The 57,671-nt window shown below is 42.6% G+C and carries 43 protein-coding genes (1 of these 43 running past the window's edge); 20 read left to right on the top strand and 23 right to left on the bottom strand.

Going from position 1 to position 57,671, the window contains the following annotated elements; genetic code table 11:
* The 6 genes from IM450_RS01815 to IM450_RS01790 all read right to left on the bottom strand — a co-directional run.
* Positions 1 to 1,308 carry the 5' portion of a flavin-containing monooxygenase gene (locus tag IM450_RS01815; RefSeq protein WP_194013292.1) on the bottom strand. The gene continues 12 nt to the left of window position 1, outside the view, so the window shows 1,308 of its 1,320 coding nt (coding positions 1-1,308); the start codon lies at positions 1,306 to 1,308; its stop codon lies beyond the left edge, outside the window.
* Between the two features lie 28 nt (positions 1,309 to 1,336).
* Positions 1,337 to 5,269, bottom strand: a complete 3,933-nt coding sequence (locus tag IM450_RS01810) for a beta-ketoacyl synthase N-terminal-like domain-containing protein (protein WP_287664946.1) — start codon at positions 5,267 to 5,269, stop codon at positions 1,337 to 1,339.
* Between the two features lie 70 nt (positions 5,270 to 5,339).
* The gene (locus IM450_RS01805; RefSeq protein ID WP_287664944.1) at positions 5,340 to 10,784 is read right to left on the bottom strand and encodes a type I polyketide synthase; all 5,445 of its coding nucleotides are present in this window, start codon (positions 10,782 to 10,784) and stop codon (positions 5,340 to 5,342) included.
* A 195-nt stretch (positions 10,785 to 10,979) separates the two neighbouring features.
* Positions 10,980 to 14,774: an AMP-binding protein gene (locus IM450_RS01800; protein ID WP_287664941.1), complete on the bottom strand. Its 3,795-nt coding sequence runs from the start codon at positions 14,772 to 14,774 to the stop codon at positions 10,980 to 10,982.
* 93 nt (positions 14,775 to 14,867) lie between these two features.
* A complete protein-coding gene (locus IM450_RS01795; protein ID WP_002741314.1) occupies positions 14,868 to 15,527 on the bottom strand; it encodes a nitroreductase family protein in 660 nt (219 codons plus the stop codon).
* Between the two features lie 34 nt (positions 15,528 to 15,561).
* Positions 15,562 to 16,491: a VOC family protein gene (locus IM450_RS01790; RefSeq protein ID WP_149107576.1), complete on the bottom strand. Its 930-nt coding sequence runs from the start codon at positions 16,489 to 16,491 to the stop codon at positions 15,562 to 15,564.
* Between the two features lie 728 nt (positions 16,492 to 17,219).
* Between IM450_RS01790 and IM450_RS01785 the strand changes: the two genes are divergently transcribed.
* On the top strand, positions 17,220 to 18,662 hold the full coding sequence (locus tag IM450_RS01785; RefSeq protein ID WP_287664937.1) for an AAA-like domain-containing protein: 1,443 nt from the start codon (positions 17,220 to 17,222) through the stop codon (positions 18,660 to 18,662).
* Here the strand turns inward: IM450_RS01785 and IM450_RS01780 are convergent.
* Both IM450_RS01780 and IM450_RS01775 read right to left on the bottom strand, forming a co-directional pair.
* On the bottom strand, positions 18,659 to 21,376 hold the full coding sequence (locus IM450_RS01780; protein ID WP_287664935.1) for an AAA-like domain-containing protein: 2,718 nt from the start codon (positions 21,374 to 21,376) through the stop codon (positions 18,659 to 18,661). The two genes, IM450_RS01785 and IM450_RS01780, sit on opposite strands and share 4 nt — an antisense overlap.
* A gap of 256 nt (positions 21,377 to 21,632) precedes the next feature.
* On the bottom strand, positions 21,633 to 22,526 hold the full coding sequence (locus tag IM450_RS01775; RefSeq protein WP_287664932.1) for a helix-turn-helix domain-containing protein: 894 nt from the start codon (positions 22,524 to 22,526) through the stop codon (positions 21,633 to 21,635).
* A 197-nt stretch (positions 22,527 to 22,723) separates the two neighbouring features.
* Between IM450_RS01775 and carA the strand changes: the two genes are divergently transcribed.
* The 5 genes from carA to IM450_RS01750 all read left to right on the top strand — a co-directional run bounded on the left by carA (position 22,724) and on the right by IM450_RS01750 (position 26,036).
* The gene (gene carA, locus IM450_RS01770; protein WP_287664929.1) at positions 22,724 to 23,872 is read left to right on the top strand and encodes a glutamine-hydrolyzing carbamoyl-phosphate synthase small subunit; all 1,149 of its coding nucleotides are present in this window, start codon (positions 22,724 to 22,726) and stop codon (positions 23,870 to 23,872) included.
* A gap of 74 nt (positions 23,873 to 23,946) precedes the next feature.
* The gene (locus tag IM450_RS01765) at positions 23,947 to 24,297 is read left to right on the top strand and encodes an STAS domain-containing protein (protein ID WP_045360375.1); all 351 of its coding nucleotides are present in this window, start codon (positions 23,947 to 23,949) and stop codon (positions 24,295 to 24,297) included.
* Positions 24,298 to 24,300: 3 nt separating this feature from the next.
* On the top strand, positions 24,301 to 24,717 hold the full coding sequence (locus IM450_RS01760; RefSeq protein ID WP_004268539.1) for a Mini-ribonuclease 3: 417 nt from the start codon (positions 24,301 to 24,303) through the stop codon (positions 24,715 to 24,717).
* 43 nt (positions 24,718 to 24,760) lie between these two features.
* A complete protein-coding gene (gene rlmB / locus IM450_RS01755) occupies positions 24,761 to 25,627 on the top strand; it encodes a 23S rRNA (guanosine(2251)-2'-O)-methyltransferase RlmB (protein WP_287664928.1) in 867 nt (288 codons plus the stop codon).
* A gap of 112 nt (positions 25,628 to 25,739) precedes the next feature.
* Positions 25,740 to 26,036 carry a DUF1816 domain-containing protein gene (locus IM450_RS01750; RefSeq protein ID WP_002768846.1) on the top strand — a complete coding sequence of 99 codons (297 nt, stop codon included), beginning with the start codon at positions 25,740 to 25,742 and terminating at the stop codon, positions 26,034 to 26,036.
* A gap of 77 nt (positions 26,037 to 26,113) precedes the next feature.
* On the opposite strand, the gene IM450_RS22375 is transcribed toward IM450_RS01750, so the two are convergent.
* The 3 genes from IM450_RS22375 to IM450_RS01740 are packed head-to-tail and all read right to left on the bottom strand — an operon-like array spanning position 26,114 to position 28,787.
* Entirely contained in the window at positions 26,114 to 26,296 is a 183-nt protein-coding gene (locus tag IM450_RS22375; RefSeq protein WP_170915505.1) for a hypothetical protein, read from the bottom strand.
* Between the two features lie 40 nt (positions 26,297 to 26,336).
* Entirely contained in the window at positions 26,337 to 27,770 is a 1,434-nt protein-coding gene (locus IM450_RS01745; RefSeq protein ID WP_004268535.1) for a bifunctional orotidine-5'-phosphate decarboxylase/orotate phosphoribosyltransferase, read from the bottom strand.
* Between the two features lie 12 nt (positions 27,771 to 27,782).
* A complete protein-coding gene (locus IM450_RS01740; RefSeq protein ID WP_287664926.1) occupies positions 27,783 to 28,787 on the bottom strand; it encodes a CHAD domain-containing protein in 1,005 nt (334 codons plus the stop codon).
* A gap of 118 nt (positions 28,788 to 28,905) precedes the next feature.
* Here IM450_RS01740 and IM450_RS01735 point away from each other — a divergent pair, with 118 nt between their 5' ends.
* On the top strand, positions 28,906 to 30,435 hold the full coding sequence (locus tag IM450_RS01735; protein ID WP_287664925.1) for a glycine betaine ABC transporter substrate-binding protein: 1,530 nt from the start codon (positions 28,906 to 28,908) through the stop codon (positions 30,433 to 30,435).
* On the opposite strand, the gene cysS is transcribed toward IM450_RS01735, so the two are convergent.
* Positions 30,418 to 31,860, bottom strand: coding sequence for a cysteine--tRNA ligase (gene cysS / locus IM450_RS01730; protein ID WP_287664924.1), 1,443 nt, complete (start codon positions 31,858 to 31,860; stop codon positions 30,418 to 30,420). The genes IM450_RS01735 and cysS overlap by 18 nt on opposite strands.
* A gap of 316 nt (positions 31,861 to 32,176) precedes the next feature.
* Here cysS and IM450_RS01725 point away from each other — a divergent pair, with 316 nt between their 5' ends.
* Positions 32,177 to 32,452, top strand: a complete 276-nt coding sequence (locus IM450_RS01725; RefSeq protein ID WP_002768833.1) for a hypothetical protein — start codon at positions 32,177 to 32,179, stop codon at positions 32,450 to 32,452.
* 2 nt (positions 32,453 to 32,454) lie between these two features.
* Here IM450_RS01725 and IM450_RS01720 read toward each other — a convergent pair whose 3' ends face one another.
* Positions 32,455 to 33,648 (bottom strand): NAD(P)/FAD-dependent oxidoreductase, encoded by a 1,194-nt coding sequence (locus IM450_RS01720; RefSeq protein ID WP_287664923.1) that lies wholly within the window; start codon positions 33,646 to 33,648, stop codon positions 32,455 to 32,457.
* 121 nt (positions 33,649 to 33,769) lie between these two features.
* On the opposite strand from IM450_RS01720, the gene IM450_RS01715 reads away from it, so the two are divergent.
* Positions 33,770 to 34,411, top strand: a complete 642-nt coding sequence (locus IM450_RS01715) for a Uma2 family endonuclease (RefSeq protein ID WP_287664922.1) — start codon at positions 33,770 to 33,772, stop codon at positions 34,409 to 34,411.
* Positions 34,412 to 34,435: 24 nt separating this feature from the next.
* Positions 34,436 to 35,077, top strand: a complete 642-nt coding sequence (locus IM450_RS01710) for a Uma2 family endonuclease (protein ID WP_004268525.1) — start codon at positions 34,436 to 34,438, stop codon at positions 35,075 to 35,077.
* Between the two features lie 3 nt (positions 35,078 to 35,080).
* On the opposite strand, the gene recN is transcribed toward IM450_RS01710, so the two are convergent.
* From recN to IM450_RS01695, 3 genes are all read right to left on the bottom strand, one after another.
* Positions 35,081 to 36,808: a DNA repair protein RecN gene (gene recN, locus IM450_RS01705; protein WP_287664921.1), complete on the bottom strand. Its 1,728-nt coding sequence runs from the start codon at positions 36,806 to 36,808 to the stop codon at positions 35,081 to 35,083.
* 274 nt (positions 36,809 to 37,082) lie between these two features.
* Positions 37,083 to 37,763, bottom strand: coding sequence for a two-component system response regulator RppA (gene rppA, locus IM450_RS01700; protein ID WP_043997953.1), 681 nt, complete (start codon positions 37,761 to 37,763; stop codon positions 37,083 to 37,085).
* Positions 37,764 to 37,859: 96 nt separating this feature from the next.
* Positions 37,860 to 38,918: a DUF2157 domain-containing protein gene (locus IM450_RS01695; RefSeq protein ID WP_287664920.1), complete on the bottom strand. Its 1,059-nt coding sequence runs from the start codon at positions 38,916 to 38,918 to the stop codon at positions 37,860 to 37,862.
* Positions 38,919 to 39,096: 178 nt separating this feature from the next.
* Between IM450_RS01695 and IM450_RS01690 the strand changes: the two genes are divergently transcribed.
* The gene (locus IM450_RS01690) at positions 39,097 to 39,567 is read left to right on the top strand and encodes a DUF29 domain-containing protein (protein ID WP_004268519.1); all 471 of its coding nucleotides are present in this window, start codon (positions 39,097 to 39,099) and stop codon (positions 39,565 to 39,567) included.
* A gap of 616 nt (positions 39,568 to 40,183) precedes the next feature.
* Here the strand turns inward: IM450_RS01690 and IM450_RS01685 are convergent.
* Positions 40,184 to 40,762 (bottom strand): PEP-CTERM sorting domain-containing protein, encoded by a 579-nt coding sequence (locus IM450_RS01685; protein ID WP_287664918.1) that lies wholly within the window; start codon positions 40,760 to 40,762, stop codon positions 40,184 to 40,186.
* Positions 40,763 to 41,362: 600 nt separating this feature from the next.
* On the opposite strand from IM450_RS01685, the gene IM450_RS01680 reads away from it, so the two are divergent.
* Positions 41,363 to 41,803, top strand: a complete 441-nt coding sequence (locus IM450_RS01680) for a Fur family transcriptional regulator (RefSeq protein WP_061432819.1) — start codon at positions 41,363 to 41,365, stop codon at positions 41,801 to 41,803.
* A 58-nt stretch (positions 41,804 to 41,861) separates the two neighbouring features.
* A complete protein-coding gene (locus IM450_RS01675) occupies positions 41,862 to 43,508 on the top strand; it encodes a DUF3685 domain-containing protein (RefSeq protein WP_287664916.1) in 1,647 nt (548 codons plus the stop codon).
* Positions 43,509 to 43,568: 60 nt separating this feature from the next.
* On the opposite strand, the gene lysS is transcribed toward IM450_RS01675, so the two are convergent.
* A complete protein-coding gene (gene lysS / locus IM450_RS01670) occupies positions 43,569 to 45,290 on the bottom strand; it encodes a lysine--tRNA ligase (protein WP_287664914.1) in 1,722 nt (573 codons plus the stop codon).
* A 113-nt stretch (positions 45,291 to 45,403) separates the two neighbouring features.
* Positions 45,404 to 45,973, bottom strand: a complete 570-nt coding sequence (locus IM450_RS01665; protein ID WP_287664912.1) for a TIGR04376 family protein — start codon at positions 45,971 to 45,973, stop codon at positions 45,404 to 45,406.
* A gap of 344 nt (positions 45,974 to 46,317) precedes the next feature.
* Here IM450_RS01665 and IM450_RS01660 point away from each other — a divergent pair, with 344 nt between their 5' ends.
* The 4 genes from IM450_RS01660 (at position 46,318) to IM450_RS01645 (ending at position 50,221) form a co-directional block, all read left to right on the top strand.
* Complete coding sequence (locus tag IM450_RS01660; protein WP_004268502.1) at positions 46,318 to 47,232, top strand: alpha/beta fold hydrolase; 915 nt, start codon at positions 46,318 to 46,320, stop codon at positions 47,230 to 47,232.
* 34 nt (positions 47,233 to 47,266) lie between these two features.
* Positions 47,267 to 48,487: a (E)-4-hydroxy-3-methylbut-2-enyl-diphosphate synthase gene (gene ispG / locus IM450_RS01655; protein WP_159251393.1), complete on the top strand. Its 1,221-nt coding sequence runs from the start codon at positions 47,267 to 47,269 to the stop codon at positions 48,485 to 48,487.
* A gap of 313 nt (positions 48,488 to 48,800) precedes the next feature.
* On the top strand, positions 48,801 to 49,847 hold the full coding sequence (gene hisC, locus IM450_RS01650) for a histidinol-phosphate transaminase (protein ID WP_287664910.1): 1,047 nt from the start codon (positions 48,801 to 48,803) through the stop codon (positions 49,845 to 49,847).
* A gap of 101 nt (positions 49,848 to 49,948) precedes the next feature.
* Positions 49,949 to 50,221: a winged helix-turn-helix domain-containing protein gene (locus tag IM450_RS01645; RefSeq protein ID WP_287664909.1), complete on the top strand. Its 273-nt coding sequence runs from the start codon at positions 49,949 to 49,951 to the stop codon at positions 50,219 to 50,221.
* A 216-nt stretch (positions 50,222 to 50,437) separates the two neighbouring features.
* On the opposite strand, the gene truB is transcribed toward IM450_RS01645, so the two are convergent.
* The 3 genes from truB to IM450_RS01630 form a co-directional block, all read right to left on the bottom strand.
* Positions 50,438 to 51,319, bottom strand: coding sequence for a tRNA pseudouridine(55) synthase TruB (gene truB / locus IM450_RS01640; RefSeq protein ID WP_287664906.1), 882 nt, complete (start codon positions 51,317 to 51,319; stop codon positions 50,438 to 50,440).
* A 280-nt stretch (positions 51,320 to 51,599) separates the two neighbouring features.
* On the bottom strand, positions 51,600 to 52,634 hold the full coding sequence (tsaD, locus tag IM450_RS01635; protein ID WP_004268497.1) for a tRNA (adenosine(37)-N6)-threonylcarbamoyltransferase complex transferase subunit TsaD: 1,035 nt from the start codon (positions 52,632 to 52,634) through the stop codon (positions 51,600 to 51,602).
* A 121-nt stretch (positions 52,635 to 52,755) separates the two neighbouring features.
* Positions 52,756 to 54,327 (bottom strand): hydantoinase B/oxoprolinase family protein, encoded by a 1,572-nt coding sequence (locus IM450_RS01630; protein ID WP_287664901.1) that lies wholly within the window; start codon positions 54,325 to 54,327, stop codon positions 52,756 to 52,758.
* Between the two features lie 488 nt (positions 54,328 to 54,815).
* Here IM450_RS01630 and IM450_RS01625 point away from each other — a divergent pair, with 488 nt between their 5' ends.
* On the top strand, positions 54,816 to 54,998 hold the full coding sequence (locus tag IM450_RS01625) for a hypothetical protein (RefSeq protein WP_002734024.1): 183 nt from the start codon (positions 54,816 to 54,818) through the stop codon (positions 54,996 to 54,998).
* Here IM450_RS01625 and IM450_RS01620 read toward each other — a convergent pair whose 3' ends face one another.
* On the bottom strand, positions 54,999 to 55,454 hold the full coding sequence (locus IM450_RS01620; protein ID WP_287664898.1) for a response regulator: 456 nt from the start codon (positions 55,452 to 55,454) through the stop codon (positions 54,999 to 55,001).
* Between the two features lie 802 nt (positions 55,455 to 56,256).
* Here IM450_RS01620 and IM450_RS01615 point away from each other — a divergent pair.
* Both IM450_RS01615 and IM450_RS01610 read left to right on the top strand, forming a co-directional pair.
* Complete coding sequence (locus tag IM450_RS01615) at positions 56,257 to 56,838, top strand: DUF1997 domain-containing protein (protein WP_004268487.1); 582 nt, start codon at positions 56,257 to 56,259, stop codon at positions 56,836 to 56,838.
* Between the two features lie 8 nt (positions 56,839 to 56,846).
* Complete coding sequence (locus tag IM450_RS01610; protein WP_287664895.1) at positions 56,847 to 57,197, top strand: Rieske (2Fe-2S) protein; 351 nt, start codon at positions 56,847 to 56,849, stop codon at positions 57,195 to 57,197.
* The last annotated feature ends 474 nt before the right edge of the window (positions 57,198 to 57,671 follow it).

Below are 57,671 nucleotides of genomic sequence, written 5' to 3'. Positions count from 1 at the left end.
TCGGCGAGCTAATCCTTGGGCTTGGCGTATATAACCCAATTTGTCAATCACTAAGGAGTGAGTACCGCTATGGTGTTTATTGTCGGCGCTTAAATTGGAGCTAATTTGACGTTTTAGCTTTTCAAATTTATAGACAAACCGGGATTTTTTATCCTGAGCTTGTAGATAAGCGGCCACTAAATTACTTTGTTCTTCAAATACTCGCCAGTGGGTGCCAGTGGGATGAACCATTCCGATGACAAACAGGTTATTTTCCTCTGGGTGAAAAACATTCATATAGAGGTTAGGCTGGGTGGTTCCTTCTTGCCAATTTAAATCTGATTTGTCAATAAAAGAAAATTCAATTTTGTAACCAGTGGCGTAGATAATCAGATCAATTTCTTCTGTACTGCCATCGGCAAAAATAACATTCTTTCCATCTAATTCTTGGATATTAGGCTTATGGGTGACATCTCCATGCACATAATAACGATAGATTTGTTGGTCACTGTTGGGAATAATTAGACCGTTACTTTTACAGTCTGTAGGAATATTGAGTTTTTTGAGATTAACTCCTTGTAAGAATAGAGCTATTGGTGATAATAAAGCCATCATTTTCATGTGTTCTTGGGCTGGAATTAGATTCATGATTGGCGTGTTAATCATCACCCATTCTGGGGGCAAACCGAACAAAAATTTCGGCATACAGAGAAAGCCACGACGGGTACTATGGAAAGTTTTACTGCCATTGATAGCCGCTTCGACGACTAAATCCATGGCTGATTGTCCCGCTCCAACTACTAGGACTTTTTTAGCATTTAGTTGAGCGGGATTATCATAATCTTTTGAATGGATAATTTCCCCGTCAAAATGCCCAGAAAATTGAGGAATATTCGGTTTACTATGATAACCACTAGCGATTAAAACCCCTCGGTATCGTCTGGTTTCTTGGTTGCTAAGGGTGACATCCCAAAAGTTACCCACCTTTTTTACTTTCTCCACGCTGAGATTAAATTCCATGAAATCATAGAGATTGAAATGAGCGGCATAATTGCGAAGATATTCATAGACTAACCGATGATTGGGATAATCTGGGTAATCTTTTGGCATGGGAAAATCGGAAAAAGGTTGTGTGGTTTTATGACCAATCAGATGTGTATTTTTATACATTGGACTATCGGGACGATCATAAATCCAAATACCCCCAACATCCTGAGCAGATTCGATAACATTAAAGGGAATTTTGGCTTTGCTTAAGGCTCTAGCTGCCGCTAATCCTGCGGCACCAGCCCCAATAATACAGTATTGCTCTTTGTAATCTAAAGTCATGATTTTTCTCCCTTGAATAATTGGTTGATTAGGCAGTCATTTGTTCAGGAAACTCTCGTAAACTTTGGCCAATTATTTTCATAATTTTCTCCGTATGTTGATTGATAAAGAAATGTCCTCCCGGTAAGGTATGCAGGACAAAATCTTGATTGGTTTGCAGTTGCCATTGTTGTAATTGATCGGCAGAAACCTTTGCATCGTTGTGGCCTCCAAAAACGGTAATAGGACAATTTAAGGGTTGACCTTGTTGATAAGAATAAGTCTCTAGGAGTTTGAAATCTGCTCGTAAAATTGGCAAAAAAGCCGCCATTAAATCGGGATTTTTGAGGAGAGTTTCTGGGGTTCCTTGAAAATGACCTAAAGCTGTTAAAAATTGCTCATCTCCCAGACGATGAATGGGTAAATCAGGATTGACAATTTGAGGCGCTCGAAATCCAGACATAAATAAATGTTGGGGTAGATTTTGCCGAGTTTTAGCTAATTCTCTGGTTAATTCAAAGCTGATTAAAGAACCCATGCTATGACCAAAAAAAGCATAAGGTTGGTCTAAATAGGGAGTCAGAATCGGAATGAGACGATTAATCAGGGATTTTAGCGATGTAATCGCAGTTTCCTGAAGACGCGTTTCGCGTCCGGGTAGTTGAATCGCCCACAATTCCACTTGCTTGGGGCAGTAATTCAGCCAATTTTGGAATACGGAGGCACCCCCACCAGCGTAGGGAAAACAAAATAGACGAATGCGGGCGTTAGGATTAGCTTGTTTGCGAATTAGCCAAAGTTTCGGATCATTAGAGATATTTTCGGCTTTAGTCGTCTTGATTGGTTTTTTCTGTTTTGAGGGGAGAGGAGTTTTATTGCTAGTTGCAGGTTGGGAATTTTGGGTGATTAAGTTGAATATTTGCGGTAAAAACTGCTCAATACTCAATCCCGCTAGGTATTCCACGGGAACAATAATTTTTAAATCCTCCTCTAGTTGACGTCGTAATTGACTGGACATGAGAGAATCTAAGCCTAAACTAGAGAGCGGTTGCTTGGTATGTAGCTTGACCACGGATAAACCAGTAATCTGTTCTAAAACACCGATAATGTAGGTTTCTAGTTGTTTAAGCTGTTTCTCTGCGGGTGTGGCCAACAAAGAGTCAAGGGTAATTAGATGACCAGAAGATGATGCAGTGGTGGTTTTGACAACTTCCGGCGGTTGCGGCGGTGTTTCTAGGAGATATTTCGACAATTCAGGCAATAATTGCGCTTCTTCTGGGGTCAAGTCGCCTGTTTTTAGCCAATAACTACTTCTTTCAAAGGTGTAGGTCGGTAAGATACAGGGTTTACTGTCTTGATTGGCCGTTATCTCTTGCCAATTCAGGGCGAATCCCCGCAGATAAAGCTGACTGACACTCTCGAGGATCTGTTGTCGGTCAGAGGTTTGACGACGCAAACTGGGCAACCAAAGACAAGAATAATTTTTATCCAGTAGGCTGCCCATGCCCGATAAAACGGGATGGGAGCCGCATTCGACAAATAGCTCATAACCGTTGTCCAGTAAGGTTTTTATCCCATCGGCAAAGCGAACAGAACACCGGAGATGACGACACCAATAATCGGGAGTAGTGACCTCAAAATTGACTAAGTTGCCATTAAGGTTAGAAATTAAGGCTCGTTGGGGGGGATGATAGGTGATAGTTTCAGCAATTTGTCGGAACTCGTCTAAAATCTCCTCCATCAGAGGGGAATGAAAGGCTTGAGAGACATTTAACCGGGTAATTTTCAGATTTTTGACCTGAAGCTGTTTTACCAGGGTTTCTATGGTCTCTGCAGCACCGGACAGGACAATATTATCCTGACCATTAATAGCGGCAATAGCGACCTGAGATTGATAGGGGGCAATTAAGGGACTAATTTCAGCTTCACTAGCCGAGATAACGACCATTGAACCACTTTTTCCCACAGAATCCATCAATTTAGCCCGATAGAAGACTAATTTTAAGGCATCTTCTAAACTAAAGACTCCAGCAACACAGGCGGCCACATATTCCCCTAAACTATGACCCATAACCCCATGGGGGCTAATTCCCCAGGATTCCCAGAGTTTAAAAAGGGCGTATTCGAGAGCAAATAGGGCAGGTTGGCTGTAAAAAGTTTGATTGAGATGATTTTCTTGGTCAATAATCTCCTTTAGGCAATAGTCCCCATATTGACGGAGAATCTCAGCACAGCGATCGAGTGTTTGACGAAATAGAGGATAACATTGGTATAGTTCCCTTCCCATACCGGGGTATTGAGAACCCTGTCCCGGAAAGAGAAAGGCAATTTTTGCCCGATTTTTGCCATTAAATTCACTTTTTTGGCGAAAAGAACTGGGTTCACCTTGAACGAAAGCGGCTAATTTTTCTTGAAGTTGGCAGTGACTAGAGACAATACAGGTGAAACGATGGGGTAATTGGGAGCGACTGCGATTGCTAGTAGCACAAATGGAGCTTAAAGCAATATTTTTTGCATTTTCTAGGTAATTTGCGTATTTTTGGGCTAGTTTGATTAAAGCCGATTCAGTCTTGGCTGAGAGGGTGAACAGATAGGGCGATGAATCAGGTGCCGCAGTCGTTTGAGGTTCGTAAGGGTATTCTTCGAGAATAATATGGGCATTAGTGCCATTTAAGCCAAAAGAACTAACTCCAGCTAAACGAGAAGAATTTTCACTAACCCATTCACGGTTTTTAGTCGGAACTTTCAGCGGTTGATTTTCCCAGTCTAGATGGGGTGTCGGTTGCTGGAAGTGGAGATGGGGGGCAATTTGTCGATGTTGCAAGCATAAAATCACTTTCATCAGTCCGGCAATACCAGCGGCCGCTTCTAGATGGCCGATATTGGTTTTGACGGAACCAACCCAAACCGGTTGGGGATTTTTAGCAAAAACTGTCGATAATGCACCTAATTCAATGGGATCGCCTAAAGAAGTGCCAGTTCCATGGGCTTCAATATAGCTAATGTCCTCTGGCTTTACCTGAGCATTTTTTAAAGCTTGACGAATCAATTGTTCTTGACTAAGTTGATTGGGAACTGTTAAACCGCTACTCGTACCACCATGGTTAACGGCCGAACCTTTAATTAGTCCTAAAATCAAGTTATTATCCCGAATAGCCGCAGATAAAGACTTTAAAACTATAATACCGCCGCCTTCTCCCCGCACATAGCCATTCGCTGTTCTATCAAAGGTTTTACAACGACCGTCAGGAGACAACATCTGGGCGCGGGATTCCATGATAGTAACGAAGGGGGTTAACATTAGGTTGACCCCCCCAGCTAGGGCAACTTCACACTCGTTATTGCGTAAACTTTGGCAAGCTAAATGAACAGCGACTAAAGAGGAGGCACAAGCAGTATCAACCGTTAAAGTTGGGCCATGAAATCCAAAAAGATAGGATAAACGTCCCGAAGCTACACTTTTAGCATTTCCCGTTCCCGTATAGGCATCAATCAGATCGGGATGATGGCTAAAATGGGAGTAATCTTGAGTCATCATGCCTATAAATACCCCCGTTTGACTTCCTCGCCGATTTAAGGGTGATATTCCCGCATTTTCCAGAGCTTCCCAGGCTAGTTCCAGCAGTAATCGCTGTTGCGGATCCATTTGTGCTACCTCCCGGGGAGAAAGACCAAAAAAATCAGCGTCAAATTGATCTATCGGTTGATTTAAGAAGCCACCGTGACGGGTATAGACTTTTCCCCTTGCATCGGGCTTAGGATCGTAATAATTGTCAATATTCCAGCGTTGCGGCGGAATTTCGCTGATGGCATCGGTTCCTGATTGCAATAATTCCCAAAAAGTTTCCGGTGAATTAGCTCCCTGGGGAAAGCGACAGGACATACCAATAATTGCAATTGGTTCATTCTTAGCTTTTTCTAGGATATGTAGCTTAGTTTTTAAGACCTTAATTTGATTTAAGGCATCTTTTATTAAGCTCATTTGATCAGTTTTGGCAGGTGTTTGTGTCATGGTAAACAGGTTATTTAGATAGGGTTTGAGGTCTACTTTTCTAACTTAAGGAATTTAATTCCTGTAGCAGTAAATCGGACAATTCTTCTAGGGATAAATCTTCTTCGTTGAGGGGATCAAGATTGCTATCTTGATTTGCTCCTATTGCTAAGGGTTTTAAACTAAAGTCAAGGTCAATAACTTCAGCTACTAGATAATCGACCAAACTGGTCACTGTTGGATATTTAAAAGTGATAGTTGCCGCCAGAGATTTACCTAAATCCTTGGCTAAACGATTTCGTAATTCCACCGTCATTAAAGAATCCATTCCCAACTCAAAAAAACCTTGGTCAACTTGGGTAAATTCTCTAGCCGGAATAGCGAGAATTTCCGCTACAATCCCTTGAACATGAGCAGTCAAAGCCGCAAAACGCTCCTCAATTGGTATTGTCCTTAAGACATCAATAAAATTATTGTCTGGGGTTAATTTTGGGGCTGAAAAACTTTGGAAATCTCGTAATAAAGGCGGAATTTTTTGATTCTCGAAACTGTTAAAAAAGCTATTCCAATTGAGAGAAGCGACAGTTACCTGTATCCGAGAAGTCGTCAGCAATGTTTCGAGGAGATGTAAACATTTTTGGGGATCAAGAGGGGTAAAACCCTGTTTAATTAGCCTTTTTTTCGCTTTTTCGCCTAAATTTTCGGCCATACCACCCTCTGCCCAGGGACCCCAATTAATAGTCAGGGCCGGTAGTCCTTGCGCTTGACGATAATGGGCTAGACTATCTAAAAAGGCATTAGCACTAGCATAATTACTCTGTCCAGAAGACCCTAACACCGAGGCCATCGAGGAAAAATTAATAAACCAGTCTAAATCCACTTCTTGACTGAGGAGATGCAAATTCCAAGCGCCGAGTATTTTGGGGGAAAAGACGCGCTCAAATTTCTCCCAAGTCTGTTTGGATAAGCTGGCATCCTCTAACACCCCGGCGGTGTGAATAATGCCTTTTAAGGGGGGTAACTGCTGCTCGATTATCTCAAAAGCCCGACGCATTTGGCCAAAGTCGCTAACGTCGGCGGCAAAAACTTCTACATTGGTTCCCTCTTGTCGCCATTGGTCTATAATTGGTTGGGTTTCTGGAGTTATTCCCCGGCGACTCAGTAAGACGAGGGATTTTGCTCCTTTTTTCCTTAACCAATTAGCCACTTGCTGCCCTAAGGCCCCTAGACCACCAGTAATAAGATAGGTGGCATTTTCGGCAATTTCTCGGTTTTTTAGCGACGATTTCGGGATAAATCGCCCTAAACGAGCCACATAGCTCTGGCCTTGCCGCCAAACGATTTGATTTTCCTCCTCCGAACTTTGTAAAGATTGGAACACCTCTAGGGCTAAGGTGTGGCTATCCTGAAATTTATCTCCATCCAGACACAGACAGCGCAATTCTGGGTGTTCTAGGGCAATAGTCCGTCCTAATCCCCAGAGGGAACTTTGGGCAAGGGCAATCACTGTGGGTTGAGAAGGAATGTATTGAGCCGATTGGGTGACAATATAGAGGCGAGGAGAGTAATTAACCTCTATTTTGCCTAGTTCTTGCACTATTTCCAGCAAAGTTCCACAAATTCGCTCCTGAGTGACGGCTAGGTTTTGATTATTTTCTAAAGCTTGGTCGTCATCGATTCCCCAGAGATAAATTAGACCTTGATAGGGTTTTTTGAGGAGATATTGCCAAGTCTGGCGATTCTTTTCGGTGATAAGTTGGCATCTATGCCCTTGTTGCAGCAATTTTTCGGCTAATTGTTGCCCTACTCCCTTTTTGTCGGCAAAAATTAACCAATCTCCTGTTTCTGTCCAATCCATTCCCGTCAAGTCCGTGGCTTGCCAAGTAATTTCGTATAAACTATCCTTGAGGTCGTTGGTCTGGGAAAAGAGGGTTTCTGGCCGGGCCTGTTGAAAGGTTAATCCGTCAATTTGGCTAATTAATTGACCCGATTCGCTGAAAATAGTCAAATCAGCGATTAAGATGCCGTTTTGCAAATTGCTATGGCTGAAGCGACCATGACAGTATATAGAGGTGTCCTTAACTCCCGAAAAGGTCAATCGGTCAATATTAGTGGGAAGATAGGTGCTATTCCCTGCGGGAAATAGTGCCGACATAGCGTGAAAGCAACCATCAAGTAAGACAGGATGTAGCTGGTAATCCACCGCTTGCGAGAGTAGATGGGAAGAAAGTTGAATTTTTGCGACAATTTCGGACTGATTGCGGTAAAGTTCCTGGATAACTCGAAAACTTTCCCCGTAGTTCACTCCTTTACTTAAACAGTCCTGATAATGCTGTGCAATTTCGATTTTTTGGTGACAACGGTTCCGGATATCTGTCCAATTGCAGCTGGGTAAGTCCTGGTTTTCATTGGTTAAATTACCGGATAGATGCAGTAGGGAAACTTCCCCTTCCCCAAGACTGAGAATCTGAAATTGTCCCCCCGCTAGTAAGCTTAACTGTACCTTTTTACTCTGGTTGTCTGAGAAAATTAAGGGTCGATTCAGACTCAATTGACCAATAGTAAACTGCTGATTGGGATATTGTTGACCAGCTGCCACTATAATCATCTCTAGATAGGCCGCGGCTGGGAAAACTACCTGGCCAAAAACTTGATGTTCTTGCAGATAGCTCGGAGAGCAGGGAGAAAGAGAGGATTGATAGTGGACATCTTTTGACCCCAATAGATGCAGCGGTTGCTGTAGGAGAGGGTGGAAAGCTGCCGCTACTGTCGGGGTTTTTAGCTGAGAATCAATGTAATCTAACCAATAGCGTTTTCTTTGGAAGGGATAGGTCGGTAAGGGGATTTTTTCGCGTAAATAATCCAGGTCGAATCCATTCCAGTCAATTTTGACCCCTTTTACATAAAGGGTCGCTAAACTTTGGAGCAGGGTTTCCCAATTCGACTGTTTTGGGGACAAACTAGCTAACCAGAGACCTTGGTCGGGGAGATTTTGCTGACCTAGGTTAATTAAGGTGGTTTTGGCACCAATTTCTAGGAATATTTCCGTATTTAACTCTCCTAATCTTTCTATACCCCGGGCAAACTCTACGGGAGACAGTAGATGATTAACCCAATATTGGGAAGTTGCTATCTCTGCATCGATAACATCCCCAGTCAGGTTAGAGATAAGGGGGAGACGCGGGGAATTATAGGTGATAGTTTCGGCAATCTTGGCAAATTCCCCCACCATACCCGTCATTAAGGGAGAATGGAAAGCATGGGAAACCGCTAAAGTCTGACTTTCAATGCCTCTCTGATTGAAGTTAGCGATTAAATGGTTAATAGCCTCAGTTTCGCCAGAAATGACCGTATTTTCTCGACTATTGACCGCAGCAATGGTACAGATGCCCCTAATCTTCCTGAGATGATTGGTCACGGTGTCGGAATCGGTAAAAATTGCCGCCATTATGCCGTTTTTCGGTAATGTCTGCATTAAGCGTCCCCGATGGGCAATTAACTTCAAACCGTCTTCTAAGCTAAAGACTCCCGCTAAACAAGCGGCCACATATTCCCCTAAACTATGACCGATGAGAGCATCGGGTTTCACTCCCCAAGATAACCAGAGTTGAGCGAGGGCATATTCCAGAGAAAATAGGGTAATTTGACTGTAAAAAGTCTGATTAATCAACTGACTGGTTTTTTCGTCCCCATATAACACTTGCAGTAAGGATTTCACCCCATAGCTCCGTAAAATTTCGTCACATTTCTCTAAAGTTTGGCGAAAAGTCGGTTGCGTTTCGTAGAGTTCCCTAGCCATTCCGGGATATTGTGAACCCTGTCCTGTACACATAAAAGCCAGTTTAGGGGCTTTTTTCGAGGTTAAAATACTTTTTTGACCTGAAAAGCGATTTTCATCCCTAATAAAGTCTTTTAAAGCTTGCTCAAGCTGTTTTTGAGCCAGAAAGGGAATAGCTAAACGATGCTCAAAATGCGATCGCCCAGTATTAGCGGTATAGGCCAGATTTGCCATGACCGTCTGGGAATTTTGACCTAAAAAATCGTAGTAGCGTTGAGCTAATTCGCGTAAGGCTGGCTCACTTTTCGCAGAAAGGGTAATTAAATGACAAGGACGCTCTAAATGAGGTTTTTCGTCACCAAGCCGCTCAAAATTGCTTTCCTCAACGATTAAATGGACGTTAGTGCCACTCATCCCAAAAGCGCTCACTCCAGCCCGTCGGACTCCTTCTCTGACCAACCAAGGGGTAAGAGTGGTGGGGATTTTGACCGGCAGTTTTTCCCAGGGAATATAGGGATTAGGGTTCTTAAAATGAAGATTAGGGGCGATTTGCTGATTTTGTAGCTGTAAAACTGTCTTAATTAACGCCGCAATTCCCGCAGCTCCTTCCAGATGCCCCATATTAGTTTTCACGGTTCCCAAAATCAGGGGATTATCTTGGCTATGACCCTGGCCATAAATTTTCCCTAAGGATAAAACCTCGATGGGATCTCCTAAAGATGTACCTGTACCGTGAACTTCGACGTATTGCAGATCTTTAGGTTGAATTTTCGCTCTTTCGAGGGCTTGTCTGAGTAAAGCTTCCTGTGCCTGACCATTGGGGGCGGTTAAGCCATTACTTTTTCCATCGTGATTGACAGCCGAACCGCGAATTTGGGCGAAAATAAGATTGCCATCTCGGAGAGCATCACTGAGACGTTTTAAGACCACGACACCGCAACCTTCGCCCCGACCATAACCATCGGCCGAAGCATCAAAGGTTTTACTGCGACCCTGGGGAGAAACGGCTTTTAATTTACAATTACTAATCGCAGTGGCCGGGGTTAACATCAGATTCACCCCCCCCGCTAAAGCGAGATTGCATTCTTGGCTGCGCAGACTTTGACAGGCCAAATGTACTGCCAAGAGGGAGGAGGAACAGGCCGTATCAATTTGCAGAGTCGGACCGTGAAACCCAAATAGATAAGAGATTCTGCCGACGGCAATAGCGCGACTGGTTCCTAAACTGTTGTAAGCATCAATGTGATTGACTACGCCTTGATGAAAACATAATTGGGCATAATCATCGCGAAAAATGCCCATAAATACGCCAGTTTGACTATTAATCAAACTTTCGGGCGCAATAGCCGCATTTTCTAGGGATTCCCAACAGACTTCTAAAAGTAACCGTTGTTGCGGATCCATGGCGGCGGCTTCCCGAGGTGAGATGCCGAAGAAAGCCGGGTCAAATTCGTCAACTTTGTCTAAAAATGCCCCTTCCCGACTATACATTTTTCCCGGAACATCGGCATCTTGGTGATAATAGTCGGCAATATTCCAACGTTCTAGGGGAATTTCTGTTACTGCATCGATGCCATTAACCAATAACTGCCAATAACTTGCGGAATCATTGACTCCTGCGGGAAAACGACAGCCCATCCCCACAATAGCGATGGGTTCGGTTTGCGCTTTGACCATTGCATCGAGGTGTTTGTATTGTTCTAAAAAAGCTTGTTTTTGTTGATTCATCTTCCTAACAACTCTTGTCTTGTTATGTCACGTCACTTTCATCTCAGGTTATGCTTGGGAAAAAGTCACGGATAAGCGGGAAAAACCTTGATACTGTCGGGATGGGAAAATTTAGTTGCATAGTCACAATTGTCCTCGTGACTCCGAGGTGGGGGATAGGACAAGGGAAATTAGCTATCCTATCCCCACCAGCGATTAACTAAAGAAAGCAGAGATTTCTTCTTCGGATATTTGGGGTAAAACTGCTAAAATTTCGCTTTTTTCTCGAGTATTTGCCGATTCAGCCCCAGTATTGCTTTGATTAATCTGGTTAGCTAAATATTCTGCCAAACTATCAATAGTGGGATAATTCCAAACAATGGTGGCTTCGACGGGGATTCCCGACCAATCGGCAAGATCTTGGGCTAATTCCACGGCAAAAATTGAATCTAAGCCAAAATCAGCAAAAGACTGGCTGGTTTGGATAGTGGCTGGATTGACCTTTAATTTCTGGTGTAACCAATTACCTAACCACATTTCCACCTTTTCGGGAGTTTGTTGGCTAAGAAGGGACTTTTTCGGACTAGAGGGTATATTTACTCGGTTCTGCGTCGGTTGACTAGCAATTTCGACCAGAGAAGTTTCAGCTTGAGGATGAGTCTGTTTAGCTTCTGGTTCCAACGTCAATAACTCGTCGAGTTGATAATCGGAACCGTCTAGACGTTGTTCAATATCATCAATAGATTGAGTATAATCGAGGATACGATCGCGGATAGTCGCCACCGAAGAAGCAAAGTTTTCTTCGGGTGTTCCCCGGAGAGCTTTCTGCACACATAAATCAAACTGCAATTGACTCCAAGCTAGGGCATGACTGTACTTTTCCCCGGGGTGAATTTGGGCCATTTTCGCCGTTGTTGCTACTAAAGCGGCGTAACAACCCAATTCTCCGATTAAAGAATAGGCCCAAGCTAAGGCGGCAGAACGATCACCCCAGAGATTAGACTGGAGACAACGCTGATTAATAGATTGGGCGGTGCTGTGGAGTTGCAGGGCAATCTCGGGCGCTTCCAGAACTTTTGTCAGAAATTCGCCTAATTTGTCCGTATGGGTGATACTTTTGCCCAAAAAGATTTTCAAACTTTCGTTAGGACCTTCGCCAATTCGTAAAACTCTGGCATCCCGGAGAATTTGCGGGGCAAGATTAGTTTCCATGTAACCTCTACCCCCCAGCATCTGAACGAGACTATCGGCCGCTTCCCAGAGGTAATCAGCCCCCGTAATCTTGGCAATAACGGCCATTTCCCTGGGAACGGCCACTTTTTGGTCTAAGGCGGTGGTGATACACTTTAAGAGACTGGACAAGGCCACCGTAGCCCCAGTTAAATGATCAAAACGGGCTAAAGTAATCGGACTTTCTAGCAATTTACCGGTAGCGATCGAACGACGGCTGGCATAACGTAACATTAATTGTAAACAGCGTTTCATGCCGCCAACTCCCATCATGCCAATACCTAAACGGGCATAAAGTAAAGCATCGTCGGCGGGTTCAGTGCCATTGCCCAATTCTCCCAGCAATTGCTCTTTAGTGACTAAAACATCCTCAAAATAGATGGCATTTTGCATAATTCCCCGTAATCCCATAGTTAGGGATTCAGGTCCCAAACGCAGACCGGGGGTACCTTGACGGACAAGAAAACCTGTCAAACCGTTATTCCCCGGTTCTTCCGAATCAAGCAAACGGACAAAAACATTAATCATTCCGGCCCAAGCAGAACCATTCCAACGCTTAAGGCCGCGAATTCGCCATTTATCTCGGCCATCCGGCACTGCAACGGTACTAATTGCCCCGATATTCGCTCCTGCTTCCGGTTCCGTCATGCCAAAGGAGGATAATTGTCTTCCTGTCGCTAAAAGAGGTAATAACTCTTGCTTGAGGGAAATAGTCCCGTAGTTGAGCAGCGGACGGATACCTAAGCTGTTATTGAGACTCACCATCGTCGCCAGGGTTAAATCAATGGCGGCTAATTGTTCCATCACCTGCAAAAAATTGCGATTATTAAGGGCTATTCCCCCGTATTCTTCAGGAATCTGCATTCCCATCAGTCCTTGATTGCCAAAATCCATGACAATATAGGGCGGCACACAACGACGGTCATCAATCAGATGGGAATTAATGCGAGTTTTGGCGTAATCTCGCAACCAAGTCAAGATTTGCTCGGTTTTTTCTTGACTAGCGGTTGTGGGGGCAGCTTGGTGACTGCTGAGGGGGGGGGTTAGCGTCGGCATAGGGGATGAAATTAGTGGAAGTTGCTGGTTTAAATACTGTTGACGGCAAGCGTGGCGTTGAATTTTGCCGCTAGAAGTTTTGGACAGAGATGCGGGTTTGATAAAAGCGATATCATAAACTTGCAATTCGTGTTCTTGAAAAACCGCTCGACGAACTGCTTCTAGGGCTTTTTGCTGGTTAAAACGGCGAATTGCCGTTCTTTCTACCTCTTGAACCAGGACTAACTTTTCTTCTGCCTCGATTTCTACGGTAAAGGCGGCAGTTCCACTGGGGCAAAAGTCGGGATAGCATTGTTCTACGGTCTGTTCGATATCCTGGGGATAGTAGTTACCGCCGCGAATAATCATCAGGTCTTTCAAGCGTCCGGTGATGTATAGTTGACCCTGATGAATAAAACCTAAATCCCCTGTACGCAAATAAAAACCCTGTCCGGTATCGGCGATAACTGCTTGAAAAGTTTTTTCTGTAGCTTCGGGATGTTGCCAATAGCCCTGGGCAACGGTTTTGCCTTTCACCCAAATTTCTCCCACCTGCTGGGAGGGACAGCGTTGACGGGTTTCAGGATTAACAATGGCAATTTCTGTGTCGATTTCTGTTTGTCCACAACTGACTAAGGATTGAGAATTTGGGCTTTTTTCCGTAAAAACGATTTGATGACGGTTTAAAGCGGCTTTTTCAACCCAGCAGATTTGAGGAACTTGATTTTTCCTGACAGCAGCAACTTTTAAGGTGGCCTCGGCTAAACCATAACCCGGACAAAAGGCGGCAAACTCAAAACCACAGGGGGCAAATTTACGAGCAAATTCGCTTAAAATTTCCATTCTGACCGTTTCTGCCCCATTTAAAGCCACTTTCCAGCTGCTTAAGTCTAAATCCGTCAGCTGCTCCTCTTTAATCTTGTCAAGACAACGTTTATAGGCAAAATTAGGGGCGGCAGTGTGGGTGGCCCTGTATTTGCTGATGGCATTTAACCAACCGAAAGGACGTTGTAAAAAGGAAACCGGGGACATGAGATAACAGGGAAATCCTCGATAAAAAGGCAGTAAAATGCCATAAATCAGCCCCATATCATGAAAAGTTGGCAACCATGTCACCATAACGCTCTTTTCATCGTGTTCCCAACCTAAATCTAAATCTCGGAGGTTGGTCAAAAGATTCTCGTGATTGACCATCACTCCTTTGGGAGTCCCCGTGGAACCAGAGGTGTATTGTAAAAAGGCTAAGGTCTCTGCTTTTATCTGAGTGGGGTGGTCTTCGGCTAAACTTTTGCCGATTAAGCTATCCGTAGCTAGAAAGGGAATATCTCTGTCTAGTTGCCTTTTTAATTGGTCTAATTCCGATTGTGTGCTTAAAAGTAAGCTTGCTTGCGAATTATTAATAATAGAAGTTAAGCGAGCCATCTTTTGGTTTTTCTTGGGCAAATTGACTGGAATTGCCACTACTCCTGCTAATAAACAGCCGAAAAACCCAGTAATAAACTCTAATCCCGAAGGGTATGCTAATAAAACTCGTTCCCCCGGTAATAGGATGGATTGGAGACTATTGGCAATCGCTTGCGCTTCCAGAAATAATTCCCCGTAGGTAAGGCGTTTTTCTTCGGTTTCGCCATCGACTAAAAAGGTATAAGCCGTTTTTTGGGGTTGGTATTGGGCGCGATAACGAATAATATCGACTAAACTGCTTATTTCTGACAAATTAAGCTTATTATCTAAACAAAGAGTCATTTTTTTACTCCCCATTATTCAATGGAATCGAAAACAAAGATTTAATCCTCTCGCACCGGGAAAAGTTTCTGGTGACGGGGGGCGACTAGAATTCTAGGGGTGATTTGGGCTTAAATTAAAGGTTTCTCCGTAAATTTCGCCATAGCAGAGCTTCTGAGTCCCAAAACGTCCCCCATACTCGCTCAAGGGTTCATCAGCGTATCCCAAGGCTAAGAGACAACAGACATCGACCGTATCGGGAATTTGGAAATACTCGCGCAAGGGTTTAGCCACAAATCCTTCTAGGGGACAACTATCCACCCCCAAGCTTTGCGCCGCTATCATGAGATAAGTAACCGCAATCATAACTTGTCGGTTGCTCCAAGCTTCTGGAGACTGATAACAGGGTTTAAATTGGAAAAAAGGCGGAATGGCCATGTGCATGAACTTGGCCCGTTTTTCGGAAATCGTCCCCTCTTGCTTTCCTAACTCAATCACTTGATTAATGTAACCACGATGGTTAACTTGGCGATCGCCACAACAGATTAAAACCACGGGTGCATCGACCAATTTATCTTGTTCAAAGCCGAATTCTCGCAATTTTGCCTTATTTTCTGGTTCTCTAACCACTATAAATCGCCATGGTTGCAAATTATAACTAGAGGGAGCTTGGAATCCTAAACGAAAAATTTCGGCTAAAATTTCTTCGGGAATGGCATCGGTGCGAAATTTACGAGTAGAGCGTCTTTTTTGAAATATTTCAGCAATATTCATCATCTAAACCCTTTTATGAGACGTTTTCAACGGTTTAACCTAAAAAACTTTCGGGAATCGCCGGTCCCCATTGATAGAGAATATCTAACCCACCCGCGTGAAGTTCTGGCTCGGTGGTTTGCTCGAAAAGGTCCCCATCGGTAAAATGTTCAATGAGGCTACCGAAAGGATCTTGCCAATAGTCAAACACTTGACTTCCCAACAAATGGCGACCAATACCCCACACAGGAGTCCATCCTTTTTCTCGTAACCAATCGTGGCCGATTTTAATAGAGTCAAAATCTTGTACCTCGAAGGCAGTATGATGGACTTTGGGGTGAGAACCTTGCAACATGGCGATGGTGTGATGATCAACCCATTCCTCTCCCCGTTGACAACGAAGAAAACCCCCGACTCGTAAACTGGGATGGCCGTAATAAATTAAATCTGTTGCTTTTAAGCCAAAAGTCTGCTGATACCAGTGATAACTTTCCTCAAAGTCTTTGACATCAATAGCTAGATGACCTAAACGTAAAATAGGTGCGGGTTCTTTTTTCGGCCTTTGGGTGCGACCTAAACGGGTTTTCCGACTAGCGTGATTCCATTGCAAGGGTTCAGGAATCGGCAAAGGTTCCACTTCCTCGATACCATAGACCAATTCTAGGTTAAAACCGTTGGGGTCAATAATTTTGATGCGCTGACCACCGCCGGGGGTGAACAGGGTTTCCACGGTCGAAGCGGAGGCTAAAGTGGCTAGTTCATGTAAGACGGATTCTGATGTCGCTTCTAGGGCAAAACTGACAAATTTAGCTTTTTTTCCCCATTCTACGACATAGACAAACTGTTTTTTGCCTCTAGCTCGCATATACAAGGCTGTATCGGTTTTAACTGCGGTAATCAGTCCAAAATCCCTCAAAAAACGTTCGCACAGGTCTAAATCCGGATGTTGATAGGTAACGTAGGCAATATCAGCAATTTTAGTCATAGTCGGTCATCCAGTGGAGTTGTCTAATTCGGCACAAAATAGCCAGACAGATATCGGTCAAAGTGCTGCCATAGCAAGGGGAAAAAGACTATTAAGAAAATCTGAACTTTGTTGTGGTTGATTATTGCACTGTGAGTACACCCACAGTCAAAGGCTAATTTTTCTTGCCCTCAATTGCTATCCCAGACTGGAGTTTGAGTAACTTGGGGGTGGAGAAAAACCTTGGGGAACTTCGGGGTTTTGCGGAAAATTTTTTTGAGAGATGTGGTCAAGGTTGTCTAGAGTACCTCGATAAATTGGACTTATTGAGAAAATATTCACACTAATTGAGAATCAACAAAGGTTTCATCAGGGTTTCAGGCGGTGCAATGCTGAAGTAAATCTATTTTTTGAGGTACCCTCTAGAAAAATCCGCTATCGTTCGAGTAAGCAAGTCAGAGAATATTGGGATCAGTAGCAGCGGCAAGGATTATTTCTGTTTCCACTGCCCAAATACCCCTCTGAAATCAATCTTGTTGCACCTGAATGGCATCAATTGAAAACTCGCGAACTGACAGGTCAAATTTTTCTCGAACGGTTGGATTTAGCGCACGTCCTTAAACAGGGGAGCGAAGCTTGCACTCAAAAAGGAGGATAGGAAACTCACTGTTTTAAGTTTAATCCGTAACCAAATTATTACTTAAATTTCTCAATTATCAGCAAAGTCCTTAATTACTAAACTTGAGATAATGTCTAGAAAAGTTACCTATGGGGATATTCCCAGACAAAGAACCAAATATCTGCTTAATGCTCTGTTAAAGTTTGCTAACTACGAGGTAGATAATTGTGAAAATCTGGCTATTAAATTTAGCTGGATTAATGAGAAAAAATTGAAAATTCAAGCCGAACTTAATGCTTTAGAAATGCTGACTGAAAAATGTGGTCAAAAGCTGGAGTCATGGCAAATTCGTGATGCTTTGACGGAATATCTTAACGAAAAGTTTTTAGGTATTTTGGAAGATCATCGTCTCAATAATCAAGGAAAAATTCGTACTTTTCAAATTACTTTTTGGCAACGGGGTCATGATATTTTAACCAACCTAAGGAGCTTTGATCAAGAGTGGGCAAACAAAAGTAAACATCAATCTCCCGCAATTGCTGCTATTTTCTCCTCTTTAGATGAGGAAAAACAACAGGATTATCAGACCTATATTAAGGATTATGTAAAACGTCCACCTCTGGAGGAAAATTGTCTCAAAGTTCTTCAGCAAGAACAATCGTTGCTAAGAATTCGCGCACCTCATAATAGTGGCAAAACCCGTTTAGTTAATTGGTTAGTCCATCATCTCAAACAAGATAATTATCAACCAGTTATCATTGATTGTGAGGAGGAAAAAGCCACTATTGCCCTTAGTTGTGAAGACTTGCTGCTGTCGATTTGTCGTACCATTACCCAAGAATTAAAGATTAACGAATCTCTTCTCGATAAATTTTGGTCTCGTCCCGGAACTCCTGCCCACAAAACTCGACGATATTTAGAGGAATATGTTCTCCAACCCAGCGCTAATCCTCTGGTTTTTGTCTTTGAAAAATTTGATACAATTTTGGAAACTGAAACAATCGGTAATGAAATTTGTGGTATTCTCAGAAGTTGGCATGAAAGACGTTCCCAACCTTGGCGGAAACTACGCTTAATTATTATTCATTCAACGGAATTTTATAGCAACTACGATTTTTATGCCTCTCCCTTAATTGGTGTAGGTTATGTGGCTAGTTTATCGGATTTTAATGCGGAACAAGTTCTCACTTTCGCTCAAGTTAATGGCATTAATTGGACGTTATCAGATGTTCATAAGGTCATGAACTTAGTGGGAGGTAATCCTTATTTAATTAAGTTAATCTTGGTAAAATTGCAAGAAGGAAATTCTCTAGAAAAGGTTCTAGATGATGCCTTGCAGGGACGAGAGCCATTTCAAAGTCATTTTTTCCTACTGATGAGATATCTGAAAAGTAATGCTAACCTCCAGAATATTTTTAGGCAAATTCTTCAGAAAAAAGCTCTGACTCCGGCTCAAATGAAAGGAGAATCTGTCCAATTTTTGGAACGATTGGGACTGATCCACAAAAGTTATGATAACCTAGAGGTTCGTTGCAATTTGTATCAAGTATATTTTGACGACTTGCTTGATTAGTCTCGTTGAGATTCCAATTGAAACTGAATTGAGTTTTCAAGTTTTGCTTCTAACTTACTCTTAACCCTGACAGTAATTGGTTCTCGATTAGATTCGGATTCATTATCTACAAACCTGAGAGAATTGCCTGAGGTCAAACTGGCCGAAAGATTGAGGTTTTCCAAATGTTCTTGTATCAACTCTAAAGAAATTTTATTCTGGGATTGCAAGGCTCTAATAGCAGCTATAAATGATTGGGCTGCATCATAACTGGTAGCGGTTCGCCAACTAATATCTTCTTTCCATAAAGCTTGAGCATCTCTGACAAAATTTTGGGACTTAATTAGATGGGAAAACCAAGGCACAGCCAAAACTAAATTATCAATAAATTTACCGCTATCAACCAACATTTCATGTTCATACATGGAATGACTCCCTAAAAGAACTAGCTTATTTTTCAGTTCTAGAGTGGTACTGGTATTCAACTGTTCAAGAGTATGGGATAATTCCACTACCACAGAAGCTGATTCCAAACTGGGAAATAAGACAATTCCTCTAACTTGATCTTGGGAAAATGCTTTTAAAACTTCTGCGTCAATATCTAGGGAAGATGATAAATCAATTACTTTAGTGATTTTACCGCCTTTTTTTTGGAAAGCTTGATGAAACTCTTGAGTAAGTTCTTGGCTATCAATCTGGTTAGAATTATTAAAAATAATTACTTTATCTAGATCATGTTTGCTGGCATAATTAGCTAAAGTCTCACCAATTTTTTCATTGGTGATAACGGTTCTAAAAAAGTATTCACTCTCAATTACATCCGAGGAACTTGTCGAAGAAATTAAAGTAATTTTGGCTCTTTCATAGATAGGTAAAGCTGCTAAGGTGGCTTCACTAGAATAATGTCCAATTACTCCAATAACTTTGGGGTCTTTAACGATTTCCTTGGCGACTATCTTAGCAACTTTTTCATCATTATTATCATTGGCAATAACGATATTTAAAAATAAATTATTCGCACTTGTCGGTAATTGGCTATTAAATAAATATTGTGCTTGAGCAATCCCTTTAAGGATTTCTTGGGAAATTTCATTTTTTTTGCCACTGGGAATAACCACCGCCAAAGTCACATAATTATTACTTAAATAAGCGATAACATTATTATAATAAATCAAGTTTTCTGCATCTTCAGGATGAGCGAGATAGGCTTTTTTGAATAACTGTTTAGCTTCCAAATAATTAGCATTTTTAAAAGCCAAAATACCCCGATCTTTATAAAAATTTTCCTGTTTAATAAGTAGCTTTTTTTCGCCTTGGCTAAATAGTTCAGGCTCCTTAGTATAGGGAATTTTATAAAAGTAAGGTAACAGCCATGACTGGTAGAATCCCAACCCAAGTAAACCTGTAACAATGCTAGTAAATATTCCCGCTGCCAACATAAATAAACGAGATTGTTTTTGACGAGTAATGCTCTCAGATGCGGCTAAAAAACGATAATCGATACTATCTAATTCTTTATCTTCTTGCCATTTTTTAGATTCCTCTAACTTTTTACCTGTCAGTAAACAATTTGTATCGGTAAAATTTGAGTCTTCCCACTTAGCAATTTCCAATTGATAAGGACGACTAGCTGCTAATACATTATATAACCATTTTTGATTAAAAATTGCCTGATAAATAGCATTAGCCACTCTAAGATAGCCCTGATTATCGACGATAACTAATCCAGATAGTAATAATTCATCATGTTCTGGTGTGTTACTAGCTTTTACCAATTTACCTTTTAAAAGGTTGGCATAAACCCTTAGTAAATATCCTTGATCAGGATGATAAATCAGTCGCTCTCTTATACTTGATAAAAAAGCAGGTTCATCTTTTTTTTCCCAGTTATCAATAATGTGTTTATAAACAAAATCTCGCATCCAGGCTGATAAGAGAGACCGAGGTATTGTAACTTTAAACTTGGCAATTAAATAACACAATTTTTGAGTTAGAAAAGGTTGACCATTAGTCCAGCTAAAAATTTCTTGTAGAATTTCTTGAGGGGAAACACCCAACCCTTCTAGTCCCTGCATCAAGGGTTGACAGTTATCTTCTAACGACAGTCCATTTAATTCAATTGCTTTACCAATATTGAAAGGAGTTCTTTGACTATCTTGAATTAATTGATTGGGGGTAGCCGTGCCAATTAAAACAAATGAAATACGATTAAAATCTGCATTAATAACTCGCTTTTCATGACAAGACCTAAGGTAAGCAAAAAAGTCATCAGTAGCAAAAGGTAGTTTTCTAACCACATCAATTTCATCAATAAAGATAACAATACTGGTTGAAATTTTTCTTAATAAAATTTCTTTAATAAATTGTCTAAGTAACCCAACATTAGAAACAGATTGACTGGCAATCCAAGATTCTAAATCCGTCATGTTTAGTTTTAATTGTTCGGCAATTTCAATAATTAAGGAATGATACCAGCTAGATTGATCTACTGATGTCCCCAATTCATTTAAGTCTATACGGGAACAGGCTACTCCTTGTACTTCAATTTGAGTTTGGATGCGTACTGTCAAACTCGACTTGCCCATTTTGCGAGAATTGAAAATATAACAATACTGACTGTTCATCAGAGCTTGGTACAGTTCCAGATCAGCCCTTCTATCCACATAGCTTGGATCGGAAGGAGATAAGGTACTAGAAAACTTATAAACATTCTCGGCGGTTGCGTTTTCTTGCATATTTCGGTATTTTATTGACCAGATAACCAAAACTTGGGTAAGTAATACCAGTTTGAACTACACTAACCCCGGTGATAAATCCAGAAAAAACCGCGCTCACTCATAGCCGATTATTGGTAAGCTAGTTCTGCTCTGAATGAAATTGACATATTTTCTTCGGGTAAACTCATCTAAGCTGAATTCTCTCAACTGCGCGAGTCCCCACCCTCAGCAACGGGTTCGGAAGAGACTGAAAAGTCTCCTATCCCCTAATTCCCTACTCTAAAGCGTAGATACGACCATCCATGAGCAGACGGGTGATCCCTTTCGCTTCCAGTTGAGCGTGAGCTTTTTCGATCAGGCGACCGTCGGGAACTTTAATCACTTTTTCCTTGCGCTTGGAGAAACGACGAGCGATGCGATGACTTTCAAAGATGGGGAGAGTGCGCTGCTGGATTTCCTGAGGGGGAACCTTACCCAATTCGGCAAAATCCTTGAGGGGACGGGTGATTAATTCGGCAGCGCGATCGATCACCAAGTAACAGGTTTTGGGAAAAGCCGCCGCCGATAGGGGTAAGATCTGTAATTGGGCTGTTTTAACGATAGTGGGGCCTAAATAGCTCCCCGCTAGTTCCTCTTCCTCCTCATCTTCATCTTCATCCTCCTCATCTTCATCCTCCTCTTCATCCCAATCCTCGTCAAGCTCATCTTCCTCCTCTTCCTCGATAGCTTCGACGAAAAACTCGGTTAAATTAGCGTTTTCTAGGGGTTTATCGCCATTAATTTCTGTCTCTTCCGAATTATCTGCTTCTGGCGGGTAAGAGGTATCCATTAACAGGGTTAATTGTTCCACAGCGGCGATCGGTTGCTGAAAAGCCTGCTCATCCTTAGCTGCGATGTGGGCTGCCGAAAAACCAATCACCTCGATCGCTTCTTCCGATAAATCCGCTGCTGCTCCCTCCTCCTCGAGGCCGCGAGGATTGCGGGCCAAGCGTTTTTTCTGGATTAACTGCTCGTATTCCTCGCTAGAAAAAGAATTTTTGAGAAAACGACTGACCGTAGAGCTACTCACGCCATAACGCTCGGCTAAGGTGGAAGTGGTGGCCTCCGTTTCCCGATAAAGCTTAAGAATTTCTTTTTTCGTGGCATCAGTCAGTTTTCTTGGACTCATATTACTTATATAGTTATTTTTTAAGCGATAGGATCTTGCCGATGGCTAGTCAGGGGAAGCTGTTGTCCTTGAGCGGATGTACTCTTAATCATAAAACGCTCTAGCCAATTAAAACTAAGCAATTCGTTTTCTAGTCCCTGTTCTAGTCTATCCTTGACTTTTGTTTCTCACCACTACTCAAGATTAAAAAATTGACGATGATATCAAGTGCTGCTAGTCAAAAAGCCTTATTAGTTCTGGCTGATGGTACAGTTTACGAGGGTTATTCCTTCGGCTCCAAGGGAACCACCGTCGGCGAAGTTGTCTTTAACACGGGGATGACCGGTTATCAGGAAGTCCTCACCGATCCCAGTTATGCCGGTCAAATCGTCACTTTTACCTATCCGGAATTGGGAAATACGGGGGTTAACCCCGAGGATGAGGAGTCAATTCGTCCCCAGGTGAAAGGTGCGATCGCCAAAAATATCTGCCACCGGCCCAGTAATTGGCGTTCTAGCCAATCCCTACCGGATTATCTGGCCGCTCATCATGTTATTGGCATCTATGGCATCGATACCCGGTCTCTGACCCGCAAAATTCGCTCGGTTGGGGCGATGAATGGGGCAATTTCTACGGAAATACTCGATTATCACGATTTACTGCGGCTGGTGCAGGCGGCCCCCAGTATGGCGGGATTAAATCTAGTTAAGGAAGTAACCACCAAGGAAGTGTACGAATGGACGACTCCCACCCCGTCCGCCTGGGAATTTGCGCCAATTGATAGCGATCAAGAACCGTTAACGGTGGTGGCGATCGATTTTGGCATCAAACGCAATATTCTCCGGCGTTTAGCCAGCTACGGTTGTCGGGTGATCGTGGTTCCCGCTGACACTCCCCCAGAAAAAATCGCCGCCTATAATCCCGATGGTATTTTCTTTTCTAACGGACCGGGAGATCCGGCGGCTGTCACCGAAGGGATTGCCCTAGCCAAGCAACTTTTACAAGGAGAAAAACCCACTTTTGGCATCTGTATGGGTCATCAAATTTTAGGCCTATCCCTGGGAGCAGAAACCTTTAAACTGAAATTTGGCCATCGCGGGTTAAATCAACCCTGTGGACTGCAGCAACAGGTGGAAATTACCAGTCAGAATCACGGTTTTGCCGTGCAGGAGGCCTCTTTAAATCCGCAAGTGGAGATTACCCATCTCAACCTCAACGATCGCACCGTAGCGGGGTTAAAACACAAGTCTCTGCCCTTTTTCTCGGTACAATACCACCCCGAGGCCAGTCCTGGCCCCCACGATGCCGATTATCTGTTTGGCCAATTTGTTGATTTAATGCGGCAAGCAAAAAAGGATCGGTCGTAAATTTTTAGGATATACTAGGGTTTTGATTTTTACGGCTCTCGAGCTAGGAGGGGATTATTCCAGAAGCAATTAACTTGACCGTCAGCTTGCGAGGCACGCGTGAGGTCAGAGATAAGTACCAAATTTTCCGTTTGACGGGTCTTTTAGATGCCTTTTCCGAACCGACTTTTTGTAAGGTGATCGAAGGCTATGTGGAGGAAGGTCCCAAGGATGTGATTATTAGCCTCGCTCAGATTGATTTTATCGATAGCTCCGGTTTAGGAGCTTTGGTAAAATTGGTGAAAAAGGCCAAAACCGAAGGGGGCAGTTTACAAATTGTTACCAATCCCCGAGTAACTCAAACCGTAAAACTGGTGCGATTGGAGAAGTTTTTTTCCCTGCAACCCACCCTAGAAGCGGCGATCGAATATCTAGAAAAAGCGTAAATCGTGGAATCTCCTCTCGAAAAAATTCGCTTACAGGTCAGTGGCCAGGGTTCACCAATCCTAGAGGGTCTTGACCGATTATCGCCCGCTTCTCTGGCCTATCTGGGGGATGCTGTTTATGAATTATATATCCGCAGCTATTATTTACTGCCGCCCCAGCGTCTGGGAGACTATCACGCTCAGGTGGTGGGCAAAGTCAGGGCCGAACAACAGGCTTTAGATTTAGCACAACTGCAGCCCTATCTGACGGACCAAGAAAAAGAAATTCTGCGCCGGGGACGCAATGCGGTCACGGGAAAACGCCGTCGTCTGACAGCCCAAGTCTATCAGCAGGCCAGCAGTTTAGAAACCCTGTTCGGCTATCTTTATCTACAAGACCCCTCAAGATTACATCAACTATTAGAAAAACTAGAATTATAGCCCTCAGGGACGATTCCCGACTTTACTCTTAATCCATGCAACCATGAGCGATCGACCATTTCGTGACAAGTCCGATAATCGTAATTCTCGCCGGCCCTCGCGGCCAAAAACCGGGCCAATTCTGGCTAAATCCCCAGCAGTAACTCCAGAAAACCAAGAAGCTGATGATCTGCTCTACGGTCGCCGGGTGGTTTTAACAGCCATGGAAGAGGAGCGCCAACTGAATCGGATTTGGGTGGTCAATCGACTTCGTTACGATCCCCGTTATCATACCCTTTTGGAAAAGGCCAAAGCCAACGGCACGGTAATTGATGAGGTGGACGATCTGCGTCTCGATCAGATTACCAGTAAGGCCAATCATCAGGGGATCGCCGCCCAGATGTCTCCCTATGATTATATCGAATTAGCCGATCTGATCGAGAAAGCTAAGGGCAAAAGTCGCCACCCCGTCATCGTCATCGCTGAAGGTATTACGGATCCCCATAACCTTGGGGCAATTATTCGCACCGCCGAAGCCATGGGTTGTCAGGGGGTAGTTATTCCCCAACGTCGCGCCGCTGGGGTGACATCGACGGTGATGAAAGTGGCGGCGGGGGCCTTGGAATATTTACCTGTGGCCAGGGTGGTCAATCTCAATCGTGCTTTAGAAGAATTAAAAGCGGCGGGTTTTTGGCTCTACGGCACGGCGGCAAAAACCAGTAAATCCTTACACACAATCAATTTAACGGGCGCGATAGGATTGGTGCTAGGTTCGGAGGGAGAGGGTTTGAGTCTGTTGACCCAAAAGTCCTGCGATGAGTTGGTATCTATCCCCTTGGCAGGCAAAACCCCCAGTCTCAATGCTTCGGTGGCGGCGGCTATGGCTCTTTACGAGGTTTACCGGCAACGCTGGCAAAATTCCCCCGACTGAAAATCTGTATTTTTCGACACTGCCAATAGCCAAAAGGAGAAAGTATAAATAAAATAGGAAGGAAGTTTGCGAAATGTAAACAAACGTAACAAAACCACCAGAGTAGATTTAGATGGGGAACGAAATGAAAGAATTTTTGATTAGCTTACTCGAAAGGTTCGGATTAGCCTACTGGGTCGAGATTAAAACCGACTATCCCAGATGTACTTATTATTTCGGTCCTTTTCTCGCTAAAGACGAGGCTGAGGTCGCTCAAGCCGGTTACGAAGAAGATTTGAAAACGGAAGGAGCGCAGGGGATTAAATTGCATATAAAACGTTGTAAACCGAAAGATTTAACTATTTTTGAGGAAAAAGAAGAAAGCAAGCTCCTGAATACCCTAAAGGTCTTACGCAGTCAAGTTTCTTAACAATTTTCAGGGATCAGTAATCAGTAATCAGTAATCAGTAATCAGTAAACAGTGAAAAGACAGCATAAGGCTGCTACTTAGGGTCTGCTGAATAAATCTAAAAACCTTGTTGGATAAGACTTTTGGACTTTTTTCCCCTCAAAAAGTGCCAGCCATTGCGGGGATCGGGGGGAAAATTCAGGTACTTTTTCCCTGAAAATTAGGTAGTTGACCAGCTGAAAATCGATAAAACCCCACACCCCACACCCCACACCCCACACCCTGCCCCCAAGAAAAACTTTTTGCCGCAAACCCTAAATATCAATGGGAGCGATTTAAAAAACAGCTATATTCTGCTTCTGTCAGTCTTCCCGCTTCGTAGAGAGTATCGGTAATTTCTGCTAGGGTTAAAACCGAATAAGGTTGATAACCATGGCTACGAAGTTTATCTTTAACGGGGCCACCATGGTCGATAAAAACCACGATATCATTAACTAATAATCCCGCCGATTTAATTTTTTCTGCCCCTTCGATCGCACTTTTGCCAGAAATTAAAATATCGTCCACCACTACCACAGTTTCCCCCACTTGAAAATTACCTTCAATTACTCTTCTTGTGCCGTGAGCTTTTACTTCTTTGCGGGGGAAAATCATCGGATGATTTAATAATAAAGATAAACCCGTAGCTGTAGGTAAAGAGCCGTAGGGAATACCAGCAATGCGGTCAAATGTCAAGGTTTTTAATATTTCTCCATAGGCTTCAATTACCTGCTGAAAAATATTAGGATTAGAGATAATTTTTCTGAGATCAATATAATAGGAAAAAGTTTCTCCCGATGCTTGTACATAATCGCCAAACATCAAGCAACCAATATCAAATAATTGTAGAATTAAATCCTGATGAGGATGTTGTTTTAAAAGACAAACGTTAGCAGTCCAAGTCTCATCTCCGCTTGATTCTTGCTGGTGATTTTGTTGAATTTTGTTGACTTCCTCGCGTAAATCCTTGACTTTTGCCCCCAAATCGGGTTGAGATAAAAAGTCTTGGGGTATAGGAATTAATAAACCCTCGCCATGACTATTTAAACCCACAGTAATTAACTCGGAGAATTTACTTTTGTCTTCCCAAATACTGCGTAATAAAATCAATCTTTCGGGGGCAAAATTGCGAATCTTTTTCAATATCTCCGGTTGAGTGGTTCCCACTTCTAAAAATACTTGTTCGGGAGTTCCCCAAGTGCAAGCTTCTTTGACAACTTGCAGATAAAAAGGATTGTCGCGACTGGGGAATTCTTGCAGATTAATCGCGCCTTGATTGGAAGTATGACAAAGGATAAAAGCGCCATGCTCGGGGTAAACTAAAAAAGGAGCAACGTGATCCTGTCCGGAGTAGGGATTGAGAGTAACCGCGTCCACCTGCCAAGTTTTAAAGATAGTCTCAGCTAAAATACTGCTAGTATTAATATCGCCGTGTTTAGCATCCAAAATGACCGGGATATGAGGGGGAATTGCCGTTAAAATTCGCTGTAATAATTCTAACCCAGCCGCTCCCAAAGCTTGATAAAAGCCTAAAGTTGGTTTGTAGGCACAGACAAAAGGGGCAGTTTCATCGATAATAAACTTGAGCCACTGTTCTAAATTAACGATTAATTCTCCCGGGGTGGGGGGCATCATTTCGGGGTTAGCATCTAAACCGAGGACAAGTAGAGTCTGGTTTTGACTAATGGCGTGGTTTAACTTTTGAAAAAAATTCATCGGTTCCTAATCTCAGAATTCTGGATTAGTTTCCAATTTTACACTATTTGGTCGAAAAATAGGCTGTAAAATTGTCTCGTGCAGACTTTTTCTGGTGTCAGCGTCAAGGAATTTCTTTTGTAGTGGTTGCCATTCTTGCCATTTTTGGTGACGGATATTTTGGAAAATTTCGAGTAAGGTGGGCATTTCCTTGGCGAGACAATTGGGGAAAATTTGGCTAAGAAAATCCGAGAGAACACAACAATCCTGCATTTCTCCGAGAATACCTTGAAGGTTTTTAATATCTTCTAGGTACTCTTGATATTTGTCGCCATAAAACTGAGTAAATAACTCCATATTATAGCGAGAACGCTTGGCTTCTTTACGGAGATCGTGCAGTAATAATCCTTCCTTTTCCAATAAGTCATCAATTTCTTGACTAGAAAACTCTCTTACTTTTTGATCTTCCTCTAAATTTACCCCAACTAACCAACCTTCATGGAGTAAAAAGCGACTCGCTTGCGGTAATAATAAGTCTGGTAAAACCGTGGCAATATCTAATTTTCCTATCGGTTGATAGGTGGGATTATCCAACCAACTGGCAAAATCTGCCTTAAAATTGAGAAATTTGTCGGACTTTAACAGCTTTTCTACCTTAGCAAAAGCCTTCTTTCTTCGGCTTTCGAGAACTTGTAAAACTTTCTTCAGTAATTCCTGTTCTTTCGGTGGTAAAATTGGCTGATAATGACCGACAAAAGCCTCTTTTAACACATCTAAATCACGCAATTCTCCTAAAATTATGCCCAGATTACCCACCCGTTTTTGATCGGCATATTTCGGCATGGTTAAAGCGGGGGCAAAACCGGTTAAGGTACTGCGAAGACGACGCATTCCCACACGAATTTGATGTAATTCTTCCGTATCCTGATCGAGTAAAACTCCAGCTTCATGTTTAAGAACTTTATGAAAATGTTTATCAATACCGATATAGGCCCAATCGGCCACAGTTTTAGCCCGAGGATTAAATTTGTTAGTCATTTGTCTTTAGGGAGGAAATAATGTCAAGATGATGATAGAATCTTTAAATAAAGACTGGAACTAATAGGTCCCATTTATTCTACACAATAGGATGAAGCAGCAGCTTTAAGAGAAGTTTATGGATAGTTTTTGGCTAGATTATGCGGGGGAAATCGCTTTTCGCACTGGAGAGCATCTTTTCTTGACGGGAATAGCCATGGCTATGGGTAGCTTAATCGGGATTCCTCTAGGTATTTTGATTAGTCGTCAAGCTATTCTCGCTCAACCAATTATAGCGATCGTTAACACCCTACAGACTATCCCCAGTTTAGCCCTATTTGGTTTTTTAATTTCCGTGCCTTTTTTGGGAGGAATCGGCAAAATTCCCGCTATTGTTGCCCTAACTCTCTATACCTTACTGCCAATTGTTTTAAATACCTATCTGGGCATCAAAAAAGTTGATCCCGAATTAAAATTAGCCGGGTTATCCCTAGGCATGACCGACGGTCAAATCCTGCGCTATATCGAATTACCCCTAGCCAGGGCGACAATTTTGGCAGGAGTGAGAATTGCCACGGTGATTGCTATCGGTGTGGCTACGATCGCAGCTGCCATCGGTGGCGGTGGTTTGGGAGTGTTTATTTTTCGCGGTATTGCCACGGTCAACAATCAGTTAATTTTGGCGGGGGCAATTCCTGCCGCTTTTTTAGCCCTTGTTGCCGATTGGAGTCTCGGTCGGCTAGAAAAGACCTTTTCCCCTTCGCAACGTCCGAAAAAGCCCTCTAAATGGCAATGGGGCTTAGGTTTAATCGGGTTGGCCTTGCTATCTTTCCTCTTGACTCAAATTTTCCATTCATCCCCCGGCACCGTGGTGATCGGTTCCAAAAATTTTACCGAACAGGTGATTTTAGGGGAAATTTTGGCACAGGAAATCGAAAAAGAGACGAATTTACGGGTTGAACGTCAATTTAATCTCGGTGGTACTCTGATCTGTCATGAAGCGGTGAAAGCGGGTAAAATCGATGGTTATGTGGAGTATTCTGGCACGGCTTTCACGGGAATTTTGCGAGAAAAACCCCTGAACGATGCCCGATTAGTCTCTCAAAAGCTGCAAGAGATTTATCCGGAAAAATTTAATCTAGAAGTGTTTCCCAGTCTAGGATTTGAGAATACTTTCGCCATTGTTATCCGGGGAGAAACCGCCAGTCAATACAATCTTAAAACTCTCTCGCAAGCGGCGAAATATACCCCCAATTGGCAAGCGGGTTTTGGTTATGAATTCTTGGAAAGGGAAGACGGTTATAAGGGATTAGCCAAGACCTATGGTCTAACTTTTGCCGGACCCCCGAAAGTGATGGATTTAGGGTTAATGTACCGCGCTTTAGCCGAAAAACAAGTGGATTTAGTGGCGGGAAATTCCACCGATGGCTTAATTCCCGTGCTAGATTTAGTCATCCTAGAAGATGATCAACGCTATTTTCCTCCCTACGAAGCGGTACCGATTTTTAACCTGGATAGTTTGCAAAAATATCCCCAATTGCGACAGGTTTTAGCCAAACTCACCGGCAAAATTACCTCCACAGCCATGCAGAAATTAAACTATCAGGTGGATGGACGCGATCGCAAAGTGGAGGAAGTGGTTAAAGAATTTCTAGTCTCCCTCTCTTAACCATTTAGTCATTCCCCCGGGTTGGTCGATTAAAGTAATGCCTTGGGCTTTTAATTCTGCGCGAATGCGATCGCTTTCGGCGTAATTTTTCGCTTTTTTCGCCTCTGTCCGTTGTTGGATCAGATTTTCGATATCCGCTGCACTAATTCCCTCAGAAACAGGGGTTTCTCCCTGGTCGGCGGCAATTTCTAAGCCCAAAACCCTAGACAATTTCACCAAAGTATGCCATTTTACCGCTAATTGGGCCAGATTGCTGTCTGTCTTACCCGCATGGGTTAAATTATTACCCTCCTTGCGTAATTCCTTAGCGATTTCAAATAACACCGCTAAACCACCGGCAAAGTTAAAATCGTGATTTACCGCCTCTTGAAAGCGATTTTCTAGCTCTTGGTCAGTAATTCCGGGATTATCTGGCGGAAGATGCTTATAACCAAAGGATAAACCCTCTTGTAAAGTATGCCAGCCATTAGTGGCCGCCTGCAATCCCTCATCGGAAAAATCAATCGGTTTGCGGTATTGGGCGCCTAAAATTAATAATCTCACGGCTAAGGGGTCATATTTTGCCAATAACTCGCGAATAGTGATGAAATTACCGAGGGATTTTGACATTTTTTCCCCTGCCACCTTAACCATGCCATTATGTAACCAATAGTGGGCCAGAGGTTTACCCGTAGCCGCTTCACTTTGGGCGATTTCGTTTTCGTGGTGGGGAAAAATTAGATCACTTCCCCCCACATGAATGTCGATAGTTTCTCCCAATTGTTCTTTGACCATGGCCGAACATTCAATATGCCACCCCGGACGACCTTGGCCCCAGGGAGAATCCCAACTAGGTTCCCCCGGTTTTGCCCCCTTCCAGAGGGCAAAATCAAAGGGGTCTTGTTTTTTAATTGCTTCCGGGTCGTCGGTTTCTACCCGGCCGCTGGCCCCGGCTTGCAAATCATCCAGTTTTCGCCCTGATAGTTTGCCATAATCAGAAAAACGACGGACGGAATAGTACACATCGCCATCGCTGGGGTAAGCATAGCCTTTTTGTTCTAATTCATAGACTAGGCGCTTGATGCCGTCGAGGGTATGAGTGGCCCGGGGATAAGCGTCCGCCGGTCTGACTCCTAATTTTTCCATATCCTCAAAGTAGGCCTGGATAAATTTCTCGGCTACGGCTGCCATGGTGGTATGTTCATTTTTAGCCCGATTGAGAATTTTATCGTCAATATCGGTGAAATTCTGAATATAGCGCACTTTATAGCCGAGATACTCTAAATAACGCCGCACCACATCCCAAACCACACAGGTACGCGCATGACCCAAATGGCAATAATCATAGACGGTAATGCCGCAGCAATACATGGAGACAATGCCGGGGATGAGGGGAGTAAAGGGTTCTTCGCGACGACTGAGGGTGTTGTAGAGGATTAAGGTCATGGATGGGGAAATTTTTTTCTGGGGAAAAAGGCTAGTCCAATTTTATAGCAGTTATCAGTGATCAGTTATCAGTTATCAGTTATCAGTTATCAGTGACCGCTAACCACTTTCCCTGATTTCTCTACTATATTTTGTTTTTCTTGTCAAGGGGTTTTTCGGGTTTTAGTAAAAATCTGACGGTAAGATTTGAGGAGATAGGACTGTTTTGATGACAACTATTATTGATAGAATCGATAGAATAACGATAGGGGAAGCTTGCTTGTTTGCCTCAACCGACAATTTTTAATTGTTAATAAACTTTGACCAGACCCTAACTATGAATGAACCACCTAATAGCGCTGGCGATGAAATCCAATTACCCCGGGGAGAAAGAGTTGACCAGCTAAGAAATCTCATCGAAACCCTACGCATTGCCGATGAAGTGGCCAATCGCGGTTATTTGATTACCAGCGCCGAAGTGGCCGATTTAATGGATATTAATCCAGGGGCCGTTACCAGTCGCGGCGACCATTGGCCTTGGCGAAATTGGGTAATCTCCCGGGTCAGACGGGAGGGAAACCAAATTCTTTGGCAGTTGGAAAAAGTCGATTAGGATTAATTGCAACCATCAGTTAATTTCTCTCTTAACTTTTGTAAATTAGTAATTATCTCGTCATTTTCCCCCAGCAGATGACGCGCGAAACGTCGGGCCAGGGGCGGAGCCGATACAAGTGTACTGGTAAAGCCAGAAAATACCTGCAATCCCACTTTATCGGCGATCGCTCCCACTAGAGGCCGTCCCGAGGGGGCAAAGGCCACTAGGCAATGATGACAGCTTCCGGGGAGAGAGGCTAAAGAGGGCAGCAATGTCCCCACGGCGGTGCGTATTGCTTTTTCCCCCGCCAGAGGGTTTAAAATCGCGCTTGGATCGGTGATAATGGCGCTAATTTGCCCTAGATAAAGGCTTTGATCCCGGAATTGTACCGCCCCCGTTTCTAAAACACTGGCAATTATTTCTGGGGTTTCTCTCTGCCAAATGCCCTGATTTTCTAGTTGGGTGATTTTTTGCTCTAATACCAATCTGGCAGGAATTGCCGGCATAACTAGGGTGTTTAATTTGATTTCGCTGGGGGGAATTTTGATCACCTGGGCATGGGTAAAATAGACGGGAGCAGTAATACCAGATTTTTGCAGTAAAGACCGAGTTAATCCCCCCGCACAGACGATAGTTTCCCCAGCATAATAATTATCTTTAGGGGTTTTTACGCCGGTCATCCTCGATGCAGTTTCAATTAATTCGATGACAGCTTCCCGAATAATCGTGCCTCCCAGACGTAGAAAAGCTTGTTGATAGGCAAGATTAGTTTTTTCGGCGTTAATGTGACCGTGGGGTAGTCGTAAAACTCCGGAGATAGCTGCGGGATTTAATAAAGGTTCTAAAGCGATCGCTGCTTGCGGATCTAGAATTTCGGGGGTAATAGCAAAGATAGCAAATTTTTCGGCCACAGCGACTGGATCATCTTCGGGGTTCACGGTGAGAATTAGCTCTAGGTCTCGGTATTCATTATCTATGCCCAGTTCTTGGGATAAATTGCGCTGAATTTCTCGACCTTCTTGATATAATTTTCTCTGGATTTCTGTGGTAGCCGACCAATAGGCTAAACCCCCGTAACTGTAGAAAGTGGCGTTGAGGGGATGGGTTTCTTTTTCTAATAAGAGGACTCGACTGCCTAGATTAGCTAGTTCATAACTTAAGGCAGAACCGGTGATACCACCACCGATAATTATATAATCATAAGTTGTGGTCATAATTGGGCTAATTTTTACTAAATTAATCTATCCTATCATTATACTTGCTCGGTTCCTTGGTTCTGATTTTGTCGATAATTGCTATAATTACAGAAAAAGTTCAAAGCGGGATAGGATAACTATGCAACAGCTAGAAACTAGGGGGATAACTGAACGATGGATTAAAGGTAGTTGGGAAGAATACTTAGAAGCAATTAAAAACTTACCAGAAAATCAAGGGAAAAGTTATTATTACAATGGCTATTATCGATTAGAAATGACTCCTATTGGATTTGAACACGCTAGAGATCATCATGTTGTCTTTTTGGGGGTGAGTCTCTACGCTATCCTCAAAGAAATTCCTTTTCAAGGACTCCCCACTTGTTCTTATCGTAAAAAAGGAATTAGAGAAGTGCAGCCAGATATATCTTACTATCTAGGAGAAAAAGCGAATCTGATACCAAATGGGACTTCGATTATTGATTTAAATCAGTATCCCCCACCAGATTTAGTCATTGAAATCTCAAAATCTACCCTTAATGATGATCTAGGCAATAAACGCTTACTCTATGAAGAATTAGGGGTTAGTGAATACTGGAGTGTTAAGGTAGATGATCCCCAAATATTTGCTTTTGAAATAATTGATCGAGGTAGCAAAAGAATTGATATATCAAAGGTTTTACCTAATTTAAGACTTGCGGTTTTAGAGTCAGCTTTACAACAGGCACGCACCAGAGATCAAAGTCAGGTGGGACGTTGGTTAATCACTCAATTTCAAGGTTAACTACATAAAATCGAGGCTAATATTATGCAACAGCTAGAAACTACTATCTCAACAGATTTATGGATTAAAGCTAGTTGGGAAGAATACTTAGAAGCAATTAAAAACTTCCCAGAAAATCAAGGAAAAAGTTATTATTACAATGGCTATTATCGATTAGAAATGACTCCTATTGGTAACGATCATGCCAGCGATCATGCTATTTTGATCTTTGCTGTTAGTCTCTATGCTACCCTAAAAAATCTGGCCTTTAATGCCAAAGATAATTGCAGTTTTCGCAGGTCTGGTTATCGAGAAGTTCAACCGGATATATCTTATTATTTTGCAGAGAAAGCTAATCTGATTCCCTACGGTACTTCGATTATTGATTTAAATCAGTATCCCCCACCGGATTTAGTCATTGAAATCTCAAAATCTACCCTCAATGATGACTTAGGTAATAAACGCTTACTCTACGAAGAATTAGGGGTTAGTGAATACTGGAGTGTTCAGGTAGATGATCCTCAAATATTCGCCTTTGAAATAATCGATCGAGGTAGTAAAAGAATTGATATATCAAAGGTTTTACCTAATTTAAAACTTGCGGTTTTAGAGTCAGCTTTACAACAGGCACGCACCAGAGATCAAAGTCAGGTGGGACGTTGGTTAATCAGTCAATTTCAAGGTTAAATCCTACTGTTTTTTAGCAGCCGCTTTCTCCAATAAAGACTCGGCAAAAGCGATGGCATCTGCTGCCGAATTTCCTCCCGTTAATTGTGCCAATTCTTCCCTTCTCGTCTGACGATTATCGAGAGAAGTAACCCGGACAACCGTGCGAATTTCCGAGAGATTAGTGGGATTATCTTCGGCAATCATTTGTTTATAAACTCGAAAATGGTGATCAGCTAAAGCAGCCACTAAGGGTTGATGAGTAACGCATAAAACTTGATATTTTTGACCTAATTGATCTAATTTATCGGCAATTGCCTGGGCAACTTTTCCCGATACTCCCGCATCGATTTCGTCAAAAATTAGGGTGGCTGCTGCCGATTGGGATTGGGAAAAACAGGACTTTAAAGCTAGGAGAAAACGACTCATTTCTCCTCCGGAAGCGGTACTGGATAAAGGTTGGATTTTTTCCCCCGGATTGGGACTAAAATAAAATACCACCTGATCGACTCCCAGACTGCTAGGATTACCCGGGTCAATCCGACAGACAAAAATCACCTTTTCCATGGCTAAAGGTTTTAATTCCTGTACCAATTGTTTTTCTAGTTGACTAGCGGTTTCTTGTCGCAAAAAGGTTAACTGGGTGCTAGTTTCTCGATAGATGTTTTCCTGTTGCTGACAAATTTTTTCTAATTCCTCAATCGATTGTCCTTCTCCCGTCAACTCCGCTAATTCCTGTTGTAATTTCTGATAATAATCGAGTGCTTCGGCTAAACTTGGGCCATACTTGCGACAAATGCGCTTAAGTTGGATAATTCTCTCTTCTATCTCGTTCAATCTCTCGGGATCTGCCTCTAGACTATCCCCATAAACGTTGATTTCCTGTCCCGCTTCCACCACCTGATTTAATGCCGAGCGCACCATCTCTAAAATTGGCTCTAGACTTGTATCATAAACCATCATATTTGTCAAGATATTTTCAGCTTTTCCTAACAAATCAGCGACGGCCGGTTGATCGCGATCGTTTTGGTAGAGTAGTTGATAGACTTGATAGCTGCAATTTTGCAAATCGACACCGTGGGAGAGTCGGTTTCTTTCCTGTTCTAACTGTTCCAACTCGTCAGCGTCAGTTAAATTAGCTGATTCTAGTTCTTTTAGTTGATATTCTAATAAATCTAATCTTTGTAGGCGATTTTGTTCCGATTGCAACCTATTATTTAAAATATTCTTGCTTTCTTGCCAGTAAAGGTAGGCTGTAGCTACCTTTTCCCGCTGCTGCAGCAGCGATTCACCCCCGTAGAGATCTAATAATTCCCTCTGTCGATTAGCGTCCATTAACTGAACTGTTTGACCTTGGGCGGTGATTTCTACCAAAAAATCTCTTATTTGCGCCATTTGTTGGCGATTAGCGACGACTCCGTTAATCCGAGAACGAGAACGCAAGGAATTATTAGTAATCACTAATTCCCGGCTGATGGTCAGACTATTATCCTCTAATGGGTCAATTTCCTGACTTTCTAGCCAAGCCATTAATTCTGGGGTGAGAGAAAAAGTCGCTTCTAGGGTTGATTGTTGGCTTCCCTGACGGATGACGCGATGATTGACTTTACCACCGAGAACAATATCGATCGCATCTAATATAATTGATTTTCCTGCCCCCGTCTCACCGGTCAGTACATTTAATCCGTTCCCGAAAGTTAATTCTAAGCGATCGATGAGGGTAAAATTTTCAATTTGTAGGCAGGATAACATATATCAGTAATCAGTAATCAGTTGCTAAGTAGGTAGGCGTTAAAAATTATCAGACACCCCCCTTATTAAGGGGGGATCCCCCCGCCTATCGGCACCCCCCTTATTAAGGGGGGATCCCCCCGCCTATCGGCACCCCCCTTATTAAGGGGGGCAGGGGGGATCCCCCCGCCTATCGGCACCCCCCTTATTAAGGGGGGCAGGGGGGATCGAACCTAAAATCCATTTTTAATTTAATTATAACCAGTTACTTATTCTTATTATCTTTCACCATTCCCTAATTTTCCCCGAAACGGTAGCCTTTACCATAGACAGTATTAATTAGAGGCGTTTCTCCAGGCGCTTCGATTTTACGACGCAGCAAACGCATCAGGGCAGGAACTACATTACTATTAGGTTGCTCTCCTTCTGACCAGAGATGCTGATAAATTTGTTCATGGGTGAGAAGTTGACCCGGATGGGTCATAAATAAAGTCAACAATTGTACTTCTTTTGCTGATAAACTAATCGTGCGACCGTGACGATAGGCCACTTGATTTTCGCTATCGAGTTCTAAATCAGCAGATTTTAATTTACTGCTATTACTAGCTTCAAAATTGGGAGAACGACGCAATAAAGCGCGGACTCTCGCTAATAATTCTCGCAGTTGAAAGGGTTTGACTAAATAATCATCAGCACCGGCATCTAATCCCGCCACTCGATCATCTATGGTATCCTTAGCGGTTAGAAACAAAACGGGAGTGGTGTCCCCTTGATTGCGTAAATATTGACAGATTTGTAATCCGGATTGCTGGGGTAACATCCAATCGAGAATTAAGAGGTCATAATTATTCTCTTGTGCCAATTCTAAACCCGTCCGACCATTATCAGCAATATCAACTTCATAGCCTTCTTGAGCAAGAATTTGTTCTAAGGGTTCGGTTAATTCTTTTTCATCATCAACGATAAGTATTTTCATAAAAGTAAAAAAGATGGTGTTGGGTTTTGGGGTTTTGGGGTTTTGGGGTTTTTTAGTTGAATCTCCCCTATCTCCCCATATCCCCATTTCTCCCAATTATCGATCTTTGGGGAATAAATTGCGCCATTCGAGAGGGATATAACTTTCAAGAAATCTAGCCATGGTTTGGTAATGACGCTGATACAAAACTCCCATATAGATAATACCAAGTCCTAGGACGGTTAGGGCAAAGGGAAAGAAAATTGAATCGGCAAAGAGACGATAGGAGAGATAGGAAAGATAGGCAAATACTCCGATACCTCCAAAAACCACAAATAATCTTCTTTTTAGCAGGACGGATAATAACATCAATCCCAAGTTAATTAGACAGTACAAAAATCGTTGCGCTTCATTATCATCGATGAGGAGAGATAGACTAAACCAAAACATAATCAATCCGAATAGGTACAGCCAAAAAGCAAAATCACCCCGACTACGGCGCTGACGTACATCAATTAAATAGGCAGTTATTAAACAGGCAATTCCAAACCAAAAGGATACCCACAGTCGCAGTCTCCATGTATATTCGTTCTCCCCAAATAGTAAAGGAGTTAAGTCCATTGACATATACCACAGACTAAAAGCAATGGGTGCAGTTAAAAAAGGAAATTTAACAAATCGCAAAGTTATTAATCCCGCGATAATCGTGCCTAATTCCATTAAAAACCAACTGCCTTTAATCCATGTATGGAAATCTCGATAGATGCCAGGATATCCGGCTTGCCAGTATCCTGTCCAGCGTTGTAAACCATAGATTGCTAAGGGAGTCATTGCCACTGCCATGGTAAATAAAAGGCCACCTGGTATTTTAAGATTTTGCTGAAAATAGAGATTTTTTCCAGTCAAAATAAAACAAACTGCATAAAACAGGGCGATAAAAAATAGTCCTGCACCACCGAAACTCTCCCAAGCTTCGTTCATAAACCACCCCAGGGCAGAGATAACAATTAATGCCCCAAAATAATAGGCCACATTAGCAAAATTAAAGCGAGGGCGATTAACTTCATCTTCCTGGGGATAACGGGACAAAAAAGCCGTCCATAAATTTTCAGCTTGGCTGGCAGTAATTAGGTTTTGTTGTACCGCCCAATCAAAATCTTCTCTTTCTAGTCTCATAACATTCTCTAGTCCTTAAGCTAAGATGTATTTTAACCGCTTATCCTAAGGATAAGGGAATAGGGCATAGGCGCAGATGTTAAATCCTGTAGTAAAACTTAACATTTACCGATTGCAACATCCGAAATCTGCAAAATAGAGTATAATTCAATCTATATTAACTATTATCGAAGCCATCATGATAACTAAATCAGAACTCTATGAACAAGATTTTCAATTATGGCTAATAACAACAATAGGTCAGTTAGAACAAGGAGATTTTCAGGCATTAGATGTATCTCATTTGGTTGAGGAGTTAAAAGAATTGGGTAAATCAGATAAAAATGCCTTGGAAGGAAATTTAATGATTTTGCTGGCTCATTTACTGAAATTAAAAGTACAATCCTCCGCCCCTGAAAGCATGAAATCTAGCTGGTATAGCTCCATTGTCGAACACAGGGAACGAGTTATCGCCTTACTAGAAAACACCCCTTCTTTGAAATCTCATGTAGCAATCGCCATCGATAAAACCTATCCTAAAGGTCGCAAAATTGCCATCAAGGAAAGTAAATTGGCTGACTTGGGAATTGCGATTCCTCCAGAGGAAGCATATCCCTTAGACTGCCCTTTTTCCTTAGAACAGATTCTTGACGAAGATTTCTATGGCTGATAATTCATATTTAATCCATCGGCTAAGACACTTTCAAAATGCTTCTAAAAAGTCTTCAAATCTCAAAAACTGGGAAGCTATACAAGTCACATCTGTCTCCCGATACTAAGCGATTCGACTGACTTTAAATAGAGCTTACAAGCTTTTTTGCCCAACCCTAGTTAATCAGCCTTTAAGAATAAGTAAAAATTATAAATTTAAGGTAAATAATTAAAATATTTAAATATTTGGGGCGATTAGTCAAGTGTAACAAGCAAGTTACAACATTTTGATTTTCCCAGAATTTGCCAAAATTTGGCTGTAAATCGGGGTTGCCTACATTTATTAATATGGTATGATCGTGGTATGCTGTGGGCTTAGTTTAAGCATTAAACGTTAAATCAACGGAAACCCAAGGCAATCAGGGGACTATATCGATTCTCTTGCCCAAAAAAAGCCGCCAGTGATGAAATTTTTTTATGTTGCAATTTTTGAAGTTTTGTAAAGGCTATTGACTTAAAGCCAGAATTGTGTGACTCTCCCCGCTCCAAACTCCGGCGCTCATAGACAGTCAACAGCTAATCAAGTTGGGAACTAGGAGGAGAGGTCAACTCCTAGTCCCCTGTTTTTTAGGACATCAATTGCGATTAAGGTACTTCAGTCCAGCGCCTAAGCCTCCTAGTACCAGCAAACTCAGCACAGTTGACGGTTCGGGAACAGATGTCGGTGGCGGTGCCATCGGTCCGGGGGCAGAAAAGTTAGAAATCGTCACACTACCCCGTCCGAAGGTGTTGTCTCTAGTGAAAATACGGAAACCAAAGCTGTCGCCAGCTAGGACGTTAAACGTCGATGTCCCGTTTTGGACAACATCTCCCCCATCATTAGTTACTTGGGTGAAGCTGCCGTTGAGCAGATATCCGAAGGGATCGGAAAAAGGCCCATCACTATCATTAGTCGAATAGTTCCAATTAAACGTCACCGTCCCAGCCGCAGCCGCAGTGGTGGTGTAGTTTGTGGTTCCAGAACTGCCAGAATCATTGTTCCCCCCAGTCAGGCTAATGGACGCGGGAGCGCCGCCGGTATTGACGAACCCGTCGGCATTACTATTGGTAAATGTCCAGTTAATGGGAGCGTAGGGAGTTTGGAAACCGGACACTGTTGCGGCACTAGAGCTAGAAGCAGCGGCTAGGGTGAGGCTAACAGTAGTGACAGTCATTGCGGTCTATGACCGCAATGACTCGAATGATTTTGGCGATTTGGTGGCCATAGCCCTGGAAATAAATTAATGTACCCCTTAAAGTTAAGGTTGATCAAAATATTTTTCAAGAGGATTTTTTATGAAAATATTCAATCCTATCTATATAGATAAGTAAATGGTTGGTTCTCTTATTCTTTGTGTGATCAGTTCAATTTATAGCATTTCTGATTCACAAGAGGTACAGTCTCGATCCTGAACAGCTTAATCAGCAAAGGTTTAACTGTGCCGCACAGATGCGAGAAACGCTATATATAAGTACCTAAGCAAAATTAATTACACATATCTAACCACCTCTTGCCTCCTGCCTTTTGCCTTTTGCCTATCTTCACTAGGAAATTAATTTTGCACGACTACTTAGTAGCGATCGATCTTTGTGTCCTTTGTGCCTCTGTGGTTCTTTCCACTCATTCCCCCGCAAATCTACTCAAATCTGGCGCTGCTGATTTTTTATCTCAGTTTGAAGAGGGGCTGAAAACTGGGGCAATGTGGACATCGATCGAAAGACTAAGCTAAACTGGTAATGACTATGTATTAGGGCGGAGGTCAACGGACGCAACTATGGACAATTTGGAGGTAAAACAAAAACCGATCCGGTGTTTAGAAGATGCGATCGAAAGGTGTCAAACTTTAGGAATGCGGGTTAGTCGTCAGCGTCGCTATATTTTAGAATTGCTGTGGCAAGCGCAGGAACACCTATCAGCGAGAGAAATTTATGATCGTCTCAATCTGCAAGGAAAGAACATCGGTCATACCTCAGTGTACCAAAACCTAGAGGCTCTATCGGGTCAAGGCATTATCGAATCTGTGGAACGCTGGGACGGCAGACTTTACGGCAACATCAGCGATTCCCACAGTCACGTCAACTGTCTAGACAGTCAACAAATCATCGATGTGCATATCCAACTTCCCCCGGAATTAATTAAACAGGTCGAGGCATCGACGGGGGTAAAAATTACCGATTATCGCATCGATTTCTATGGCTATAAACAAAATAAATGAGCCAGATAACTGTATAATTGGCCCTGTGAATAGTATCCGTTGACAGGCTGCAACTCTTGTGATCGATCGCCCTCTCACCTTAATTATCATCGATAATGACCCGATTTTCCGCTTGGGTCTGGTGCAGGCCTTGTCGCGGATAGAAAATATTAGTATCGTCACCGAAGGGGATTTAGAAACAATTTTCGCTTTGACTCTGAATCCCTCCCCCGAAATTATTATTATCGATCCTCTTTTTGATTGGTCTTACTGTGAAATTCTCCACTCTCGCTATCCCGAAAGTAAAATTGTTCTATTAACCTTTCCTCTCGATTCCAGACAGCAACTAATCGCCAGAGAATTAGGCATCGCTGGTTATATTCCCAAAGGCACAAACCTAGAGCAATTTATCACTATTTTAGGGCAAATTTCCCGAGATGAATCCCCGGATGTTGCCCCTTCTGCTCTCACCATTGCTACTCGTCCAAGTTTAGCCCCTAGCCATTGGTTAATCGCTGCCGGAAGAACGGGATTAAATCGCATCGAAAGTGAATTACATTTAATTGATCTCCATCTCAATCAACAGTCTTTATCCGGCTTTGATCGCTTTTATTGGCAGGGGAGAAAACGAGAACTTTTAGCAGCCCTATGGCTAGTGAGAAAACTAATTCCCCTGGAAGGGAGCTATTACAATTCAGCTTCAGTCACACCCCCGGTAATAATTAACAATATCGATCGGGAATTACCAATTTTAAGCCGCGAGCGTCCCCTCTGTGTTTCGGCAGTTTTTGAGTCCACTTTAGCGGTCATTCGCTCCCCTTTAATTAATAGAACCAAGATCAGTTTTGAAATCGATGTTTTACAGGATAATCGGCAACGGGAATTATTGTATTTAGTTCTCGATGAAATTCGCAAAAATGTCGATGAAATGAGATATTTACAGATTAGCAGCGGGGAATTAACCAGTCGTTTAAATCTGATTATTTACGATATCTGGGAGAAAGTTACGCGTAAATTTTTAGAAATTAATGCCTCAATTTCTGACGAAATTAGTAAAGGCAGACTTAACGAAATTATTCTGGAAGAAAGAGAGGCAATTCAAACAGAAATCCTCAATAAAATTCCTTTTACTCTTGACTTATTTTCCTATTTATTGTACGAAAATAGTTTAAATATTGACGGGGTAGAATACCGGGCTAATGCTCCTGAAACTATCGCCAGAGCCGAAATTCTGCTGCAAAATCTCATTCATAATCTTGCCAATGCAGTGACAGTAATTATTCTCAATAACTTCTCGGAATCGGAAAGAATCAAACAAAAACTTTACCGTTCAGAATTTCTCATCGCCAGAAAATTAGCTAAAATCCGCAATGAATTATCTTGGAAATACCGACGGCAACAATATTGGCAAGAACCTAAAGATATCTTTGAAAGTCAATATCAATTATTTCACTATAGCGAGGGACAAATCAAATCTTTAGCCATTTATTCCCCCCGACAGGAAGAATTAAACAGTTTAACAGGCATACCCTGGTTAGTTTCGATCGCCTTAGAATTAAGAGACTCTTTATCTCCTCGTTTACGCGCTTTTTTTCGGGTGGTGGGTAAGGGAGTAGTCTATATCCTTATCCAAGTTATCGGTCGCGGTATTGGTTTAGTAGTTCGCGGGGTTTTACAGGGAGTCGGTAACACTTGGCAGGAAGTCAAAGGTAAAAAGGAATTATGAATTATGAATTATGAATTATGAATTATGACTGATAACTGATAACTGAAGTGACCCTAACTTTTACAATTCCTTATCAAAACTGTATTGATCGCGAATTTGTCCGACAAAAAACTGTCCTTTCGATGGTGCGGACTGAAAATCTTTATATACTGCCAAAGGTAGATCATGATAAAGATAGATACCACCGTGATTAAATTCCACTTTCAGAATTTTTTTTTCCTGATCGTAGTCAAAAGATTTAATCGCTGTACTTTGACTTTTTAATAAGGGGAAAGCAATCACATCGCGAATACTGGCAGAATCGGTTAATAACATGATCAGGCGATCGATGCCAATTCCTAAGCCTCCCGTGGGGGGCATTCCGTATTCTAAAGCGGTTAAAAAGTCCTCATCAACTCCCTGCGCTTCTAAGTCTCCGGCCGCTTTTTTGAGTGCCTGTGCTTCCAGTCTTTGCCGTTGATCGATGGGATCGGTTAACTCAGAAAAACTATTAGCTAATTCCCGTCCAACCACATATAATTCAAATCTTTCTACGAGGTCAGTTTTTGAGCGATGGGGTTTAGCTAAAGGGGAAATTTCCACGGGAAAATCTAGCACAAAAGTGGGCTGTATTAGGGTTTCTTCGACTTTTTGTTCAAAAGCTTCATTTAGGAGCTTACCGATGGTTTTACAGTCCTCTGGAACGCCAATGCCGGCATTTTCTGCGGCAATACGAGCCGACTCGAAATCCTCAAAACTATTCAAGTCAACCCCGGTTATTTCTTGGACTAATTCGTGCATAGTCACTCGTCGCCAAGGAGGAGTTAGGTCAATTTCCCTGTCTTGATAGGTAATTTTCAGCGTACCTAAAACATCTTGTGCGGCATTAACAATAATGTTTTCGGTTAAGTCCATCATGTCATAATAATCGGCATAGGCCTGATATATTTCGATGGAAGTAAACTCAGGGTTATGTTTAGTAGAAACCCCTTCATTGCGAAAAATTCTGCCTAACTCGAAGACTTTTTCAAAACCCCCGACTATCAATCTTTTTAGATGTAATTCGGTGGCAATGCGGAGATATAACTCCATCTCCAGCGTATTATGATAGGTGATAAACGGTCTAGCATCGGCTCCTCCCGCTTCACTTTGTAGCACGGGAGTTTCAATTTCAATAAAACCTTCTTGGTCTAAATATCTGCGAATGGCAGCGGTAATTTGGGCGCGACGGCGAAAAGTTTGTCGCACTTCGGGATTAACAATTAAATCCACATATCTTTGGCGATAACGCTTTTCTACATCGGTTAAACCGTGCCATTTATCCGGGAGAGGTAAGAGGGATTTGGTGAGAATTTCGTACTGGTTTACATAGATAGATAATTCTCCGCGTTCTGTGCGTTTAATCGTCCCTTTTGCCCCTAAAATATCGCCTGTATCGGTTAGTTTAATCACCGTGTTAAAGGCATTCGGCACGGCGGCCATGGTTTCACTAATGCGTTTTTTATCGAGGTATAATTGAATCGTTCCCGTTTCATCTTGCAGGTTAAAAAAGGCTAGTTTACCCATAATTCTTCGGGCAATAATCCGACCAGCAATGGCTACTTCAGCGCTAATTTCTTCTCCCGGTGCTAAGTCAGCGTACTGCTCTTGTAATTGTTGAGCGTGAGCGGTAGATTTCCACTGATAAGCGTAGGGATTTAAGCCAGCTTTTTGCAATCCTGCCACTTTTTCTAAACGAGCGGCCCGGATTTCTTCGAGGGTAGAGGAGGGTTGATTTTCAGGATTTTGTGCTTGAGATGCCATCGTTTTCTAAGAGGAACAATTCTGGGGAATTTTTAGGTGTTGGGGATTTCAGTTATCAGTGATCAGTGATCAGTTATCAGATGTGAGTTATCAGTTTACTGCTCACTGAAAAATTATCGTCCCATTTCTCGCTTTAATTTTTTCAATTCTTCTTCCATTTCCCATTCTTTAAATTTTAGATCGAGATTATCGTAGTTCGAGGGCTGATAGTCCGATTCTTGGGGTTGATCCCAAAAAGTGGTTTCCCAGTCACGCGACTGATTTTTAGGGGCTTTTTCGGCTTTAATTTGCACTTCTTGACGACGTTGTTGGATCTGTTGCAGTAACTCTTGGGATTGAGTCAGACGTTTTTTCACCCCTTCCATCCGTCCCCAAAGTTGATTACCCTGACGAAATAGGGCTGCCTCGCGTTCACTAGCAGCCTTAAGCAAGTCCTGCCGTCCAGCGGCCTTAGCCTTATCAATTCTAGCGTGCCAAGTTTGGATATCTTGGGCAGTGGCCAAAATTTGCTGTTCGAGACGTTGACGCTCATTTTCTAGGGCGGTAATCAGTTTAGCAGTATCGCGCTCCTGTTCGCGCAGTTGTTCTACCAGCGCCTGTAATTCTAATTGGGGATGACTTCTGAGAAATTCTTCCAGTTGGGTTTCAAGAAAGCGACTGACATCATCAAATAGATTGCCCATCTGTGCAGTATCCTAAATTTTCAATTAAAGTCTAGGAGCGATTTTAATCCCCCTCTTTTTAGCATAGGCTAGATCAACCCTAGATTTAAATATATTTGGGAAAAGTAGTACAAAAATGTTATTCGGCCGCAGGTTAGGCAGGGGGAAACCAGTATGATAAAACTAAGTAGCTGGTTATAATTAAATTAAAAATGGATTTTAGGTTCGATCCCCCCTGCCCCCCTTGATAAGGGGGGTGCCGATCCCCCCTTAGTCCCCCCTTAATAAGGGGGGCATCTGATAATTTTTAACTCCTACCTACTTAGAGTGATATTTCCTGAAACCCTCTTAATTGTTTGACTTAAGTGACAACTTCACCAGCTTGGACAGAACGCATCGGTTATCAACGGGATTGGGTGTGGCGCGGTTGGCAAATTCGTTATAGTTTTATGCCGGCAAAAAACCCCCAAGATGTCGATAATCCCCCTTTAATTTTACTGCATGGATTTGGAGCGGCGATCGAACATTGGCGCCATAATATTCCTATTCTCAGCCAAAATCATCGAGTTTACGCGGTAGATTTATTAGGTTTTGGTGGTTCGCGCAAAGTGCAGGTTCCCTATACCGTTAATCTCTGGGTGGAACAAATACACGATTTCTGGCAAACTTTTATCAATAGACCGGTGGTATTAGTGGGAAATTCGATCGGTTCTTTAGTTAGTATGGCCCTAGGGGGTAAATACCCGGAAATGGTAGCCGGATTAGTTATGCTCAGTTTACCCGATGTCAGCCGTCGGCGGGAAATGATCGCCGATTGGTTATTAAATATCGTCACTCCCATCGAAAACTTTTTCACTTCTCCTTGGCTATTAAAACCGATATTTTACTATCTGCGTCGTCCGCAAGTCTTGAAAAAATGGACAGGAATCGCCTACGAAGACAAGAAAGCAGTCAGCGAGGAATTAGTACAAATTATCGCCGCCCCAACCCTAGATGAGGGGGCAGCCGAGGCCTTTATTTCCCTAGCACAAGCTGTCAATCATCCCGAATATTGTCCACCAGCAAAGTTAATTTTACCACGCTTAGAAATCCCGATTTTATTATGTTGGGGCAAGCAAGATCGCATGGTTCCCGTCCAGTTAGCGCAGGGTTTTGTCTCCCTTAATCCTAGGATTAAATATGTAGAATTTGACCGGGCCGGTCATTGTTTACAGGATGAATGTCCTGACCGTTTTAACCCAATTTTATTAGAGTGGCTAGAATCTGTTCCTGTTCTTTGAGAGAATAGGGAGAGTGATTGTTGGTCATAGTCCTATGCAAACCTTGGAATCGACGCTCAACCCCCCTGCAACTGCCTCCGAATTTGACACCACGATTCACCGGCGCAAAACCCGTCCCGTCCGGGTAGGTAGCGTTACCATCGGTGGTGGTCATCCCGTGGTCGTGCAGTCGATGATTAACGAGGATACCCTTGATATAGATGGTTCCGTGGCCGGTATCCGTCGCCTCCATGAAATCGGCTGTGAAATTGTCCGCGTCACCGTGCCGAGTCTGTCCCACGCCACCGCTTTAGCTAAAATTAGGGAAAAACTGCTCGCCACCTATCAACCCGTGCCGTTAGTAGCCGATGTACATCACAACGGCATGAAAATCGCCCTAGAAGTGGCCAAGCACGTCGATAAAGTGCGAATTAACCCCGGTTTGTACGTTTTCGAGAAACCGAAAGCCGACCGCAGCGAGTACAGTCAAGCAGAATTTGATGAAATTGGCGAAAAAATTGCCGAAACCCTGAAACCTTTAGTGATTTCTCTGCGAGATCAAGATAAAGCGATGCGAATCGGCGTTAACCACGGTTCTCTGGCCGAAAGAATGCTCTTTACCTACGGCGACACCCCCGAAGGAATGGTACAGTCGGCTTTAGAATTTATCCGCATCTGCGAATCCCTCGATTTTCGCAATCTGGTGGTTTCCCTGAAAGCTTCCCGCGTGCCGGTGATGGTGGCCGCCTATCGTCTCATGGTTAAGCGCATGGACGAGTTAGGTATGGATTATCCCCTACATTTGGGGGTTACTGAGGCAGGAGATGGGGAATACGGACGAATTAAATCCACTGCCGGGATTGCCACTCTCTTAGCGGACGGTATTGGTGATACGATTCGCGTTTCTCTGACGGAAGCTCCCGAAAAGGAAATTCCCGTCTGTTACAGCATTCTCCAGGCCCTGGGACTGCGGAAAACTATGGTCGAATACGTTGCCTGTCCTTCCTGTGGTCGCACTCTTTTTAATTTAGAAGATGTCCTGCAGCAAGTGCGCGCAGCGACTCAACACCTCACCGGACTCGATATCGCCGTTATGGGTTGTATTGTCAATGGACCGGGAGAAATGGCCGACGCAGACTATGGTTATGTAGGGAAACAGGCCGGTTATATCTCCCTTTATCGCGGTCGCGAGGAAATTAAACGGGTCCCCGAGAGTGAAGGTGTCAGCGAGTTGATTAATTTAATTAAAGCCGATGGCCGTTGGGTAGAACCTTAATTAGGGTTTGCTGAAAAGTTTTTCGGTGGTGGCAGGGTGTGGGGTGTGGGGTGTGGGGTTTTACCCATTTTCAGGGAGTCAATTACCTAATTTTTAGGGAAAAAGTCCCTGAATTTTCCCCCCAATCACTCCAATCGCTGGCACTTTTTGATTTCAAAAAAGCCTAAAGATATTATCCAACAAGGTTTTTAGATTTATTCAGCCAACCCTAATTAGTTTTACCAGTAGGGGTTGACATCGATTCAACCCCCGATCATCGGCGAGGATTTGTTACAATAGAAAGCTTGCTAGAAATTGCCGCCCCAGAGAGTTCATGCTACCTACACGCGATTGTGTTCGTCAAACCCCCGCTTACACTCCGGGAGAACAGCCCCAAACTGCGGGATTTACCAAACTTAACACCAATGAGAATCCCTATCCCCCACCGGCGGAAATTTTTGCCCACCTGCCAGAGCAATTAGAGAAAGTCCGACTCTATCCCGATCCTATCTCCAAAGAGTTACGGCAAACGGCGGCGGAATTATACGGCATAGCAGCCGATCAGATAATCGCGGGTAATGGCTCCGATGATATACTTAATATCGCCCTGCGAACTTTTGTTAACCCTTGCGAAAGCGTCGCTTTTTTAGATTTAACCTATTCCCTTTACGAGACAATTGCCCGGGTACACGGGGCAAATATTATCGAATTTCCCACTAATGATAAATTTGCATTAGCAGGACCGATTATTTGTCCGGAAGCTAAATTAATTTTTCTGGCTTCTCCTAATCCTCCCCTCGGTAAACATCTTGAGCGCGACTATTTAGAAGCAACCTGTGCTAATGCGTCGGGATTGGTATTAATTGATGAAGCTTATGTGGATTTTAGTGATGACAATCATCTCGATTTTCTCTCCCGTTACGATAATGTCATCATTAGTCGCACTATGTCGAAAAGTTATAGTTTAGCGGGGTTAAGAGTCGGTTTCGGTTTTGCTTCCAGGGCAATTATCGAACAGATGGATAAGGTGCGTGATTCCTATAATTTAGATCGCATCGCTCAAACTTTAGCCACAGCAGCTTTAAAACAACATAATTATTTTGAGCAAGTTTGGCAAAAAGTCCGTCAAACCCGCGGCCGTTTAATTACTTCTCTGCGCGAGTTGGGATTCACTGTTTTTGACTCGGAAGCTAATTTTATCCTCGCTTCTCCCCCCCAGATTAGTGCCAGTGAGTTATATAATCAACTCAAAGAGCGTCAGATATTAGTGCGATATTTTAAACATCCTCGCATTCAGAATTATGTACGGATTTCTATCGGCACTGATGGGGAAATTGATCGCCTTTTATCTGCTATTCAAGAGATTATGGGAACAAATTAATCTCTATTTCCGTCAAGGTTTTATTAGCACTTTAAACCCTGATAACTTCTCAAAAAAAAGGCTAGATCGATCGGAACAAAGCAGCGACAAACAAGGGTCTAATGGCCTGTCGTTTCTCCCGATTACTAGCCTTGGCTATCAAGATTATTAGTCCGACAAAAGGATTAAATACTAGCGCACAAATTTTTGAACTTATGCAATTTTATCCCCAAGGAATCACAGTTCAAGAATTGAGTGAGCTCTTAAATCGTCCCGTTTCTATGCTCAATCTTTGTCTAAAATCTTTGGTCGCTTCTAAAAAAGTCGTGGCCAGAAAAAATCATAATCAGTGGGTTTATACTAGACCTATTGTAAAAATCAAAAACTGTTGTTAGGGTTAGGAGTCGGTCGTCAGGAGTCAGGAGATAGGAGAATTAAGAATCAATCATAATCAATTAAATGGTCTCTTTACAGATGTTAGGCAATTTAACCATTATTTTTGCCGTTTTTAAACCCTGAAAAATTAATTATGCAAGAGGCCTACTGTTAATAAAAAAGCGTTTGTCCAGATAAGCATACTTAAGATATAGGAAAAGTGTTGATTATTAACCCTATTGCTGAATAACTATTTTAGGCTGTAGGTAGTATTCATCTTCTCGGACAACTATCTCACCAATGCCGAGAAATTGAGCCTCTAAAGACTCCACGGCAACCAGAGAACCGATTATAACATTTGTATCGGTGAGATTAATTTTTCTGCCGTGAAACCAATCGATAACTCTCTCTGGTGTGAAAGAAATCCAGTCTAGATGTGCCAAGGCAATGCGAGGCGAAATTAAACCCTCAGAATTAGCCATTAAAGCTTCCAGATTAATACTATCGGCTAATTGAAAACCACAGCTTTCCGTGCGAGTTAAACTGGCTAAAGTGCCACCCACAGCTAACACCTTGCCCAAATCTCTGGCCAGGGAACGGATATAAGTCCCCGATCCACAGTGAATATCTAGCTCTATCTGCGGAAATTCCCCCTCTAACCAGCCTAAAACCGTAATTTGGTCAATTTTGACCTGACGAGGCTCCACTGCGATTATTTCCCCTTTGCGAGCCAATTCGTAGAGACGGCGACCATCCTTGTGAATAGCACTATACATCGGCGGAATCTGGGCAATATTGCCAATAAATTCCGCTAAATGAGGCTTAACTGCCTCTAAAGTTAAATCGGCACAGGGACAAGTAGCGATCGCTTTTCCCGTAATATCATCGGTATCGGTGCTGAGTCCTAACTGGATTTTTGCCCGATAAGCCTTATTTTCAGGTAAATAGGGCAGTAATCGGGTAGCAGCCCCGACGGCGATCGGTAAAACTCCCGTAGCCATAGGATCTAAAGTTCCCCCATGGCCGACTCGTTTTGTCTTAAGAATTTTTCGGACTTTGGCCACACAATCATGAGAAGTCCAATCGGGGGGTTTATTGAGATTTAAAAAGCCAAACATTATAAATTATGAATTATGAATTATGAATTATGAAGTGGGGTGGTGGGGTGATGGGGAGAATAGATAAAAGCAATCTCCTCAATTCTGAATACTGAATACTGACGGCTGATATCTAAAAATCTGACGTATTAAGTGGGGAGGCGCAATTATTTATAGGATGGGTTAGCGGTAGCGTAACATGATCGGGCGTTGGGCTTCATGCTGAAAATAGTTAAAACCCTACACCCTACACCCTACACCCCACACCCTGCCCCCACCGAAAACCTTTTTGCCGCAAACCCTACTTATATAATTGCATAACTTCGCTTAAAGGTAAACGGGAACGAACACCGATAGAAAGGTCAGAAAAATGACCAAGATCATAATGATCAACAGCAGCGCGAGCAATCATAGCGGCGTTATCGGTACAGAGTTTAAGCGGCGGAAAATAGACGGTTAAATGATGATTTTTGGCGGCAGTTTCCAGATGATTTCTTAAGGCACTATTAGCCGCCACTCCTCCCCCGATCGCGATAGTTTTTAAGCCATAATCTAAGGCACAATTGATTGTCCTACGGGTTAAACTTCTGGCTACCGTATCTTGAAAACTAGCGGCTATATCAGCTACAGGTAAATTATCTGGCTCGAATTTCTCTACTAAGCGCAAAACAGCAGTTTTTAAACCGCTAAAACTGGAATCGTAGGCATGAAAACCGCCGGTTGGTAAAGATATTTTACCTTCAGGCAAGGGAAAAGCTTGGGGATTACCATCTTTAGCCATGCGATCGATTATCGGACCACCAGGATAACTTAAGTTTAATAATCGTGCCACTTTATCAAAAGCTTCTCCGGCTGCATCATCTCTAGTGGTTCCTAATTGTTGATATTTACCGCAGGCCTGCACATGGATTAAACTGGTATGACCCCCGGAGACTAAAAGAGATAAAAAAGGAGGTTTAAGATTGGGTTCAGCGAGATAGGAAGCATAGATATGACCTTCGAGATGATGAATGCCGATAAAGGGTTTATCGTGGACAATAGCCAGGGTTTTGGCCGCCGTCATTCCCACCATTAAAGCACCTACTAAACCGGGGGCAACTGTGGCGGCTATTCCATCAATTTCTGACCAATTTAACCCCGTTTCTTGCCAAGCTTTTTCTAGACAAAAATTAATGGTTTCTAGGTGTTGTCGCGAGGCCATTTCCGGCACAACACCGCCATAGAGACGATGGAGATCAATTTGAGAAAAAACCACACTACTCAACACCTGGTTATTGTTAACAATAGCCACAGCAGTTTCATCGCAACTGGTTTCGATCGCTAAGATAATTGTCATGATTTAATCAGTAAATCGTCAGACACCCCCCTTATTAAGGGGGGATTAAGGGAGGATCCATCTTTAATTTAATTATAACCACTTACTTAATTTTGCTTAGGTACTTAATTAAAATTATCGTTCAACAATTTCCATAGCCACCACCGCCGGGGGTTTCAATAATAAAAATATCACCAAGGTTCATTTCTACAGTCGCAGTACCGGGCAATTCTTCAATAGTTCCATCGTTTCTTTCCACGGCATTACGTCCTATTTTACCAGCTTTTCCTCCCGCTAGTCCAAAGGGGGGAATCTGGCGATTACCCGATAAAATATTAGCAGTCATGGACTCTTGAAATTTAATTCTTCTAATCACACCATCACCTCCAGAATATTGTCCCCTGCCGCCACTATCGTGGCGAATGCTAAAACTTTCTACTAACACAGGATAGCGCATTTCTAATACTTCCGGATCGGTGAGACGGGAATTAGTCATTTGGGTTTGTACGGCAGCGGTTCCCGCAAAATTTGCCCCCGCACCAGAACCGCCGCAAATAGTCTCATAATATTGATATTCTTGATTGCCAAAAGTGAAATTATTCATCGTCCCTTGGCTGGCTGCTTGAATGCCTAAAGCGCCGTATAAAGCATTAACTATTGCCTGGGAAGTTTCTACATTTCCTGCTACTACGGCCGCTGGATAAACGGGATTAAGAAAACAGCCAGATGGGATAATTAAATGGAGGGGTTTGAAACAGCCAGCATTTAAAGGAATTGCCTCCTCCACAAGGGTACGAAAAACGTATAAAACCGCCGCTCTTGTCACTGCTAGGGGTGCATTAAAATTATTATTTAACTGGTCAGATGTGCCAGTAAAATCGATGGTTGCTTGACAATTTTCAATATCTATGGTAATTCTGACCTTGATGACAGCACCGTTATCTAGATAATAAGTAAATTCGCCATCTTTTAAGACAGATATAGCTTTTCTAACTGCTAATTCGGCATTATCTTGAACGAACTGTTGATAGGCTTTAACCATAGCTAATCCGTAGCGATTAACCATATTATGTAATTCTTTTTCCCCCTTGGCATTAGCGGCTATTTGTGCTTGAAAATCGGCAATATTTTGGGCGATATTGCGTGCAGGAAAAGGACTATTAGTTAAGTGATTAATTAATTCTTGTTCCCGAAACTGGCCCGCCGCTACCAGCAAAAAGTTATCGAATAAAATTCCTTCTTCGCTAATATGGACAGAGTGGGGAGGCATAGAACCGGGGGTAATGCCACCGATATCAGCTTGATGTCCCCGGGAGGCAAGATAAAATAATATTTCCTGATTTTGGCGGTCAAAAATAGGACTAATTACTGTGACATCCGGCAGGTGAGTACCGCCATTATAAGGATTATTAGCTAGATAAACATTCCCCGGACGAATCGTCTCACCTTTATCCTGAATTAAGCTTTTAACGCTATCGGCCATGGAGCCTAAATGGACGGGAATATGAGGAGCATTAGCGATTAAATTTCCCACCTCATCAAAAATAGCACAGGAGAAGTCTAGGCGCTCTTTAATATTGACACTTGCTGCCGTATTTTGGAGAGTAATCCCCATTTCTTCGGCAATAAATTGATAGAGATTTTTAAAGATTTCTAAATAAATAGGATCGGCAACGGTAGTTATTTCTGAGCGGTGAGAATTGAGAGGGGACATAGGAAAGTCAGTTATCAGTTATCAGTTATCAGTTAGCTGTCTCTTGTCTTTTTTGGCTCTACCGAACCTGTCATGTAAAACTATCAACAATTCGTGCTTGTAAAGCTTGTATACTAAGGCTTTGAGTTTTTGTTAAATTGATATTTATCAACTTTAGAGCATTGCTGGGCAGAGAGGGAGCTTGAGGAATTTTCTACAGTGTAAGTTCGGAAGAACCTCTTTTTTATCCTCCTCTGTCGGAGTGGCTCTCTTATTCTTTGTGTGATCAGTTTAACTTGCATAGGAGCGATCTTTGTGTCCTTTGTGTCTCTGTGGTTCATTCCACTTGCTCGCCAGACTATATCTTAGAACACATTTTACCCACCAAACCCAAGAGAGCCTGGGAACCTCCTGTCTCCTCACCCAAGAGAAGATTTTTGATTTTTGCAGGAGAGCCACTGATAGGGGCTGACTGAGATATAATCGCAGTCAGTACCAGAGGGTGAATTATGGATAAAACCAGCTTGATCGATAAAGTGAAACAAATGGCTAATAAACGCGATTATTTACTGCAATTGCGCGATAAACCCGACATTGGGGGACTGAGATTAGATGTTAATCAAGCTCTTGAGGAGTTGGATGAATTACTCGATGAGTTTCAAGCAACTTTTCCTGAAGAAAAACTTAGTTAACTATCCGACTCGATGGAATTGAGATTTGTCCGATTGTGCTAATTTTCCCAAGTCATCGATCGCTTTGATCATATCTTGGGAAGATATATCTTTAGAGCAGTATAGATCAAAGGCTGTAGTTTGATTATTTTTTTCCATTGGAAGATTTGCCAAGGAACTATAGGCGATAATGCGGACATGGGGGTCGAATTGTTTGATATGAATAGCGGCGCTGTGTCCATCTAAGACAGGCATCCGTACATCTAAAATAATTACATCCGGTTGACAACTTTTCGCCAAGTCGATCGCCTGTTGACCATTAACCGCAATTCCCACCACCTGACAATGCGGCTGCTGGGAAATTAAAGTCTTGAGTCCTAAACAAGTTAGATCGTGATCGTCGGCAATCAAGACTTTAATTAGGTCTATCGGCTTCATGATTATTTTCCTTTCCCTAGAGGTCTCACTTGTTATCATTGTAGAGCCTGTTGATCTTTTGGACTTAACTTCACGACACTTCCCATCACCCCATCACCCATCTCCCCAATTCATAATTTATAATTCCCCCACTCTCTTCTCTCTTTGCTCTTCTCCCTTCTCCCCAACTCCCACTCTGCAATAACTACTGGCAGCCAGAAATACGTTCGTTTATATCACACTTTGTGCTTTTTGTCAAAAAAACTTTTTCTTTGCAATAAAACTACACAAAAAAAAGATCGTCGTTGTCGGTGAAATTGACTAATTTACCCGTTTTAATTAGGATCACCTTGTAGGTGTGGCAAGGGTTTCAACCATTGCTGCCCAAAAAAGCACAAAGTAACCCACCATGAAATTATATCAAATCGCTGTAACCATTACAACATCGTTGTTAAATAAAAATCTTTCTCAATTAATTCTTAAGAATTTGTAAATATTGCGGAATGTTAATTTAAATATTCTCAAGCTGTTGGAGTCAATAGATAATTTTTGCTTATCTTTGTCGGAAAATAGAACTCCTGTAAAAATCCAACATCTACCATTGGGCTAGAATTCTCCGAGTCAGGAGATTATTTTTATTTATTCTTCCCACTTCATAATTCATAATTCATAATTCCCCTTCTCCCCCACTGTTTACTTAAAACCCCCCACTGATCACTGATCACTGAAAAAAGCCTAACTTTGGGCAAAAATCTGGTTTGTGTCCCCTCTTAGCGGTAAAATTTCTACATCTGGACCGTCGAAAAGTATAAGTTTTGTAAAGTAAAATTAAGAAGGGAGACAAATTTAAGATAACCAACTTATGGAAGTAACTTTTACCGCTGCCGAATCCCTAGAAATTGTTGTTGCTGAACAAACCATCCCGATTCAGCATTATCTGCGCCAACCGCAAAGATTAGTACAGGCTATCGTTGAGACTAGCTTAACAGAACACTTGTCTGAGAATAGGTTTCGCCTAAAAATGCGTCCCCTAAACTTCTTGAATATGTACTATTTTCAGCCCACGGTTATTCTTAATGTCTGGGCCACCTCTGAGGGGACGATATTTTTGCAATCAGAAGACTGTCAGATCAAAGGTATTGATTATATCAACGATCGCTTTAGCCTCAATGTTAAAGGCAAACTCGCTCCTGTGGAAAAAAATAATCAAACCTATCTAGCGGGGAAAGCCAATCTTGAGGTGAAAGTCGCCCTACCACCGCCATTATGGTTAACCCCGCGTCCGTTGTTAGAAATCACTGGCAATAGTCTCTTAAAAGGGGTTTTATTGCGGATTAAACAGCGTTTAATGAGTCAATTGTTGCAAGATTACCAACAATGGGCTAAACAGGACATTATTGCCCAAAATTACCCCGAAACCATTCTCGATCTCTCCCTTAGTTAAATAAAAATATGAGTTGGACAAAAGTATTATCTGTAGATTCCCTTGCCCCCGGCGCCCGTCAAGTGGTAAAAGTGGGGGAAAATTCCATTCTGTTGATTAACAATAACGGTCAATTCCACGCCGTCGGTAATCGTTGTCCTCATTTAAAATTATCGATGACGAAGGGCCAAATTAGCGAGGACGGCGCGATCGTTTGTCCCTGGCATCGTAGTTCTTTTGATCTCTGTACTGGTGCTGTCAAAGACTGGATTACCTGGCCCCCAGTGGTTAACAAAGCGATGGCGGCAGTTTCTCAACCCCAAGCTTTACCCGTTTATCCCCTTCGCATCGAAGACGGCAGCATCTGGATAGACGCATAACCGCTCACCGAGGGGGGGTTTTGGGCAACCTAAAGAGCAGTTGCTTTAACCGACAATGGGTTAATCTTTGAGAATGCCAAACCCTACCGCGCTCCCTTCCATAAAAACCCAGTTATGGACTGTTCCCCCCCTCCGCTCTCATAGTAGGTTGATTCAAGGTAGGGTTGATTCATGAATCAACCCTACCCCGCTCCGGTGATCCCCACTCTCCTCTATATTTTTTAAACAGGATTTTAGTATAAAATCCCGTCATGTCAGCCTAGGAGCGGAAGGCTTTGCAGTAGAAATAAGAAGCCAGAGCTTATTTAATACAAGTGTTTGCCTATTTTAGCCAACCCTAATTAGGGTTGGCTGAATAAATCTAAAAACCTTGTTGGATAATATTTTTAGACTTTTTTGAAATCAAAAACTACCAGCGATTGGAGTGATTGGGGGGAAAATTCAGGGACTTTTTCCCTGAAAATTAGGTAATTG

This window comes from Microcystis sp. M083S1, from assembly GCF_020246405.1.
Taxonomy (GTDB): Bacteria; Cyanobacteriota; Cyanobacteriia; order Cyanobacteriales; family Microcystaceae; genus Microcystis; species Microcystis aeruginosa_C.
The sequence above is the reverse complement of the archived record's forward strand: the minus strand, read 5'-3'. Positions and strand labels throughout refer to the sequence as shown.

Excerpts from the sequence above, each read along its gene's own strand:
- IM450_RS01735 (WP_287664925.1), top strand. The coding sequence starts at position 28,906 with ATGGATAGTTTTTGGCTAGATTATGCGGGGGAAATCGCTTTTCGCACT.
- hisC (WP_287664910.1), top strand. The coding sequence starts at position 48,801 with ATGCTACCTACACGCGATTGTGTTCGTCAAACCCCCGCTTACACTCCG.
- IM450_RS01720 (WP_287664923.1), bottom strand. The coding sequence starts at position 33,648 with ATGACCACAACTTATGATTATATAATTATCGGTGGTGGTATCACCGGT.
- IM450_RS01680 (WP_061432819.1), top strand. The coding sequence starts at position 41,363 with ATGGACAATTTGGAGGTAAAACAAAAACCGATCCGGTGTTTAGAAGAT.
- IM450_RS01630 (WP_287664901.1), bottom strand. The coding sequence starts at position 54,327 with ATGTCCCCTCTCAATTCTCACCGCTCAGAAATAACTACCGTTGCCGAT.
- carA (WP_287664929.1), top strand. The coding sequence starts at position 22,724 with ATGATATCAAGTGCTGCTAGTCAAAAAGCCTTATTAGTTCTGGCTGAT.
- IM450_RS01625 (WP_002734024.1), top strand. The coding sequence starts at position 54,816 with ATGGATAAAACCAGCTTGATCGATAAAGTGAAACAAATGGCTAATAAA.
- IM450_RS01690 (WP_004268519.1), top strand. The coding sequence starts at position 39,097 with ATGATAACTAAATCAGAACTCTATGAACAAGATTTTCAATTATGGCTA.
- IM450_RS01665 (WP_287664912.1), bottom strand. The coding sequence starts at position 45,973 with ATGGGCAATCTATTTGATGATGTCAGTCGCTTTCTTGAAACCCAACTG.
- IM450_RS01685 (WP_287664918.1), bottom strand. The coding sequence starts at position 40,762 with ATGACTGTCACTACTGTTAGCCTCACCCTAGCCGCTGCTTCTAGCTCT.
- IM450_RS01750 (WP_002768846.1), top strand. The coding sequence starts at position 25,740 with ATGGGGAACGAAATGAAAGAATTTTTGATTAGCTTACTCGAAAGGTTC.
- IM450_RS01800 (WP_287664941.1), bottom strand. The coding sequence starts at position 14,774 with ATGACTCTTTGTTTAGATAATAAGCTTAATTTGTCAGAAATAAGCAGT.
- truB (WP_287664906.1), bottom strand. The coding sequence starts at position 51,319 with ATGTTTGGCTTTTTAAATCTCAATAAACCCCCCGATTGGACTTCTCAT.
- IM450_RS01790 (WP_149107576.1), bottom strand. The coding sequence starts at position 16,491 with ATGACTAAAATTGCTGATATTGCCTACGTTACCTATCAACATCCGGAT.
- IM450_RS01715 (WP_287664922.1), top strand. The coding sequence starts at position 33,770 with ATGCAACAGCTAGAAACTAGGGGGATAACTGAACGATGGATTAAAGGT.
- IM450_RS01710 (WP_004268525.1), top strand. The coding sequence starts at position 34,436 with ATGCAACAGCTAGAAACTACTATCTCAACAGATTTATGGATTAAAGCT.
- IM450_RS01775 (WP_287664932.1), bottom strand. The coding sequence starts at position 22,526 with ATGAGTCCAAGAAAACTGACTGATGCCACGAAAAAAGAAATTCTTAAG.
- ispG (WP_159251393.1), top strand. The coding sequence starts at position 47,267 with ATGCAAACCTTGGAATCGACGCTCAACCCCCCTGCAACTGCCTCCGAA.
- cysS (WP_287664924.1), bottom strand. The coding sequence starts at position 31,860 with ATGACCTTAATCCTCTACAACACCCTCAGTCGTCGCGAAGAACCCTTT.
- IM450_RS01740 (WP_287664926.1), bottom strand. The coding sequence starts at position 28,787 with ATGACTAACAAATTTAATCCTCGGGCTAAAACTGTGGCCGATTGGGCC.
- IM450_RS01745 (WP_004268535.1), bottom strand. The coding sequence starts at position 27,770 with ATGAATTTTTTTCAAAAGTTAAACCACGCCATTAGTCAAAACCAGACT.
- IM450_RS01785 (WP_287664937.1), top strand. The coding sequence starts at position 17,220 with ATGTCTAGAAAAGTTACCTATGGGGATATTCCCAGACAAAGAACCAAA.
- IM450_RS01805 (WP_287664944.1), bottom strand. The coding sequence starts at position 10,784 with ATGAATCAACAAAAACAAGCTTTTTTAGAACAATACAAACACCTCGAT.
- IM450_RS01780 (WP_287664935.1), bottom strand. The coding sequence starts at position 21,376 with ATGCAAGAAAACGCAACCGCCGAGAATGTTTATAAGTTTTCTAGTACC.
- IM450_RS01645 (WP_287664909.1), top strand. The coding sequence starts at position 49,949 with ATGGCCTGTCGTTTCTCCCGATTACTAGCCTTGGCTATCAAGATTATT.
- rlmB (WP_287664928.1), top strand. The coding sequence starts at position 24,761 with ATGAGCGATCGACCATTTCGTGACAAGTCCGATAATCGTAATTCTCGC.
- IM450_RS01695 (WP_287664920.1), bottom strand. The coding sequence starts at position 38,918 with ATGAGACTAGAAAGAGAAGATTTTGATTGGGCGGTACAACAAAACCTA.
- IM450_RS01615 (WP_004268487.1), top strand. The coding sequence starts at position 56,257 with ATGGAAGTAACTTTTACCGCTGCCGAATCCCTAGAAATTGTTGTTGCT.
- recN (WP_287664921.1), bottom strand. The coding sequence starts at position 36,808 with ATGTTATCCTGCCTACAAATTGAAAATTTTACCCTCATCGATCGCTTA.
- IM450_RS01620 (WP_287664898.1), bottom strand. The coding sequence starts at position 55,454 with ATGATAACAAGTGAGACCTCTAGGGAAAGGAAAATAATCATGAAGCCG.
- IM450_RS01810 (WP_287664946.1), bottom strand. The coding sequence starts at position 5,269 with ATGAGCTTAATAAAAGATGCCTTAAATCAAATTAAGGTCTTAAAAACT.
- lysS (WP_287664914.1), bottom strand. The coding sequence starts at position 45,290 with ATGGCATCTCAAGCACAAAATCCTGAAAATCAACCCTCCTCTACCCTC.
- rppA (WP_043997953.1), bottom strand. The coding sequence starts at position 37,763 with ATGAAAATACTTATCGTTGATGATGAAAAAGAATTAACCGAACCCTTA.
- tsaD (WP_004268497.1), bottom strand. The coding sequence starts at position 52,634 with ATGACAATTATCTTAGCGATCGAAACCAGTTGCGATGAAACTGCTGTG.
- IM450_RS01725 (WP_002768833.1), top strand. The coding sequence starts at position 32,177 with ATGAATGAACCACCTAATAGCGCTGGCGATGAAATCCAATTACCCCGG.
- IM450_RS01795 (WP_002741314.1), bottom strand. The coding sequence starts at position 15,527 with ATGAATATTGCTGAAATATTTCAAAAAAGACGCTCTACTCGTAAATTT.
- IM450_RS01610 (WP_287664895.1), top strand. The coding sequence starts at position 56,847 with ATGAGTTGGACAAAAGTATTATCTGTAGATTCCCTTGCCCCCGGCGCC.